General features: G+C 47.3%; 49 protein-coding genes and 1 pseudogene (1 of these 50 only partly in view). 26 read left to right on the top strand and 24 right to left on the bottom strand.

Annotation, left to right across the window (positions count from 1 at the left end):
- Positions 1–318: 318 nt before the first annotated feature.
- Entirely contained in the window at positions 319–1,188 is an 870-nt protein-coding gene (locus KNQ08_RS15660; protein WP_035398755.1) for a nucleotidyltransferase-like protein, read from the bottom strand.
- Positions 1,189–1,302: 114 nt separating this feature from the next.
- Here KNQ08_RS15660 and KNQ08_RS15655 point away from each other — a divergent pair, with 114 nt between their 5' ends.
- Complete coding sequence (locus KNQ08_RS15655) at positions 1,303–1,665, top strand: DUF2614 family zinc ribbon-containing protein (protein ID WP_029340912.1); 363 nt, start codon at positions 1,303–1,305, stop codon at positions 1,663–1,665.
- Positions 1,666–1,679: 14 nt separating this feature from the next.
- On the opposite strand, the gene perR is transcribed toward KNQ08_RS15655, so the two are convergent.
- A complete protein-coding gene (perR, locus tag KNQ08_RS15650) occupies positions 1,680–2,102 on the bottom strand; it encodes a peroxide-responsive transcriptional repressor PerR (protein WP_369792039.1) in 423 nt (140 codons plus the stop codon).
- Positions 2,103–2,277: 175 nt separating this feature from the next.
- On the opposite strand from perR, the gene KNQ08_RS15645 reads away from it, so the two are divergent.
- Positions 2,278–3,576: a glutamate-1-semialdehyde 2,1-aminomutase gene (locus KNQ08_RS15645; RefSeq protein ID WP_023467313.1), complete on the top strand. Its 1,299-nt coding sequence runs from the start codon at positions 2,278–2,280 to the stop codon at positions 3,574–3,576.
- Between the two features lie 49 nt (positions 3,577–3,625).
- On the opposite strand, the gene KNQ08_RS15640 is transcribed toward KNQ08_RS15645, so the two are convergent.
- The 4 genes from KNQ08_RS15640 to mutY all read right to left on the bottom strand — a co-directional run bounded on the left by KNQ08_RS15640 (position 3,626) and on the right by mutY (position 7,550).
- Positions 3,626–5,359, bottom strand: coding sequence for an ABC transporter ATP-binding protein (locus tag KNQ08_RS15640; RefSeq protein ID WP_214806288.1), 1,734 nt, complete (start codon positions 5,357–5,359; stop codon positions 3,626–3,628).
- A gap of 90 nt (positions 5,360–5,449) precedes the next feature.
- Positions 5,450–5,992: a nucleoside tri-diphosphate phosphatase gene (ntdP, locus tag KNQ08_RS15635; protein WP_023467311.1), complete on the bottom strand. Its 543-nt coding sequence runs from the start codon at positions 5,990–5,992 to the stop codon at positions 5,450–5,452.
- A gap of 116 nt (positions 5,993–6,108) precedes the next feature.
- Complete coding sequence (locus KNQ08_RS15630; protein WP_023467310.1) at positions 6,109–6,534, bottom strand: SRPBCC family protein; 426 nt, start codon at positions 6,532–6,534, stop codon at positions 6,109–6,111.
- A complete protein-coding gene (mutY, locus tag KNQ08_RS15625) occupies positions 6,534–7,550 on the bottom strand; it encodes an A/G-specific adenine glycosylase (RefSeq protein WP_214806287.1) in 1,017 nt (338 codons plus the stop codon). Before mutY ends, KNQ08_RS15630 begins: the two co-directional genes overlap by 1 nt.
- 103 nt (positions 7,551–7,653) lie before the next feature.
- Here mutY and KNQ08_RS15620 point away from each other — a divergent pair, with 103 nt between their 5' ends.
- Positions 7,654–8,637 carry a metal-dependent hydrolase gene (locus KNQ08_RS15620; RefSeq protein WP_214806286.1) on the top strand — a complete coding sequence of 328 codons (984 nt, stop codon included), beginning with the start codon at positions 7,654–7,656 and terminating at the stop codon, positions 8,635–8,637.
- A gap of 45 nt (positions 8,638–8,682) precedes the next feature.
- On the opposite strand, the gene KNQ08_RS15615 is transcribed toward KNQ08_RS15620, so the two are convergent.
- From KNQ08_RS15615 to KNQ08_RS15595, 5 genes are all read right to left on the bottom strand, one after another.
- On the bottom strand, positions 8,683–8,955 hold the full coding sequence (locus tag KNQ08_RS15615; protein ID WP_023467307.1) for a YfhJ family protein: 273 nt from the start codon (positions 8,953–8,955) through the stop codon (positions 8,683–8,685).
- Entirely contained in the window at positions 8,952–9,272 is a 321-nt protein-coding gene (locus tag KNQ08_RS15610) for a DUF1811 family protein (RefSeq protein ID WP_023467306.1), read from the bottom strand. Before KNQ08_RS15610 ends, KNQ08_RS15615 begins: the two co-directional genes overlap by 4 nt.
- Positions 9,273–9,332: 60 nt before the next feature.
- On the bottom strand, positions 9,333–11,393 hold the full coding sequence (locus tag KNQ08_RS15605; protein ID WP_050677383.1) for an ABC transporter ATP-binding protein: 2,061 nt from the start codon (positions 11,391–11,393) through the stop codon (positions 9,333–9,335).
- A gap of 14 nt (positions 11,394–11,407) precedes the next feature.
- Positions 11,408–13,135, bottom strand: a complete 1,728-nt coding sequence (locus KNQ08_RS15600; RefSeq protein WP_214806285.1) for an ABC transporter ATP-binding protein — start codon at positions 13,133–13,135, stop codon at positions 11,408–11,410.
- A gap of 321 nt (positions 13,136–13,456) precedes the next feature.
- Positions 13,457–14,275: a RecX family transcriptional regulator gene (locus KNQ08_RS15595; RefSeq protein ID WP_149426886.1), complete on the bottom strand. Its 819-nt coding sequence runs from the start codon at positions 14,273–14,275 to the stop codon at positions 13,457–13,459.
- 132 nt (positions 14,276–14,407) lie between these two features.
- Here KNQ08_RS15595 and KNQ08_RS15590 point away from each other — a divergent pair, with 132 nt between their 5' ends.
- From KNQ08_RS15590 to KNQ08_RS15560, 7 genes are all read left to right on the top strand, one after another.
- Positions 14,408–15,316: a TIGR01777 family oxidoreductase gene (locus KNQ08_RS15590; RefSeq protein ID WP_149426885.1), complete on the top strand. Its 909-nt coding sequence runs from the start codon at positions 14,408–14,410 to the stop codon at positions 15,314–15,316.
- An 18-nt stretch (positions 15,317–15,334) separates the two neighbouring features.
- Positions 15,335–16,474, top strand: a complete 1,140-nt coding sequence (locus tag KNQ08_RS15585) for an amidohydrolase (protein ID WP_023467301.1) — start codon at positions 15,335–15,337, stop codon at positions 16,472–16,474.
- A gap of 230 nt (positions 16,475–16,704) precedes the next feature.
- Positions 16,705–17,265 (top strand): GNAT family N-acetyltransferase, encoded by a 561-nt coding sequence (locus KNQ08_RS15580; RefSeq protein ID WP_023467300.1) that lies wholly within the window; start codon positions 16,705–16,707, stop codon positions 17,263–17,265.
- A gap of 127 nt (positions 17,266–17,392) precedes the next feature.
- Positions 17,393–18,076 carry a response regulator transcription factor gene (locus tag KNQ08_RS15575; protein ID WP_023467299.1) on the top strand — a complete coding sequence of 228 codons (684 nt, stop codon included), beginning with the start codon at positions 17,393–17,395 and terminating at the stop codon, positions 18,074–18,076.
- On the top strand, positions 18,073–19,467 hold the full coding sequence (locus tag KNQ08_RS15570) for a sensor histidine kinase (RefSeq protein WP_023467298.1): 1,395 nt from the start codon (positions 18,073–18,075) through the stop codon (positions 19,465–19,467). Before KNQ08_RS15575 ends, KNQ08_RS15570 begins: the two co-directional genes overlap by 4 nt.
- A complete protein-coding gene (locus KNQ08_RS15565) occupies positions 19,464–20,030 on the top strand; it encodes a TVP38/TMEM64 family protein (RefSeq protein WP_133208558.1) in 567 nt (188 codons plus the stop codon). Before KNQ08_RS15570 ends, KNQ08_RS15565 begins: the two co-directional genes overlap by 4 nt.
- A 32-nt stretch (positions 20,031–20,062) precedes the next feature.
- The gene (locus tag KNQ08_RS15560; protein ID WP_214806284.1) at positions 20,063–20,941 is read left to right on the top strand and encodes an aldo/keto reductase; all 879 of its coding nucleotides are present in this window, start codon (positions 20,063–20,065) and stop codon (positions 20,939–20,941) included.
- Between the two features lie 50 nt (positions 20,942–20,991).
- Here KNQ08_RS15560 and rlmD read toward each other — a convergent pair whose 3' ends face one another.
- Positions 20,992–22,377, bottom strand: coding sequence for a 23S rRNA (uracil(1939)-C(5))-methyltransferase RlmD (rlmD, locus tag KNQ08_RS15555; RefSeq protein WP_055966696.1), 1,386 nt, complete (start codon positions 22,375–22,377; stop codon positions 20,992–20,994).
- 40 nt (positions 22,378–22,417) lie between these two features.
- Positions 22,418–22,630, bottom strand: a complete 213-nt coding sequence (locus KNQ08_RS15550) for an SE1561 family protein (protein ID WP_023467294.1) — start codon at positions 22,628–22,630, stop codon at positions 22,418–22,420.
- An 84-nt stretch (positions 22,631–22,714) separates the two neighbouring features.
- Between KNQ08_RS15550 and yfkAB the strand changes: the two genes are divergently transcribed.
- From yfkAB to KNQ08_RS15535, 3 genes and pseudogenes are all read left to right on the top strand, one after another.
- Positions 22,715–23,827, top strand: coding sequence for a radical SAM/CxCxxxxC motif protein YfkAB (yfkAB, locus tag KNQ08_RS15545; RefSeq protein ID WP_023467293.1), 1,113 nt, complete (start codon positions 22,715–22,717; stop codon positions 23,825–23,827).
- An 86-nt stretch (positions 23,828–23,913) separates the two neighbouring features.
- Complete coding sequence (locus KNQ08_RS15540) at positions 23,914–24,096, top strand: hypothetical protein (RefSeq protein ID WP_023467292.1); 183 nt, start codon at positions 23,914–23,916, stop codon at positions 24,094–24,096.
- Positions 24,097–24,164: 68 nt separating this feature from the next.
- A pseudogene (locus KNQ08_RS15535) lies at positions 24,165–25,319 on the top strand (MFS transporter); the annotation flags it as partial.
- A gap of 41 nt (positions 25,320–25,360) precedes the next feature.
- Here KNQ08_RS15535 and KNQ08_RS15530 read toward each other — a convergent pair.
- Positions 25,361–25,648, bottom strand: coding sequence for a hypothetical protein (locus KNQ08_RS15530; RefSeq protein WP_023467290.1), 288 nt, complete (start codon positions 25,646–25,648; stop codon positions 25,361–25,363).
- Between the two features lie 163 nt (positions 25,649–25,811).
- Entirely contained in the window at positions 25,812–26,741 is a 930-nt protein-coding gene (locus KNQ08_RS15525; RefSeq protein ID WP_023467289.1) for a DMT family transporter, read from the bottom strand.
- 185 nt (positions 26,742–26,926) lie between these two features.
- Between KNQ08_RS15525 and KNQ08_RS15520 the strand changes: the two genes are divergently transcribed.
- The gene (locus KNQ08_RS15520; RefSeq protein ID WP_214806282.1) at positions 26,927–28,876 is read left to right on the top strand and encodes a heavy metal translocating P-type ATPase; all 1,950 of its coding nucleotides are present in this window, start codon (positions 26,927–26,929) and stop codon (positions 28,874–28,876) included.
- A gap of 49 nt (positions 28,877–28,925) precedes the next feature.
- Here KNQ08_RS15520 and KNQ08_RS15515 read toward each other — a convergent pair whose 3' ends face one another.
- The 4 genes from KNQ08_RS15515 to KNQ08_RS15500 form a co-directional block, all read right to left on the bottom strand.
- Positions 28,926–29,834 (bottom strand): YihY/virulence factor BrkB family protein, encoded by a 909-nt coding sequence (locus KNQ08_RS15515; RefSeq protein ID WP_029340889.1) that lies wholly within the window; start codon positions 29,832–29,834, stop codon positions 28,926–28,928.
- A gap of 86 nt (positions 29,835–29,920) precedes the next feature.
- Positions 29,921–30,349 (bottom strand): NUDIX hydrolase, encoded by a 429-nt coding sequence (locus KNQ08_RS15510; protein ID WP_058704970.1) that lies wholly within the window; start codon positions 30,347–30,349, stop codon positions 29,921–29,923.
- A 29-nt stretch (positions 30,350–30,378) separates the two neighbouring features.
- Positions 30,379–31,290: a guanosine-inosine kinase gene (locus KNQ08_RS15505; RefSeq protein ID WP_149426878.1), complete on the bottom strand. Its 912-nt coding sequence runs from the start codon at positions 31,288–31,290 to the stop codon at positions 30,379–30,381.
- A gap of 175 nt (positions 31,291–31,465) precedes the next feature.
- Entirely contained in the window at positions 31,466–32,359 is an 894-nt protein-coding gene (locus KNQ08_RS15500; RefSeq protein WP_029340886.1) for a 1,4-dihydroxy-2-naphthoate polyprenyltransferase, read from the bottom strand.
- A 159-nt stretch (positions 32,360–32,518) separates the two neighbouring features.
- On the opposite strand from KNQ08_RS15500, the gene KNQ08_RS15495 reads away from it, so the two are divergent.
- The 6 genes from KNQ08_RS15495 (at position 32,519) to menC (ending at position 39,666) form a co-directional block, all read left to right on the top strand.
- Entirely contained in the window at positions 32,519–33,904 is a 1,386-nt protein-coding gene (locus KNQ08_RS15495) for an isochorismate synthase (RefSeq protein WP_214772550.1), read from the top strand.
- Complete coding sequence (menD, locus tag KNQ08_RS15490) at positions 33,894–35,537, top strand: 2-succinyl-5-enolpyruvyl-6-hydroxy-3-cyclohexene-1-carboxylic-acid synthase (protein ID WP_214725274.1); 1,644 nt, start codon at positions 33,894–33,896, stop codon at positions 35,535–35,537. The genes KNQ08_RS15495 and menD overlap by 11 nt, the downstream gene beginning before the upstream one ends.
- Positions 35,534–36,310: a 2-succinyl-6-hydroxy-2,4-cyclohexadiene-1-carboxylate synthase gene (gene menH / locus KNQ08_RS15485; RefSeq protein WP_214806280.1), complete on the top strand. Its 777-nt coding sequence runs from the start codon at positions 35,534–35,536 to the stop codon at positions 36,308–36,310. The genes menD and menH overlap by 4 nt, the downstream gene beginning before the upstream one ends.
- Positions 36,311–36,328: 18 nt before the next feature.
- Complete coding sequence (gene menB / locus KNQ08_RS15480) at positions 36,329–37,153, top strand: 1,4-dihydroxy-2-naphthoyl-CoA synthase (protein WP_023469886.1); 825 nt, start codon at positions 36,329–36,331, stop codon at positions 37,151–37,153.
- Positions 37,154–37,225: 72 nt separating this feature from the next.
- A complete protein-coding gene (menE, locus tag KNQ08_RS15475) occupies positions 37,226–38,599 on the top strand; it encodes an o-succinylbenzoate--CoA ligase (protein ID WP_214725278.1) in 1,374 nt (457 codons plus the stop codon).
- Positions 38,596–39,666 (top strand): o-succinylbenzoate synthase, encoded by a 1,071-nt coding sequence (gene menC, locus KNQ08_RS15470; protein WP_214725280.1) that lies wholly within the window; start codon positions 38,596–38,598, stop codon positions 39,664–39,666. The genes menE and menC overlap by 4 nt, the downstream gene beginning before the upstream one ends.
- Positions 39,667–39,961: 295 nt before the next feature.
- Here the strand turns inward: menC and map are convergent, their stop codons facing one another.
- The 5 genes from map to KNQ08_RS15445 all read right to left on the bottom strand — a co-directional run bounded on the left by map (position 39,962) and on the right by KNQ08_RS15445 (position 45,119).
- Entirely contained in the window at positions 39,962–40,723 is a 762-nt protein-coding gene (gene map, locus KNQ08_RS15465; protein WP_023467279.1) for a type I methionyl aminopeptidase, read from the bottom strand.
- Between the two features lie 13 nt (positions 40,724–40,736).
- Entirely contained in the window at positions 40,737–41,927 is a 1,191-nt protein-coding gene (locus KNQ08_RS15460) for an EAL-associated domain-containing protein (RefSeq protein WP_023467278.1), read from the bottom strand.
- Between the two features lie 72 nt (positions 41,928–41,999).
- Positions 42,000–42,266 carry a hypothetical protein gene (locus KNQ08_RS15455; protein ID WP_023467277.1) on the bottom strand — a complete coding sequence of 89 codons (267 nt, stop codon included), beginning with the start codon at positions 42,264–42,266 and terminating at the stop codon, positions 42,000–42,002.
- A gap of 106 nt (positions 42,267–42,372) precedes the next feature.
- Positions 42,373–43,932: a degradosome RNA helicase CshA gene (gene cshA, locus KNQ08_RS15450; protein WP_035398788.1), complete on the bottom strand. Its 1,560-nt coding sequence runs from the start codon at positions 43,930–43,932 to the stop codon at positions 42,373–42,375.
- Positions 43,933–44,264: 332 nt separating this feature from the next.
- Positions 44,265–45,119, bottom strand: coding sequence for a CvfB family protein (locus KNQ08_RS15445; RefSeq protein WP_023467275.1), 855 nt, complete (start codon positions 45,117–45,119; stop codon positions 44,265–44,267).
- 233 nt (positions 45,120–45,352) lie between these two features.
- Between KNQ08_RS15445 and KNQ08_RS15440 the strand changes: the two genes are divergently transcribed.
- The 6 genes from KNQ08_RS15440 to KNQ08_RS17050 form a co-directional block, all read left to right on the top strand.
- The gene (locus tag KNQ08_RS15440; protein WP_023467274.1) at positions 45,353–45,520 is read left to right on the top strand and encodes a hypothetical protein; all 168 of its coding nucleotides are present in this window, start codon (positions 45,353–45,355) and stop codon (positions 45,518–45,520) included.
- A 125-nt stretch (positions 45,521–45,645) separates the two neighbouring features.
- Positions 45,646–45,951: a hypothetical protein gene (locus KNQ08_RS15435; protein ID WP_050678231.1), complete on the top strand. Its 306-nt coding sequence runs from the start codon at positions 45,646–45,648 to the stop codon at positions 45,949–45,951.
- Between the two features lie 38 nt (positions 45,952–45,989).
- Entirely contained in the window at positions 45,990–46,247 is a 258-nt protein-coding gene (locus KNQ08_RS15430; RefSeq protein ID WP_023467272.1) for a hypothetical protein, read from the top strand.
- Positions 46,248–46,325: 78 nt separating this feature from the next.
- The gene (locus KNQ08_RS15425) at positions 46,326–47,024 is read left to right on the top strand and encodes a lysophospholipid acyltransferase family protein (RefSeq protein ID WP_029340873.1); all 699 of its coding nucleotides are present in this window, start codon (positions 46,326–46,328) and stop codon (positions 47,022–47,024) included.
- Between the two features lies 1 nt (position 47,025).
- Positions 47,026–48,927 carry an ABC-F family ATP-binding cassette domain-containing protein gene (locus KNQ08_RS15420; RefSeq protein ID WP_214806277.1) on the top strand — a complete coding sequence of 634 codons (1,902 nt, stop codon included), beginning with the start codon at positions 47,026–47,028 and terminating at the stop codon, positions 48,925–48,927.
- A 171-nt stretch (positions 48,928–49,098) separates the two neighbouring features.
- Positions 49,099–50,914: the 5' portion of a diguanylate cyclase domain-containing protein gene (locus tag KNQ08_RS17050; RefSeq protein WP_214806275.1), read on the top strand. It continues 26 nt past the right edge of the window; only the first 1,816 of its 1,842 coding nucleotides appear in the window; its start codon is at positions 49,099–49,101; the stop codon falls past the right edge of the window.

The raw sequence follows: 50,914 nt of genomic DNA, 5'->3' as shown, positions 1-50,914 counted from the left end.
AGTCACGATTGACGAAGCTTGCGCTTCATTCATTTTTGTATTCCGTAGAATACGATTTTTGCCTCATCGTTCAGTTTTCAAAGTTCGTCGTGTCGTTTTCAGCGACTTTAATAAGATATCACGGAATAACTTAAGCGTCAATCCCTTTTTGAAATCTTTTTTCTTCTCGTCACCGTCCAGTGCGTGTTGCCCTGTCGACATGTATTAATATACTATCTCGATATAATACCGTCAATAGTTTTTCTAAAAAAACTTTTATAATCTTTTCCCTTCTATATATAGCAAAAAACAATCAAATGGATAAAATAAAGCCGATCGTCATACGACCGGCTCATACGTCACGAGTTCGACCCCTGCTCCTTTAGTTGTTTGATACGAAATCCTGATCAGACCTTTTCGCATGAAGAAATCAATCAGACTACTTAAATCCACTTTGACTTCTTGCAATCGCTCTTCTTCCATCAATTCATACATCGTCCAAGGACTCGTCCGCTCACGCATGATTTCGAATAAATAGCGTCCTCCCGATAAGACCTTCGACTGCAGAAGATGCTCAAGACCAATCAAGGCGAGGTGAATACGTTGATCTAATGTCTCTTCACTCATCAACAATTGTTCATATAGTTTATAGACATCCGGATCATCCAGTCGTGCTTGTTCCCAGACGACTGTCTCGGGATGTTTTCCTTTTTCAAGAACAGATAATCGCGCGAGATGATGCAAAGCGTGATGGACGTGTGTATAGGCATCATAATGATGTCCGCGACTGAACAAATTCCTTCCGTCTTGGAAACGACGCAGAAGTTTAGCGAATGAGATCGTCATCTGTAGACATCTTTCCTCATCAGGAAAGTTTAAGAGTTGCCGTTTTAAGTCAACTAAATAATCGTTCCGTTCGAAAACGATCGTTCCTTCTGCAATCCAGTGAATCGCACGTCGATTGGCATTTAACAAAATCCAGCGTGATAAGACATCTTCATGTACGAGGTGTAATGACACCTTTAGTGTATTCAGTCGATAATGTTTGATCGTCCACTCGACTTCTGGGTCTCTCGTGATGACGACAAGAAGTGTATCAAATTGATCCGTCAAGGAATCCCGTGGTTGCCGTTTCTCAACAGCAATGATCCCTTGTGTTTCACGATAAGCCGCGTATTCCGAATAAATCGTTCGTGTTGCTTGTTCCATGTACTTCTCACCCTTCTATACGAACTCGTCGTTACCATTTTCGACAAAAAAACAAGCTTTCCTCCTTCAGACAGTTGCACTTCTTATGCTAGACTGACAACAGGGGGAATTCACTTGAAAAAACAACGTAAAAATAAAATAAACCGCGCGCGAAACCTTGCTATGTTTCTTGTGTTCGGTGGGATGCTCGTCATGTATGGCGGTCTATTACTCAAACAATTTGAAATCATCATGGTCTTACTCATGCTTCTCGGTTTCGTCATGGTTCTTGCCAGTACGGCACTCTATTTCTTGATTGGTCTGACATCAACGAAGGCAGCTGTCGTCACTTGTCCAAACTGCGGAAAAGAAACAAAAGTCCTTGGTCGCGTCGACTTATGTATGCATTGCGATGAACCACTTACGATGGATCCGTCTCTTGAAGGAAAAGAATTCGATGAAAAATATAATAAACACAATAAACGAGCTCCCCGCTAAGGCAGCTCGTTTTTTTATTGGACATTCGATTGACAGTCCGGACAAGTTCCGTACACTTCTAATCGGTGACGATCGACTTTAAAGCCCGTTAAGTGCGCCGCAACCGTTTCGACATCATCGAGCACAGGATAGTTGAAATCAACGATCTTTCCACAGTTCTCACAGATCATGTGGTAATGGCGTGTCGTAACGAAATCGAAGCGACTTGAAGCGTCTCCGTAATTCATTTCCTCAACGATTCCCTTTTCTCGAAACACGCGTAAGTTATTATATACAGTCGCCACACTCATGTTTGGAAATCGATGTTCGAGTGCACGATAAATCTCATCCGCTGTCGGATGCGTGTGTCCCGTCGTTAAATATTCCAAAATCGCGTGACGTTGTGGTGTCATTCGAACGCCTGATTCCCGAAGTGACTTCACGGCGTCATCCAGCATTTCGTTAGCCACGTCCATCCCCTCATTTCTATCTTTCATTGATTATCAGATTGTAATCTTTATAATTAGTCTACCTACAAATAGGCATTCCGTCAACGGCTCTGCATCGGATTTGACGTCCATGATACAATCATATCGTGATATTTTTCACGAATCATCGATTGGAGGAATCCTCATGTCTACCCACACTACACGTCCTACTTCAGAGGCGTTATATGAAATCGCACAAGAGTGTATCGTCGGTGGCGTCAACAGCCCATCCCGTTCATTCAAAGCCGTCGGTGGCGGCGCACCTGTCTATATGGAACGCGGAGAAGGTGCTTACTTTTATGATGTCGATGGCAATCGCTATATCGATTACTTAGCAGCCTATGGTCCGATCATCACGGGACATGGTCATCCTCACATTACGGAAGCGATCACCCATGCTGCCCAAAATGGTCTTCTTTACGGCACACCACACCGTCTAGAAATTGACTTTGCACATAAACTACAAAAAGCGATCCCTTCGCTTGAAAAAGTACGCTTTACGAACTCGGGAACCGAAGCCGTCATGACGACGATTCGTGTCGCACGTGCGTATACAGGTCGTGAGCTCGTCGTGAAGTTCAGTGGTTGTTACCACGGTCACTCGGATCTGATGCTGATTGCAGCAGGAAGCGGACCAGCGACACTTGGTTCCCCAGATTCAGCCGGCGTCACGAAAGCGACGGCAAAAGAAGTCATTACGACACCGTTCAATGATATCGAATCGTATCGTCAAATCATGGAACAATGGGGCGATCAGGTCGCTTGTGTACTCGTCGAACCAATCGTCGGAAACTTCGGTATCGTCGAACCGCAACCTGGATTCCTTGCTGCGGTCAACGAAATCACACATGCTCACGGCGCACTCGTCATCTATGATGAAGTCATCACAGCCTTCCGTTTCACGTACGGCAGTGCACAAGAGTTACTCGATATCCGCCCCGATATGACGGCACTCGGCAAAATCATCGGTGGTGGTTTACCAATCGGTGCTTATGGCGGTCGTAAAGAAATCATGGAACACGTCGCACCACTCGGTCCGGCTTATCAAGCGGGAACGATGGCTGGTAACCCAGCATCCATGGCTGCCGGTATCGCTTGTCTTGAACTACTTGAGCAGCCTGGTGTCTATGAACAACTTGATCACCTTGGCGCATTACTCGAACAAGGCGTGCTAGAAGCAGCAAAACGCCATGACGTCACGATTACGATCAACCGTCTAAAAGGTGCCATGACGGTCTACTTCACGGACGAAACAGTCATCGATTACGATGGTGCAGAACGTGCAGATAGTGAGATGTTCGGACGTTTCTTCAAATTGATGTTGGAAGAAGGCGTCAACCTTGCTCCTTCGAAATACGAAGCGTGGTTCTTGACGACAGAACATACGGAAGCCGACATCACAGAGACGATCGCAGCAGTCGATCGTGCCTTTGCTCGACTCTAAGTCCTCCCACTAAAAAAGCAGCGACCTCGCAAAGGTCGCTGCTTTTGTGTTATTCGACGAGTTCCAGATTTTGAATGGCATACAGTTCGAAATAAGCGCCTCGTTTTTGCATGAGGACTTCGTGTGTTCCGATTTCCGTAATTTGACCATTTTCGATGACGACGATCTTATCGGCATCGGTAATCGTTGATAAACGGTGCGCGACAGTAAACGTCGTCCGTCCTTTCGCGAGACGCGCTAACGAATCTTGAATCATCGCCTCGCTCTCTAAATCGAGCGCACTCGTCGCCTCATCCAAAATCAGAATCGGCGGGTTCTTCAAGAAGACCCGAGCGATGGCTAGACGTTGCTTTTGACCACCTGATAACTTAACGCCTCGTTCACCGACCGGCGTATGATAACCGTTTGGTAATCGTTCGATGAATTCGTGGGCATTCGCTGCTTTTGCCGCTGCGATGACTTCCTCATCCGTCGCCTCCGGATTCCCCATCTTAATGTTCATCTGAACCGACTCACTGAAGAGAATCGACTCCTGCATGACCATCCCGATCTGATCGCGAAGACCACGCAACTTCAAGTCACGAATATCAACGCCGTCAAGCGTGATCCGACCGGCAGACACATCATAGAAGCGTGGAATTAAACTGACGAGCGTCGATTTACCACCACCTGACATCCCGACGAAAGCAATCCGTTCACCTGCCTGAACGTCAAGCGTTAAGCGATCAATCGCTAGCTCGCCGCCTTCTTCGTAAGCGAAACTGATGTTTTCGAACTGAACGTTTCCGCGGACATCTTTTGGATCGCGTGCATTCGGTTTTTCCGTGATGTCATATGGCTCATCTAAAAACTCGAACATCCGGTCCATCGAAGCGATCGACTGTGTCAACGTCGTTGAGGAGTTGACGAGACGACCGAGCGGCGCATACAGACGGTCGATATAACCAATGAACGCGACCATCGTCCCGAGCGAGACTTGTTCATTCAAGACGAAGAAGGCTGCCGTTCCGAAAATGAGGATCGGTGCGAAGTCCGTAATCGTTGAGACGACGACGTACGTCCGCGCATTCCAGTTCGTTTGACGCAGCGCGGCTTTTAAGAAGCCATCATTTTGATGTTTGAACGCCTTGTTCTCGTGTGGTTCGAGTGCAAAACTACGAATGACTGCCATGCCGTTGACGCGTTCCGTCAAATGACCTTGTAGTTCCGCAAGCGCTGCCGAACGTTCCCGTGTCAATCCGCGTAAACGACCGTAAAAGAACTTAACGGCGAGGGCGTAGAATGGTAATGGAATGATGGCGACGAGCGTCAACTGCGGATCAATCGTCCACATGATAGCGATCGCGATGAAAATCGTGATCATATCAAGCCATAGGTTCATTAATCCCGTGACGACGAAGTCTTTCGTCTGCTCGACATCATTGATGATTCGCGAGATGACTTCTCCAGTTTTCGTATTCGAATAAAAACGAAGCGATAATTTCTGAACATGATCAAACAATCGATTACGAACGTCAAATAAAATCTTAGACGCGGACCATTGCGCGAGGTACTGACGAACGTATTCGAGCGGCGGCTTGACGATCAAGAAGATGAAGACACCCGCTCCGATCAAATACGCCAATTGTTTACTTTTTTCCGCCATCGGCATCGTGTTTCCAGTTAGGATATTGTCGATGATGTACTTATACAACAACGGAAGTCCAAGTGGAATCGAAAACTTGATGATCCCAACGAAAACCGTCAGGAGAATCTGTTTTTGATACGGCTTGACGAACGCCATATAGCGGCGGATCGAACCTTGTTTCTTACGTTTTGCTTGTGTTGCCACGTGTTTCACTTCCTTCAATTAAAAAAAGACGATGGCGAACCATCATCTCCGATATCTTGTTTCATATTCACGATACCACATATCCACGAAAGCCGGGTTAAATGGACCCTTCCGACTGCGGATCCATTGAATCAGGATTTGGACATTGTCTTTCAAAATACGATCGATTGCCTTCGGATAGTTCATCTCGCGGCGATGCTTCTCATACTCGTCCTCATCGAGGATCATGTAGGACATGTCCGGATACACTTTGATATCTAAATCGTAATCAATGTACTTAACTGCTCGATCTTTCTCATCGAACGTAGAAGGTGATCCAAGATTGCAGTAATAGTAAATGCCATCCTCCCGAATCATACAAATGACATTGAACCAGAGTTCTGTTGAAAAGTAACAGATTGCAGGCTCTCGCGTTCGCCACTGACGACCATCCGATTCACTGACCATGATGCGGTCATTGAACCCAATCAATTCTTCTTCCGTCGATTTCAGCACGAGCGTTTCTTCCCAAACTCTGTGTAAGCTCCCGTTATGTTTGAAACTTTGAATCTCAATCTTGCTACTTTCTTTTGGGAATCGACTCATGTGCTACTCCTTTCTAAAGCGTTTTTCTTCCATTCTGTTATACTCTCGTGCTTATTATACCCATTTTCAGAACGCATGAAAAACGAAAGGGTATTTTTTCAGAAAAATGACGGAATTCAGGCTTGAAAGTGATTCAAAATCGCATTTTTTCGTTGTTTGAACATCGGTTTCAAGATGAATGCTTCAATGACGAAGGCTGGCAAGAACGATGCATACGTCACTTCATCCACGAAATAGACGCCAGATTCACGTTCTTCGACTCGGTGCACGTGGCACCATGCCCGGAATGGATACGGAACTTTTGTACCGACATCGACGAAGACATATTCTTCTACGAAAGGAATCCAAGACGTCCACGAGACAAATAGTGGAGGAACACCAACGCGCAGACGAATCGTATTTCCTGCTCGCGTCCGTGTATCACCCGACGTCTTCACTTGCGGAAATACCGTCAATCGACTTAAGGCCTTGGCGTCACTTAAAAAATCCCACGCTTGCTCCTTTGATGTATCGACACGTGTCTCAAAACGAAAAGTATGCATTAGATCTCCCCCTTTAATAGTCGATCAATCTTCATTTGCGCGACAGATACCGGATGCGTCGCATACGTTTCCTGATCAACCAGTAATGTCTGGTCCGGCTGTTCCGTCACGCGATAGACGGCAATTTCCCAAATCCGGTGTGAGAAGATATGTCGGACGTGACCGACAAGCGTCCCATTACGATCTTCTTCTGCTTCTCGAAGTGGGTATTGCCACATACCTGCGAGCAAACCTGTTTCTGCTCGTTGTTCAATTGCGATTTTTCCGTTCGTTTCATAGACGAGAGCATCATACGGAATAATTTGCGTCTTCCCTTTCTTCGTCTTCACAGGTAGTTCTTCCTGTGCATTTCGATCATATGCGAAACAAACGTCTTGAACAGGACAGAGTCCACACATCGGAGACTTTGGCGTACAGACCATCGCACCGAGTTCCATCAAGCCTTGATTGAAACTTGACGGATCAGCCGGATCAATCAATTGATGAACTGCTGCTTCAAACAATTTCCGCGTCTTCGGTGCAGCAATGTCTTCATAAATCCCAAGTACACGCGAGAGGACGCGCATCACATTTCCGTCTACTGCCGGTTCTGCTTGCCCATAAGCAATCGATAGAACCGCTCCTGTCGTATACGGACCAACGCCCTTCAGCTGACTGAACAATTCCTTTTCGTCCGGAACGATTCCATCATATTTTTCAACAACTTCCTGAACCGCGATTTGAAGATTCTTGACACGGGAATAGTACCCTAAGCCCTCCCAGTGCTTGAGCACTTCACTTTGATCCGCTTGCGCTAAATCATGTGGTGTCGGAAAACGTTTCGTGAACCGCTCATAATACGGAATGACCGTATCGACTCGCGTTTGTTGGAGCATGATTTCACTAATCCAGATATGATATGGGTTTTTTGTTCTTCGCCATGGGAGATCTCGCTGTTCACGAAGGAACCAGGCAATCAGTTCTGTGGTAAATTGTGTTTTATTAAAGTTTGTGAAATATTCTTGAACGACAGTCAAAAGGTTACCTCTTTTCTCTTGAATACGATATATTTATTAAAAATTACTCGGCAGAACCACGATGGATCAACCATCACGATTTTATAGAAGGAGCGAATTGGCATTGGATACTGGTACGCATATCGGCATGGGACTTTGTCTCGCCGCCATCTCGACGCTACACCCTGACGTCGCAGCGAGCACGACGATGTTTGCTGCCGTGACGACGACGGCGCTCGTCGGCTCACATGCACCGGACTTCGACACTGTCTTCAAGTTCAAAGGAAACAGCGCCTACTTGCGCCAACACCGCGGAAAATCGCACGGGTTGATTGCTTTGCTCGCCTGGCCATTATTACTTTCAATCGTCATCGGTACATTGTTTGGTGTACCTCCGACTTCATTATGGCTGATGGCGCAGATCTCTGTCGCCCTCCATGTCTTCGTCGATCTGTTTAACGCTTATGGAACACAAGCTTTACACCCGTTCAAACAATCCTGGATTGGTTGGGGCGTCATCAACACATTTGATCCGTATCTGTTCGCGATGTATTATGCCGCGTTCGGGATTTGGCTACTAACGAGAGCGACGATCGTCATCTTCCCGATTTTGATTGCCATCGTCATCATCTATTACGCTGTGCAGTTTAAGTTACGAAACGATGCACTCGCGACCGCAGCACGCTATTATCGTGGTGCGCATAAACTATTCATCTCACCTGGCATGAAATGGGATGAGTGGCATGTCGCGGCACGGTTACGCGATGAGTATTCCGTCGTTAAGATCAATAGTGGAACGGTCGTCGAATGTGGAAACTTCCGCATCAAGGACGAACCACACGGTGACGCCTTGTACGAAATCGTCAAACAAAACGCTGACTTGCAAGCGTTTCTTGAGTTTTCGAAGATTCATACGTATACGGTCTCACGAAAGGACGGTATTGTCGAATACCGCTTTACGAACTTACGTTACTTCACGAAGGAAGTCTATCCATTCGTTGCCGTCGTCAGAATCGACGCTGCTACACAAGAAATCGTCAGCTCCTATACCGGCTGGGTCTTCAGCGAACGGACCTTGCAGAAAAAACTGTTCATCCCTGCATTATAAAGACAAAGCTCCGCGCAACGGAAATCCCGATGTGCGGAGCTTTTTTCATTCGACGTTTCGACCTGTCATCAAATGCTTGAATTTTTCGTTCGTCGTATTAAACCGGTGTAACATTGCCCCGTGCTGTTTAATCTGTTGTTCGACGAAATGAACTGCGACGGCTTCACCTTGATATTTCTCACCCGCGCGCGCGAGTGTCGCTTCGAAATCTTCCCAAAGCACTTCCACCCACGTCAGTGCTTCTTCCGGTGTCAGTACTTCATTTACTTGCAATAATTCTTCAGCCAATTGCTGAAGGGCTTGTTCTCGATTCGTCATGTCTGTTCTCCCTCTCCTGTGAATAACGCGAGCGGAATCGCGACTTCCTGAGCGGTTCCTTCAAAATGTCCCCAGCCCATGACCCCATTGACGAAATGTAACTCAAATCGTGCCTCTTCTCCTTCGATTCGGTAAAAGGCTCCCCGTTCGAATCGTGCTGGATCGATCAAATAACTTTTCGCAATGGCGATTTTTCGCGTCACGACTTCCACTTCACTCACATTCCCATGTTGCTCCGCTTTTCGTTTTTGTTCACTTAATTTCGTGATCAACATCTCAAGCTCGTATTTCGATAATTGACTCATCCGTGTCTCCATTACAAAAACTCCCCCTCTTCGTTTTTCAGTATAAACGAAAAGGAGGAGAAACTGGATGGATTAGCTTGATTTCAATTCAAGATTCCGTTTACTTTGTAACGCATACATTTTCGCATAAATACCGGATGCTGCGAGGAGCACATCATGGGATCCTCGCTCGACGATCCGACCATGATCGAGAACAAGAATCTCATCCGCATCCTTGATCGTCGACAAGCGGTGGGCGATGATGAACGTCGTCCGCCCTTTCGTCAACGTCAGCAAGGCATCCTGAATGACCGCTTCCGTTTCCGAGTCAACGCTCGCTGTCGCTTCGTCAAGAACTAGGATCGCAGGATCGAACGCTAACGCACGGGCAAAACTGATCAACTGTCGTTCACCCGCTGATAACGTGGCACCTTTTTCGATGACTGGTTCATCGAGTCCGTTCGGTAAACGATCAATGAACCGATCCGCGCCGACGGCTTCGATCGCTTGGCGAACACGTGCCTCGGAAATGTCAGGATTGCCAAGTGTGATGTTCGAGCGAATCGTTCCTGTGAAGAGGAAAGGATCCTGTAGGACGATGCCCATATGCTCACGGACCGCTTGTTTTGGCAAACGCGTCACGTCCTGTCCGTCAATCAACAACTGTCCTTTTGACGGATCATAGAAACGCATCAGCAGGTTCATGATCGAACTTTTCCCACTACCCGTGTGTCCGACAAGAGCAATCGTCGCGCCAGGACGAGCATCGATTTGAATTTCACGTAACACGGGATTTCCCGCTTCATAACTAAATTCGACGTCCTTGAAGGACACCGCTCCTTTAAACCGAGCAACGCGACCTTGTTCGACCGGCTCTCCCTTTTCGTCGAGCAACTGGAACATCCGGTCCGCTGAAACGAGTGCTTGTTGTAGTGGTGACAGCTGATTCATGATTTGGGTGACGGGTTCGAATAAACGGGACACGTAATCGATATACGCATATAAGATCCCGAGCGATAAAAACGACCCGTTCGTCAGACTTTTTCCGCCGACGACCCAAATCAACAAGGCGAGCGTCAAGTTTTTCAAAAAGTAGGATAAGTTATGGGACATCAGGGCATCGAGTCGTAACAACTTTGCCCGGGTCTGATAGTTCTCTTCGTTTTTTTGTTCGAATTCAGCAAGGACTTCCTTCTCACGTGCATAAGCCTGAATGATCGGCATCGTCTGGATGTTCTCATTCAGTTGACCATTCATGTCGGCAACGAGGGAGCGGACTTTGAAGTTGTTCTTCGTCGCGAGTTTCTGGAACAGCTGAATCCAGAAATAGACGATCGGAATGATGATTAGTGAGACTAATCCTAAGCGATAATCGAGGAAGAACATCGCGACCAGAATCCCCGCCATCGTGATGATTCCCGAGAAGACCCGGGCGAGCACACCGAGATATAGATCGCGAATCGTTTCCGTATCATTCGTGACTCGACTGACGATTTTCCCGATCGGTGTCTGGTCGAAATAACGAACCGGTAACCGTTGCAGATGCGTAAAGACATCAAGACGCATCCGTTTAATGATTTTATGAGCAGATCGCTGGAGCAAGATTTGCTGAATCCAGTTCAAACCAGCTGCTACCAGCAGCAAAAGGACGTAGATCAAGGACAACCAGCCGATTGCTTTTAAGTCTTTTGAATAAAAATCATAGACCTGTCCTTGTGTCAGTTTTTGAATATTATCATACGTGTAGACGTCGTCTCCACGCGTGACCGTCATCGTATTTCCACTGATTTTCCGCTCTCCTCCACTGACGACTTGTTTCGGTACGAAAAAGTAGCCGTTGGTCGTTTGGACGATCGAGACGGATTGAACGATCTGACTTTTAGAGACGTCTTGTGCTTTGGCGAACTGACGACCGTCATACGTGACTGCACCGTCCGATTTAACTTCGACCCAGTCCTTCTCAATTGCCACGATATGTTCATCAATGATGACTTTGGCGATATACGGACCTGTCAATTCCGCTCCGACTGCCAGTACGAGTAAAAATAATCCTAAAAAGATCGCTTGTTTCTCATGCATCGCATAGCGGATCAACGAACGGATCGTCGTCTTCCGACGTGCCGGATCGAGTTGGTATAATTCTAATTCATTCATGCAGAGGCACCTCCTTACATCTCTTCACTTTGTCGCTCGAATTGTTGAGCGTACCAGCCATTTTGTGCCATCAGGCTGTCATGTGTTCCTCGTTCAGAAATCATTCCATCTTGCAAGACGATGATTTCGTCCGCATGTGCCACTGCCGACAAACGATGGGCAACAATTAATGTCGTGGATTGGTGACGATTCGATCGAATCGAATCAATGATATGTGATTCCGTTTTCGCGTCTACCGCTGATAGTGAATCATCCAGCAACAGCAACTCTGGTTTTTTTAACATCGCCCGCGCGATCGAGAGACGTTGCTTTTGTCCTCCTGATAACGTGACGCCACGTTCACCGACCATCGTCTCAAGTCCTTGTTCAAGCGTTTCGATATCTTTTTCAAACGATGCGAGACGAATCGCTTCCTGCAATTCTTCTTCTGTCGCTTCACCTGCACCAAACAGAATGTTATCCCGAACAGATTTTGAGAATAGTAAATGTTCTTGTGACACATAACCCGTCCAACCGCGAACCGTCTCTAGCGCAATATCTTCATACGGTACGCCGTTGACCGTCAGCATATCCCGTCCGATTGGATACTCACGTAAGAATTGACGCAAGAACGTCGTTTTCCCGGATCCCGTTGGTCCGACGATACCGATCGTTGTTCCTTGTTCGATCGTAATATTCAAATCTCGCAAGACCGGATGGGCTGTCTCTGGATACGTGAACGTCAATTCGTTCATCTCGATCCGCTCGGGATGTTCGACGTGTTCCCGCGGTGTCGAAGCAATCAACGGTTTGACTCGCATCGTTGCCTCTAAGCGGTCAAGACTTGCTGTCCCGCGCTGGATGACATTGATTAATTCACCAAAGGCATACATCGGCCAGATCAGCATCCCGAGATAGATGTTAAAGGCGACCAATTGTCCGAGCGTGATGTCGTTCGTAAAGACGAGATATGTCCCGAACGATAAGCCGATCAAGTAACTGAAACCGACGAGCAGCTTGATGATCGGTTCAAACAAGACATCGATTTTTGCGACGTGCATGTTTTTCTCAAAGACATCCGTCGTGACATCGTCGAAGCGTTTAACATCGACTGGTTCTTGTACGAACGAGCGGATGACACGCAGTCCGGAAATCGACTCGACGACCTGGTCATTCATCGTTCCGAATGAATCCTGGGCAGTGATGAAGCGTCCGTGAATTTGACTTCCGAGCTTATTCATCGCGTAGGCGAGAAGTGGCATCGGTAACAAGGCAGCGAGCGTCAGCTTCCAATCGATTGCCACCCCCATGACGACGAGGGTGATCGCTGTCATATTCAACGAGTCGACGAGCGTCAAGACACCAAATCCAGCTGTCCGCTCGACCGCCTTCAAGTCGTTCGTCGCGAGCGCCATCAAGTCTCCCGTCCGATTCTTTTGGTAGAACGTCGGCGTCAGTTTCAATAAGTGCGTAAAGAAGCGACTCCGAAGTGTCCGTTCTAATAAAAATGCCGTTCCGAATAATTTCGCTAACCACAGATACGTCAAGATGAAGGAAACGATGGAAATGACTGTTAATCCGATGACGTACTGCAAGAGCGTCGCCTGGTCCATCGATCCCGACCGCAATCCGTCGATGACCTTACCGATTAGCCATGGCGGCGTTAAATCGATGAAGCCGGTGATGATCAATAAGACGACTGCTACGAGATACGATGATTTGTGTTCTTTTAGAAACCAACTCAATTGCCGAAATAAACGCATGAGGGTCCCCCCTTTACTGTGAAATGAAGTACTTTTTCCGAGCACGCAAAAAGGCATACGGATTTCCGGATGCAGTCCGAGAATCAGTATGCCTTGAAATGGGCATGATGCATTCTTGTTCGTCTGCGCGCTCGGGAGACGAATCCCCTTGCTCGCACATGAAATGAATTACTTATACGTGCTCAAGAGTCTCCGTCGTATTCAGCTGTTGGATATGAGTGAAACCAATTGGCTTTTTCATAGGACGGTTCCTCCTTTTCTTAGTCTGTGCGTAGAATAGCACAATTGTCGGATAATTGTCAATTTTTCGTCTTGCTTTTATTACTCCGCCTCTTCTTCTTCTTTGACTTGTTCGAGGACTTGAGCGGCTAGACCGTATGGAAATCCTTTTCGGACGAGTGCTTGCTTGACTTTTTGTTCGCGTTCGAACGGTTCAAGTTGTCGGTATTTCGGATAATACTTGCGCGCTTGATAAAGGGCCGCTTGTTCTTCTTCGTCACCTTCTTCAGCTCGAAACACCTCTTCAATGCCCGCTTTAATCAAATCGGACGAAAACCCACGCTGCATGAGCGTTAACTGCAACTTTTGTGTCAGTTCCCGCACGGAACGCCGTTGCAGCTCTTTTTGCTTTTGCCGCAAAAACTTCAGGACTTTTTCGTATTCCTCTTCATCCGTAAACGTCACGATCGCTTCATCAATCGCTGTCTTCGGTATCTTCAATGCCTCAAGGTCGCGGCGAATCCGTCCCGGACCTTGAGGTGTCGTCGCTTTTTTCGTTGCCGTATAAGCAAGTGCGAACTGTTGATCATCCAAATAGCGTTGCTCCGTCAATCGATCGATTGCATGTTTGATCGCATGCTCCGGTGTCTCTTTCTCTGTTAGATAGGCGACGACTTCACTCGTCGCCCGCATGCGGTACGATAAATGATTCAATGAGAGACGATACGCTTTTTGCTGTTCTTCAGCCGTCAACACTTCCTTGACGAAGTCGTCATCGAGTTCCTTATCGCGTTGTAGATTGTATTTAATTAAGATATCGACGTCTACGGCAAAGGCATATTCCTCTTTGCCATCACGCTCGACATAGATATTGAATCGTTCACTGTTCTTTTTCTGCGTCGAGATCCGTTTGATCTTCATGTCGTTCCCTCCCCTAACCTGATTCGGTAGTTCTACGATATCATGAACAGGCAGGTCTATGTTTGAGTGAAACCATGGAACGGGAACAAATGGAAAGAAGCTACTTTTACTTATTTAGGGAGGATGGATTACATGAACATTGCGATTACCGGTGGAACCGGTATGATTGGTCAAGCCTTGACGAAACGTTTACTAGATCAAGGACATCACATCTTTATCTTAACGCGTCATCCGAAAGCAAATGACGCGCATGTCACATATATCAAGTGGATGACAGAAGACGCAAAACCGGAACAGCACTTAGAAGGCGTCGATGCCTTTATTCATCTTGCTGGTGCTTCGATCAACGACGGACGTTGGACAGATGAACGCAAACGCGTCATTCTCGACAGTCGCGTCAGCACGACGAAGGAGCTCGTTCGAATCGTTGAAGCACTCGATCAAAAGCCAAATGTCGTATTGTCTGCTTCTGCGGTTGGCATTTACGGACAAGATCGGCATCAAACCTTCTCTGAAGATCAACCACTTCCACCGACCGCTGACTTCTTAAGTCATGTCTGTGTCGCGTGGGAAGACCTTGCCCGCCCGATTGCTGACGCTGGCATTCGACTTGTCCATCCACGAATCGGTGTCGTCCTAACGAAAGCCGGTGGCGCTTACCCATTAATGCGCCTGCCCTATGTCTTGTTTGGTGGTGGGACGATGGGCGACGGAAAACAGTGGGTCTCTTGGGTCCACATCGATGATTTAGTCGATTTATTCGTATTCGCACTTGAGACCCCGACAGTCGAAGGACCGCTGAACATCACTGCTCCTCATCCGGAGACGATGCGGCGTTTCGGACAGACGATCGGAAAAGTCTTACATCGCCCACACTGGCTCCCGGCGCCACGCTTCGCGTTAGAACTCGCACTCGGTGAAAAGAGTACGATTGTACTAGAAGGAGCTCGTGTCGTTCCGAAAAAAGCGCTCGAAAACGGATACAAGTTTCGGTATGCTGAACTAAAGGATGCATTGCGAGCAATCGAGCATTCAAACTAGTACAGGGGTGGACGATACTTGGATATCTTAATTCGAAACGCACATATCTATCCGATTACTTCGGACAGTTTTTACGGGGACATCCGCATTCGTGATGGGAAAATCATTGAAATCGGTGAATTACTGGATCACTTAGAAAACGATCAAGTCATTGAAGCAGAAGGTCACTTTTTATTACCCGGTTTCATCGATGCCCATACACATCTCGGATTATATGACGAAGGTACCGGAACCGTCGGAAATGATGCGAATGAGACGATTTTTGCGATGACCCCTCATCTACGTGCCATTGATGGCGTGTACCCACTTGATGAAGGATTTAAGGAAGCCGTCGAGCACGGGATTACGACCGTTCAAGTCATGCCCGGTAGCATGAACATCATCGGTGGTGTCACGAGTGTCATCAAGACGCACGGACGGTTCATCGATGATATGATTCTTCGAAAGTACGCGGGTCTGAAGGTTGCGCTCGGTGAAAACCCAAAGCGTGTCCATAGTGCTGGTCGCGCCGGTGAACTGACACGGATGGGCATCATGGGGATGTTGCGCGAAGCCTTTCTTGAAGTTCGGACACAACGAGTTTCCGAAACGTTCGCTCACCAGATGATCAAACGGGTCCTTGATCATAAAATGCCGCTTCGTGTACATGCGCACCGAGCAGATGATATCCTTTCTGCCATCCGTTTTGCGGAAGAGTTCGATCTCGATTTGCGTATCGAACATTGTACGGAAGGTCATCTCGTCGCAAAAGAGATGGAACAATTACCGATCGAAAAAGTGACGGTCGGACCAACCTTCACGCGAAAGTCTAAAATCGAACTGAAGAATAAGACATGGGAAACGTACCGGATTCTTCATGAGCATGGTCTTGAAATCTCCATTACGACCGATCATCCGTACACCCCTGTCCAGTACTTGAATCTCTGTGCCGGTCTAGCTGCACGAGAAGGTCTACCGGTCGATGTCGCCTTGCGCGCGATCACGATTCATCCAGCCCGCTCGCTCGGTGTGGACGATCGCGTCGGATCGATCGAGGTCGGAAAAGACGCGGATCTCGTCCTATGGAGTCACTTCCCACTCGACTATTTAGCGAAGCCGCTCATGACGATGATTGACGGAAAAATCATTTTTGAACACGCTCAACTGAACTTGACTTAACCCCACCCCCGCCAGGTGTTTTTTGCACCTTTCGGGGGTTTTGAACGCTTACGGAAAACATCTTGTTTTTGTATCTTTTTTCACAAAAATTATTTTCTTGCAATTTTAAAAAAAGAAGGTAATATTATCTTATCCGACAACTGAAGAAGGCATACCATGCGCGGTTCAAACGAGTCAGACAGGTAGCTTTCGACAATCATTCTTGCGGTCCTAAAAGGAGGAATGGAAGTATGCTCAAGCAACGGGAGCTGAGCGACTGCGCTGATTTGTTCGAACTGATGCAGCATCAAGACGTATATCCGTACGTCCGCCAAAAAACACGGTACTTTGATGAATTTCTGTTTACTACAAAGCAGGCAATCGAAGAGGAAGAACGTGGTGAAATCGTATCACGTACCATCCTAGATGAATTCGATCAACCGATTGGTACGATTAGTTTACTCGATATCGAAGGACAATATGGGTTTCTCGGTACATGGTTAGGTAAACCGTATCATGGTAAAGGATACAATCATTTAGCGAAAGAAGCCTTCTTCTCTGAGCTGTTCTTTGAGCTTGGATACGAAAGTGTCTTCATGAAAATTCGCAAAAGCAATATTCGGTCACAAAAAGCAGCTGAAAAATTGCCGTATGCGTTCTGTGCGGATGAGTTGCGCCCTGCGCTTCTTGAGCAATTGAATGCCGGCGAGACACAGTTCACGCTATATGAAGTCTCAAAATCTAGTTTCCACATGTACATTCATGGTCGGGAGCTCGAAACACTATACGATCACCAACAACTCGAAGCATGAGAGCCTTGTCTCTCATGCTTTTTTGTGTCCACGCATGCGCTTCTAAAGTTTGAAATGGTATGATAAATAAGAAAACTCATCTTTATGGAAGAAACACTTTCTTCTACAGGAAATGGAGCGAAGACTAATGCCAGAATCGTTTAACATTCTCGTAGTAGATGATGAAGCACAAATGCGTGATCTTCTCGTCTCGAATCTTGAAAAAGAACACTACACGACGATGACAGCTTCTAACGGACAAGAAGCGATCCATCTCATTCAACAAAATACATTCCATCTCGTTCTACTCGATGTCATGATGCCGGAAATGGACGGCTTGACAGCATGTATGCGCATCCGTGAGTTCTCAAACGTTCCGATCATCATGCTGACGGCACGTTCGGACGAGCTCGATCGCATTCACGGGCTGAAAATCGGAGCTGATGACTATATTACAAAACCATTCAGCCCTCGAGAACTGCTTGCTCGCATCGAAGCGACGCTTCGTCGTTCTCACCGCTTTACAGTTGATCAATCGGCTACCTTGACGCTCGGAATGCTCGAACTCGATACCGAAAGTCGGAGTGTCCACGTCAATGGCAAACCGGTCAGTCTGACGCGTAAGGAATTTGATTTGCTGCATCTGTTCGCTCAAAACAATGATAAGGTCTTTTCTCGTGAACAGTTACTCGATCAAATCTGGGGTGCGGATTATATCGGGAACTTACGGACGGTCGATACACACATCAAAACACTTCGCTTAAAGCTTGGGGAAGCTGGTGGCTCGATTCAAACGGTCTGGGGCATCGGTTATAAATTCGAGGAAGTATGATTAAGCGCTATACGATCCGGCGCCGGATTTGGATCACGATTTGGTTCACAAGCGTTTTTTCCGCTATTTTATTCGTCCTGCTCACTTTCTATCTCTATGACCGGTTCTATCTTCAAACGCAGGAAGATATCTTATTGAACCGAGGCGAAAAGCTGATCAATATCTATGAATCTGAAGGATTATCCGGTGCTTTTTACGATGGAATGACTTATACGAATGAATTGACGGAATCGAAAGTCTTCTTCATCGATTTCCTGAAGAAAAATCCAGCTGGACTGCGCTTTTTGACGAATGCGGATATCGAAGAACTTCGAAACGGTGAAACCGTCGTCTCCAGTCGGACCCATCCGATTGAAGGAACGGACATTTTGATGACCGGGTTTCCGATCATCGAAAACAATCGACTGGTCGGTACACTGATTTTATATCTGGAACTTGGCCAAATCAGTGAACCATTCCGCCCACTCCGTCTGATGATCTTCTTCATGATCGGACTGATCGTCTTGAATCTCGTCATCTTCGGACGACAAATCATCGATACGATCATCCGTCCGTTGATCGACATGAAGCGCGCCTCGACTGTTTATGCGCAAGGTGACTTTGATTACCGGATTCCGATTCAATCGGACGATGAGATCGGGGAACTCGCAGAAACATTAAATAAGATGGCGGAATCGCTCGGAGAAGTCGACGAGCAGCGTAAAGAGTTCCTCGCGAACGTCAGCCACGAATTACGGACACCTCTCTCCTACATCCGTGGCTATACGGAGATGATGCAGGATGATTCGCTCGAGGAAGAAAAGCGTGCGCAGTATTACCAAATCATCGAGCGGGAAACGGAACGTCTGCAACGTCTCGTCAATGATCTGCTCGATCTCGCTCAACTTGAACGCGATTCCTATCCGATGTCGAAACAACCACTTGTCTTCAGTCAAGTACTTGAAGATGTCATTTACCGGATGGAACCCATCGCCCAGTCAAAAGGAGTCACGTTCGTCATGAATCTCGATCCGGATCAAATTGTCTTGGGCGATACGGACCGCCTTGAGCAAGTCTTCGGCAATTTACTCGATAACGCCTTGCGGTACACACCGCCTGGAAAACAGATTTTCTTATCGACTGAAACGATCGGCGACCGGACGCATTGTCTTATCCGGGACGAAGGAGAAGGCATTCCGGAAGAGCATCTTGATCGACTGACAAAACGTTTTTACCGTGTCGATAAATCACGGACGCGTAAAGATGGCGGAACCGGTCTTGGTCTTGCCATCACGAAACACATCATCGATCGTCATGATGGGACAATCCGGTTCGACTCCGTTCTTGGAGAAGGAACGACTGTCCACATCGAGTTACCGCTTCTTCCGGATGAAGAGGATGGATTCGAATGATGGAACATCATGTCATCCAAACCTTTGAACTCTTCGGACCGTTCGCTCCGTTCGTTAGTATCTTAGTCGGCGTCGTCGTCAGTGTACTTGGTGTCCTACCGAGTACGTTCGTCACCGCTGCGAATCTCGTCTATTTCGGTCTATGGATGGGCACATTGCTCTCTTTCATCGGTGAAGTCCTAGGTGCGGTTTGTGCGTTTCTACTTTACCGAAAAGGACTGCGGTATGCCCTTCGTCGCCCACTTCCGGATCGATTCGCTCGTTTGCAACAAAAACTACAAGCACAACAAGGACGCGAAGCTTTTTTGACGATCATCTTGCTGCGGCTGTTACCGTTCGTCCCGTCTGGCATCGTCAATATCGTCAGTGCTGCTAGTGGTATTTCCATCCTACTTTTCCTGACTGCGAGTACGATCGGAAAAATTCCAGCCATGTTAATCGAAGTGTTCGCCGTCCATCAGTTCATGCAATCCTCATCCATCATCCAATGGTCGATTGCAGGCGTGGCACTCGTTGGTTATCTGGCCTATCGTATTCAACAAAAACGAGCATCATCGATATAAAACTACAGATTTTCTGAAAGGAAGTATCGTTCATGGAGTTAAGATGTTTTGGAACATCCGACCTACTCGTATCCCCGCTTGGGTTCGGAGCCGGTCACATCGGTGCAGAACAGATGACGGACCGCGAAGCAGTCTATTTGCTCGAACAAGCACGTGATCTCGGCATCAATCTGATCGACACAGCACGCGGCTATGGCTTATCGGAGCAACGCGTCGGACAATTTCTAAAGAATCGTCGTCACGACGTCATTCTGTCGACGAAAGTCGGCTATGATGTGCCCGGTACGCAGGACTGGACCTTTGAAGCGGTCCATGGTGGCATCGATCAAGCCTTACAGACGATGCAAACGAATTATCTCGACATCGTACACCTCCATTCTTGTAGTCGAGAAATTCTCGCCCAGGGAGATGTCATCGAAGCGCTTGACCAAGCAAAACAAGCTGGAAAAGTCCGCGTCATCGCTTATTCCGGTGATCGGGAAGACTTAACATATGCTATCGAAACGAATCGCTTCGACAGTTTCCAAACGTCATTCAATCTATTTGATCAACGTGTCGATGAAGTCCTGCCCACCCTTCTAGATCACGGTGTCATCGCCAAGCGTCCAATCGGTAACGCCCCGTGGCGCTTCGCAGAGCGTCCGGTCGGACAGTACGTCGAACCCTACTGGGAACGTGCGCAACAACTCGCTTATCCACTCGAGGAATCCAGTTGGCTTGAAACTGCCCTTCGTTTCACAGTCTTTGAGCCAGGGATCACGACAGCCATCATCGGTACGTCTCGACCAGAACACCTCGCGCTGAATCAGCAACTGATCGAGCGCGGTCCACTTCCTGTTGATCGTGTTGCTCGGTTGAAGGAACGCTTCGCTGAGTGTGACGCGACGTTCGGTTATCTTTCGCAAACATGATAAAAAGCCCGTATGTCCACTCGTTCAAAGAGTGCATACGGGCTTGTTACTTAGAACTTTTTCTTTTTCTTTTTTTCGAGCACGACGATTGCTTCGACGTGCGCTGTTTGTGGGAACATATCGTACGGCTGAATGTACGATACCTTGTATCCCGCTTTCATCAAGTGATCGCAATCGCGCGCAAGCGTCTGCGGGTTACACGAGACATAGATGATTTTTTTCGCTTTAGACGAGATCATCGCGTTCAACAATTGTGTATCGCAACCTGAGCGTGGTGGGTCGACGATGAAGACATCTGGAATCCAGCCTTCCTTGACCCAACGCGGAATCCAGGCTTCTGCCTTACCGACGACGTAGTGGGCATGGTCGAATCCGTATTGCTTCATGTGCGCATTGGCATCTTCGACAGCTTCTTCAATAATTTCCATGCCGCGGACTTCTTTTGCTCCTTTAGCGATCCAAAGTCCGATTGAACCAACACCTGCGTAGGCATCAACGACACGTTCTTCGCCGGTCAAAGCAGCAGCACGCGCAATTTCTTCATACATCCGCTCTGCTTGTTCCGGATTCAATTGGAAGAAGGCACGCGGAGACAATTGATACGTGAATTCCCCCATCTCTTCCTCGATCCGTTCAACGCCACGCAAGACTTCCGTCTCTTCTCCGAAGACACGTGATGTCAACTTATCATTGATGTTCAGTGCAACCGAGACGACACCTGGAATGTCCATGATATCGCGCGATAAGCCCTCTAGATCACGGAAGCCGTCTTTAAAGGCAACGAGCACGACTTGAATTTCGCCCGTTTTGATTCCTGTCCGGACGACGATATGGCGCATGACACCGTCTTGTTTTGATGCATGGTATACGGGTACTTTATAGTCATTGAGTAATTTCGTGACAGCTTGGTTGACGCGAAGCGTATCCTTATTTTGGACGACACAATCATCAATCGCGACCAAACGATTCGAATTCGCAGAATAGAGACCGCTAACGATTTCATTGCCTTGTTTCCCGACGACGAATTGCGACTTGTTGCGGTATCCCCACTCCTTCGAACCAATCGTCGGGCGGATATCGGCTTTTTCGACATTCAACTTCGTTGATTTCAAGAAAGCGTTGCGAAGCATTTCTTCCTTATAACGCAATTGTCCATCGTAACTCATGTGTTGTAATTGACAGCCGCCACAGACACTATAGACCGGGCAAAGTGGAGTAACACGGTCTGGTGAACGATCGTCACGCTTTAAGATTTTTGCATTCGCATAGTTCGCATGAATTTCCGTGATCTCGATCTGTGCTGTCTCACCGACGAGTAGACCTGGGATGAAGACGATTTGTCGCTCGAGCGTCGCGATCCCTTCACCGTTGATTCCCATCCGTAGACAAGTGACCGAACGAACCTCACCTGTCTTTAATTTGATTTTTGTTGCCATTGATTTCATCCTTTCCGTTTGTGCAAATGAAAAAGCGGTCTCAATCTACCGCTTTTTTCGTTTCTTCTTGTTCTTTCATATCCTTTGCATATCGAACGACCTTCGCCTTGAGTTGATCCAGTGATACGATCAGTCGTTCCAAATCTTCGATATCTGATGATTCATCGAGTGAATCGATTGTATGACAGAGAAGCTGCATTCTTGATTTTAGCACATTCATTTGACCAAGTTTATCAGTTCTTGCTTTTCCCATTATTCAGACTTCCTTTCTTCCGCTGGATTCCGACGTTATTTTAGCATACGATACGAAGTGGAGCACTAAAAAGGAGGAGTATCTATGTCACATTCATCACCCATCACGATTGCGAACGATCCGTGGGAAGCTTATCGCGACATTGAACAATACGGCACGGTCCGTTTGACGAACATTGAAGTCACGACAACAAAACTGTGTAACATGCGCTGCGAACATTGCGCCGTCGGTTACATGTTATCCAGTAGCGAGTCACCCGAGATTCCAGTCGAGCTACTTATTCAACGTCTGGATGAAATCGAACACCTGCGTGCCTTCTCAATCACCGGCGGCGAACCGATGCTTTCAATGAAGTCCATCAAGGAGTACGTCGTCCCTTTACTTAAGTATGCCCACGAACGTGGTGCTAAAACCCAAATCAACTCAAATTTAACACTTCCGTTATCTCGCTACGAATTAATCATTCCTTATTTAGATGTCTTGCACATCTCACATAACTGGGGAACAGCTGATGATTTCATCGATGGTGGCTTTGCGATGATGGAACGAAAACCGTCACGTGAAGCACGGACGAAGCTTTTCGAGACGATGAAAGAGAATGCCCGTGTTCTAAATGCACGTGGTGTCATCGTTTCTGCAGAGACGATGATCAATAAACGGACATTACCACACCTTGAAGCGATTCATAAGGAAATCGTCGACATGGGCTGTGTCCGCCACGAGGTGCATCCGATGTACCCCGCTGACTTCGCGTCGATGATCGAAGCAGCTAGCTTGCCCGAAATTCGCGACGGGATCCATCGTTTGCTTGACGTCCGGGATCCGAACGTCTGGATGTTATTCGGAACACTCCCCTTCTATGCTTGTTCGATGGAAGAGGCGGATTTAGAACTTCATCGTCGATTGCGTCAAGAGAAAAACGTCTCTGTTCGCAATGACCCTGATGGACGTTCCCGTCTCAACGTCAACATCTTTGATGGCGAGATCATCGTAACGGATTTCGGTGACGAACTTGCTTCGCTAGGTACGATTCATGAGACATCCTTCAATGATGCTTATGCCGAGTGGCAAGAGACAGAACTGAATAAAAGCTTGTCATGTCACTGCCCTGCGGTGCAATGCCTTGGACCGAACGCGCTTGTGAAAAACGCATATTACCCTGAGATTGATTTCACAAAACAGTCCAGCCGGCTTTAAAACTAAAAAAAGGTTTTGAACGATGGCATCCCGGGAAAAATGTCACAAAGTAGACACATTCTGTTTTTCTAAAAGGGGTGACCGGGATGGAATGGCTCGTAGGTATTGTCGCAATCATCGGTACGTTCAGTATGGTCTTGTTCGTCATGATGGTTGGTATTCGCGCTTCACACAGCATCGAACATGATGAAGTATTCGACCAGACAGACTGGGACGAACATCTTCTGCATATGCCGCGTCCGACACGTTTTGAACAAGAAAATAAATGAAGCACGCCCCGGTCTCCCGTTTCAGAGACCGGGGCGTGTTATGCTAAAAGAAAAAAGAAAGGTCGTCGTTACTTGTGTCACGTCGTTTTGCTCTTATCTTATCGATCGTCTTCATTTCCGGATTCACGCAAGGTCTGCTGATTCCACTGTTATCTATTTTACTTGAACGCCAAGGAACCCCCGCTTTCATCAACGGTCTCAGCGCTGCCGTTCTCTATATCGGTGTCATCGTCGCCGCTCCTCTCATGGAAGGTCCACTACGACGACGTGGTTATATTCCGGTCATCTCGTTTGGACTCGCTCTTGTTGCAGTAGCAGTTTTCTTATTTCCACTTCTTCCAAGCGTCATTGCTTGGATGATTTTACGGTTCCTCGTCGGATTTGGTGATCAGACGTTACACTATGGATCACAGGTTTGGGTGACGTCCATTACCCCAAATGAACGGTTAGGACGAACGATGTCACTATACGGGATGGCATTCGGTCTCGGTTTTGCTCTCGGTCCTCTTGCGGCACCTCTCGTCGATGTCATCAACTGGCTACCATTCGTGTTGACTGGTACATTGACTGTCATCGTCCTGATCTTGTTATCGCGTATGCCGAACGAAAAACCGTCATCCGTCATGCCGGAGGAGCTGCAAAGCGCCGCCTCACGGTATAAACTTGTCCTATCAACTGCTTGGTTCACGTTACTTCCTGGCTTTACATATGGTTTTCTCGAAGCCACACTGAATGCCAGTTTTCCCGTTTTTGCGACGCGTAACGGGTACGGTCTATCTGAGACGAGTACCTTGATCACGACATTCGTCGTCAGCTCGTTGATCATGCAACTTCCACTTGGACGACTTGCTGATCACTTCGGAAAACGTCGGACGTTAGTAACCGTTCTTTCGATTGGCTCCGTTGCTTTCCTTATCGCTTGCTTCGTCTTCGAACGATACGGTTGGTTATTCGCGATTTTTGCTATTAGCGGGATGGCACTTGGCTCGACGTACTCGCTCGGTGTCGCCTATATGACGGAACAGTTACCGCGACACCTTCTTCCGACGGGCAACTTGCTTGCGGGGATTGCCTTTAGTCTTGGTTCGATCCTTGGACCGATTGCTGGCAGCTTGTTCGTTCTGCTTCCAGCTATGCTTTATTTCAGTCTATTCGTTCTGGTTCTAGCGACACTTGCGTTTCTCTTACGATATGCGAAACGTCACGAATCATCCCAGATCTAAAACAAAGGATCTTGCGCTAATGATGCGCAAGATCCTTTGTTTTATTTCACGATTCCTTCTTGCCGAAAACTCCGCCAGAGCTTATCGTCGATCGCATACGGCTGTTCTTTTGCACGCTTCAGCTCTTCTGTCTCGAGCAGCACGACGACCTCTCGACCGTTGATTGACCACACTGAATCGTAACCTCTCTCCGCCTCGATGATTTCCACATCCACATCTCCATGGGTTTCCTTCAACTGCTGACTGACGCACGTTACGACGAACCGGGCAAACTCATCACGTGGACGACGAGTGGCAATGATCTTTCGAACGATCTCATTCCGTTCCATTCGTTTTCATCTCCTTCCGTTTTATAGTCGCACTAGCCTTTCAGACAAGGCCGAATCGGTCTTCACTTGACCGTACAGAAAAAAGCCGAACGGGTCGGCTTGAGCAACGAACGATTGGGAGTTACTTTGATTGAAACTATTTTTGCACGATTCTGAATCTTCGTCAACCTCGCTTTTGAAACCATACAGGAAGGTACGTCGAGACTAAGATACCACTGACGACGAAGAGTAACCCAAGCAACGCTTGCGGTGGAATCGTCTCGCCGAGAATCAAGGCCGATAAACTGACACCATAGATCGGTACGAAGAACATGAACAACGACACTTTACTGACTGGATTATATTTCATTAGTAAGTTCCAAAGCGTAAATCCAGTCGCTGATAAGAAGGCAAGATACACGAGCATCCAAGCACTTGTCGTTGAAAAGGTGAATGGTGCGACGTGACCATCGAGAATGACTCCTGCGATAAAGAGACCGATTGATCCAATGACCATCGCCCATCCAGTCATCGGTGCCACCGGATAACGTGCCGAGTATTCTTTGGCAATCAAGTTACCGAACGCCCCGGAAACCATTGCTGCGATCAATAATCCTTCCCCTACTCCAAACGAGACACCTTGCCCACCTTGTGGCCAGTTGGCCAAGATGACACCTGTGAATCCAAGGAATAAGGCGAGTCCTTTAAATCGATTCAGTCGATCGTCTTCATATCGAAAATGTGCCAGCAACATCTGGAAGAACGAAGTCGATCCGGCAATGATTGATCCTTGTACGCCAGTTGACAAAGATAGACCGATATAAAAGAAGACGTACTGCAAGAACGTCAAAAAGAAGCCGAGACGACTATAGGCGTAAGTCCGCTCCTTCAGTGTGATCGTCTGTTTGAAGACGAAGACACTGACGACAAGTAATAACACACCTGCTAAAAAGAAACGATAGCTCGCAAACAGCAATTGCTCTCCGTATTCGGAAGATGTGATCTGTAATAAGTCATAACTTTTTTTAATGAAGGGAAACGCACTTCCCCACAAAAAAGTCGTCAGTAACGCAAAGACGACGAGTCCAATCCGATGGGTTAAAATTTTTTGCATCTTTCTAGTTCCTTTCCTGTTCCTTTTCACTGAAGCATGGTATAGTAATTCTACAGATAATAATAATTATAATCTAGAGACAATGAAACTCATTATCAATCAGTTAAACTCATTGATATATCACATTCTCATTCTCTTTCTATAATGATTTCATTTCTCATTTACATTTTGAAAGGAGTTTTAATATGACGACTTCCACTACTACCGATGTTCAACAGCGTTCCGTATTCCGTCATGCTTGGGATGAGCATCACGAATTGATTCTAGCATTGTTTAGCGGAATATTGATTTTAGTTGCTTACGGACTCGAAAAATTCAATACGGCGTCTGCCGTTTATGTCACATTGTACTTATCGGCTTATGTAATCGGAGGATATGCGAAAGCGAAGGAAGGATTGACGGAGACGTATCAAGAAAAAACGTTGAACGTCGAATTGTTGATGATTTTAGCTGCCATCGGTGCGGCTGCCATCGGCTACTGGATGGAAGGTGCGATCCTCATCTTCATCTTTGCGTTATCCGGTGCCCTTGAGACATACACGATGAATAAAAACGAACGTGCCTTGCAAAGCTTGATGTCCTTACAACCGGAGGAAGCAACACGTCTGAATGCAAACGGTCAACTCGAAGTCGTCGGAATCGAACAATTAGCGATCGGTAACCTCGTCTATGTTCGTCCTGGGGAGCGGATTCCAGTCGATGGTGTCATCGTACGCGGTCAAGCCGCGATCGAAGAAGCATCGATTACAGGAGAATCGATTCCGGTTGAAAAACAAACAGGTGATACCGTTTATAACTCGACTGTCAACATGAATGGTGTCTTGACGATTGAGATGACGAAAGCTGCTGACGAATCGTTGTTCCAAAAAATCATTCATATGGTCCAAAACGCACAAAGTGAACAGTCTCCATCTGCTCAGTTCATCGAACGTTTCGAAAGCCGTTATGTCAAAATCGTATTGCTTGTCGTCGCACTGATGATGGTCCTCCCTCATTACGTCGTTGGCTGGACATTTGAGACAAGTATTTACCGCGCGATGATTCTTCTCGTCGTCGCCTCACCTTGTGCCCTTGTTGCGTCGATTACACCTGCTGCCTTATCTGCAATTGCCGCATCTGCGAAAAATGGCGTTCTTTTTAAAGGAGGCGCCCACATCGAAACGCTCGGACAAGTCGACACGATTGTCTTTGATAAAACGGGAACACTGACAACTGGTAAACCTGTCGTCACCGAAAGTCGTTATGCGGAAGGCATGGACGTCCGAATAGTCCAACAAGCGGTTGCTTCCATCGAAGCGCAGTCGAACCATCCACTCGCACAAGCAATCGTCGATCACTTAAAAACCGATGTCCGCGAACCATCAACATTTAAAGATGTGACAGGATACGGGATTGAAGCAACTGTCGATGGTGTCACGTATCGTATCGGTAAACGGGCGTTCCATGATGGTTTAGACGATCCATTCGTCGCGATCGAACAGTCATTAAAAGAGCAAGGGCATACGATCGTTTATGTCAGCAATGGAGCACAGATCGTAGCGCTTTATGCGTTACGTGATACGATTCGTCCGGAAGCCAAAACAGCGATTGCTGCCTTAAATGATCTCGGCATCGCAACGATCATGTTAACTGGTGATAATCCGGTCACGGCAGCTGCCATCTCACGTGAGGCGGGATTGACGGACTTCGTCGCTGAGTGCCTACCGGAAGATAAAGTCCGCTACATCAAACAATACCAAACAGAAGGTCGGACCGTCGCAATGGTCGGTGACGGCATTAACGATGCCCCAGCCCTTGCATTAGCACATGTCGGGATTGCGATGGGTGAAGGAACGGACGCTGCACTCGAGACCGCTGACGTCGTCTTGATGAAAAATGACTTAGGTCGTCTTGCCTATGCTGTGCATAAAGCCCGGAAGATGAACCGGATCGTCAAACAAAACATCACGCTTGCGATCGGTGTCATCCTCCTATTGATCGCATCGAATTTGTCCCAGTTCCTCATCATGCCGTTCGCCGTCGTTGGACACGAAGGATCAACGATTCTCGTCATCCTGAACGGTTTACGCCTTCTTCAACAGGATGCTTTACCAAGTCTTCCACAGCGTTCATCTGAAAAACGATTAGCTGCTTAACCATCAAAAAAGCCTGACCGCCACATGGCAGTCAGGCTTTTTTGTACCTTCATCCGAACGTATTCGTCGGAATGGCATCAAGTTCAGCTTGTTCCTTCAAGCGCTTTTCTTCCATTTTCTTCGGATCCGCTTTTTTCATGAACCGTTCCCATGATGCGTTCAATTCAGAACCGAGTAAAATGATCAGCCCTGTGAAGTAGAGCCATAGTAACAAGATGACGACACTACCGAGCGAACCGTACGTTTGATTGTAATTCGAGAAGTTCGAGACGTAAAATCCGAATCCAACCGATAATAATTGCCAGACGATGACACCAAAAACGGCTCCTGGAATTGCTTCTTTGAATGTAATCGGGCGCTTTGGTGCGACGCGGTAAAAAATCGACAGGATACCAATCAATAGAATCGTCGACACGACATACCGTAAGACCGTCAGTAGGATTTTTTGCCCCATATCGATCGGAAGCACGAAATTGGCAAGATACGTGATGATCGGACCACCGAGCACATTCAAGACGATCAGCAACAACATCCCGACTCCGAGCACGATCGTGAGTAACAAGGCAATCCCACGCGCTGCGACAAAACCACGGGGCGAGAAGTCACCATAGGCATGGTTTGCTGTCGTGATCAAACGATCGACCCCTTTGGAAGCAGACCAGACAGCAAGAATGGCACCAATCGATAACAGACCACCCTGCGGTTCTTTGATGGCTTGGAAAATTGTATCCGTGAACGTATTGACGGCTCCGCCTGGCGCTAGGTCCCGGATTTGTGACTCGAGTGTCTGACGATCGATGTCAAAGAATGATAAGACCGAAATGACGAAAATGATTCCTGGGAAAATGGATAAAAACCAGTAATAAGCGAGTGTCCCTGCATAATCCGTGATGTTATGATCGGACATTCGCTGCTTTAAGTTCAGGGCAAGCCCTTTTGGATCGCGTGAATGCGCCATCGTCATCTCTCCTTCATGAAAAAGAGGCAGTCGAAGACCACCTCATTGTTTTAATATACTTTTCCCATTTTATTTCAACTAAAACCTCATTCGTTTTCAGAAAGGATTAATTCATAGAATGGTTCTGTCATTTCTGCCAGCTGTTTGGCAAGTGACGGTGGACGAATCGGTAACGAAGGTAGCTCCGAACGCTTGATCCAGACCGGTGTATAACCCGATCCTTCCTCTTCGAACTCTTCACCCGTACCGGTGCCAAAGCGACCCCCAATTGTTTTCGCCCAAAAATAAGGATTGTCGAATCCATTAAAACGGACGATGGCGGCAATACCGGTCAACTCCACATCGATTCCAAGTTCTTCATGTGCTTCACGAATCGCTGTTTCTTCTAACGATTCTCCGTTATCTTTCCCACCGCCTGGAAAGACATAATACGTTTCGTTCGGTTTATCCCGTCGGATCAACGCAATTTCATCCTGTTCGTTTCGTAAAATGATTGCACTTCGTTGAATCGGCATGACGCCACCTCCCCTTTTATCATTTCTACTTATCGAAGAGCATCCAGCATTTCAGGAACGAGTCCATTTTCTGTCGAAGCGATGACTTCCGCTGCAACCTTCATGCCAAGCTTCAAGGCTTCTTCTGCCGGTCTCTCTTGTGTCAATTCAGACAAGACAGCAGAGAAGAATGAGTCGCCTGCTCCCGTTGAGTCAACGACCTTCACTTTTTTCGTTCCGACGTGACCTGATGTCGCTGTACGACGATCAACGTAGACCGCCCCGAGTTCACTCATCGTCACGACCGTGAATGGAGCACCTTTTTTCGCTAGCTCATTTGCTACATGAATCGCATCTTCGACCGTCACGATCGACAGATCAGACAGAATTTCCGCCTCTTCTCGGCTACAAATGAATCCAGTGAACCCTTGTAGCAGATGACGATTTCGTTCGATGACGCTCAAGTGACCACAAACACCAAACAATGGCAACTCCATTTTACGGCATAGATGAATCAAACGTTCTAAGACCGTAACGGATAAATCAAGATCGATCGCAACGGCATCGACCCCATCGAGTGCATAGATTGATTGACGTAAAATCGCCTCTTCGAGCAACTTCGCATCTGGTTGTTTCGAGATCGATGTTTGCAAGTCACCTTCGTTATCCATGACAGCTAGCCACATGCCCATTCCATGATCTTCTAACATTTCGACGTGATCCACATTTGCACCGTAAGATTTCAGCTCATCGAGCACTCCCACGCCAATCTGATCATTCGTAACCGTCGAGATAAAGCGAACTTCATTCCCGAGGACGGCTAGATTTTGTGCTACATTGCGTCCTGTTCCTCCATTTGAAAACGTGATGTCTCCTACGTTTTTCGCATCCTTATGCAAAGGAGCGAACGAAGTTCCTTTTATGTCGACGAATACTTTTCCGATTACCGCGATTTTATTCATTTCAGTTCCACCTCTAACCATATTTCCTGATTTCCGACCTTGTTTGATCTTTCAGGCACATTGCTTCAATTATAGTAAAATTTTAAATCAGTGACAACCGAAGTACTTTTTTTCTAACTGTTCGCTATCTTCACGTAAAAAAAACAGCAAGCGAATCGCCTGCTGCTCCAAAGAATCAGATATTCGCAATCACGAGACTGATTGCGAGTAAGAGTCCGAAAATCGTGTTCACTTTACCGGTCTGTGCCATGCCAGGCATCAGCTTTTCCGGTGGTAAGTCTTCCCAGAAGAGACGGACCGCTTTGATCATGAGCGGAATACTCAATAACGCGAGTAACGCAAACCATGAGACTTCAAATGCGAGTACGGCAATAATGAGAGACAGGACAGCCGCCGCAAAAAATCCGATCAAGACGTACACGGCACGGCGATGTCCGACGAGACAGGCAATCGTTTTTCGTCCGTTGACCTTATCATTATCCAAGTCACGAATGTTATTCGCAAGTAGGATCGAACCAATCAAGATGGCGACTGGTACCGAAATCGCAACGGCTTCTGTCGGAACATAACCAATTTGTAAGTACGCAGAAATCGCGATGATGATATATCCCATGAAAAAGCCTGCAACGACCTCTCCAAATGGTGTATAGGCGATCGGAAGCGGTCCTCCTGTATAGATATATCCGACGAACATTGAAATGAGTCCTACGACAAGTAACCACCACGATGTCTCGATGCACAGATACACACCGAGTAATGCCGAAATGCCGTACAATGTAAGTGCGAACGCTAGAATCGTCCCCGGCTTGAATCCGTCACGAACGATCGATCCACCGATTCCGACCGACTCCTCCGTATCTAAACCACGTTTGTAATCGTAGTATTCATTGAACAGATTCGTTGCGATTTGAATCAGCATCGATGCGATCAACATCGCCACGAACAAATCCAAGCGTATCGATTCCACGCGTGGTGCGACAACTGCCGTACCGACGACGACCGGAACAAAACTTGCTGTTAATGTATGCGGTCGTGTCATTCGCCAATAGACAGCGATTGATTTATTCATATAATAACCCCTTTCCTGTCTAAGTGTATCGGGTTTCGTTTTTTGCTGTCAATGTTCAATCCGAGATAGCTTATTCCTTCTTTTTTGTCCGCAAAAAGTTTACACTTAGATTAAGTGAAACATATCACAGTATCTATAGACTAGGGGGCAATGAGCGGTATGGCTTACGCTCAACAAGAGCTAAAACAGTGTATCGAACAGGCCGTCAGTCAGGCGAACGCCTCACAACGACCTATACTCGCTTCGTATTCATGGGAAATCGAAGCAACTGACATGCGTTCCCTCGAACAGGGTATCGAGGAACGATTTTATTTCGCGACACCTGATCGCTCGATGCGGGCCATCGGGTTTGGCATCGTACAACAACTCCAGGCTTCAGGAACGGATCGTTTTTTACGAATTCAATCGCAATGGGCAAACTTGAATCGCGATCATGTCGGTCATGATTTATTTGCGTTCAGCGGATTTTCGTTTACCGAACTTAAACAACCGGATTATCGTTGGTCTTCCTTCGGAGACGCTTCGATGACGATTCCGAAGTTTTTATTTCTAGAACAAGATGGCAAGACACGTGTGACGATTTTTGCTCGCGTCGAGCCAATGGATCAAGTCGATTCTATCTTAAATGAACTCTCACTCGATTTCGCCAAAGTCAATCAACCGCAACCATCGACTGCGGCAGGCGCCACGCGCTTACGACTATCGCGAGATGGGAATGAAGCCTTTGAAGCTTCGTTTCATCAAGCTATGCACTACTTGGAGACGACACTTGAAAAAATCGTCCTGGCGCGCGAAGTCGTCTATGAGCTGGATCGTCCACTCGACGTAGCCGCTGTCGTCGCTGAACTCGAAGATACGCAGCCCGGCAGCTACGTCTTCTGTTTCCAACCAAACCCGGAAGAAGCCTTTATCGGTGCTACACCGGAACGACTCGTCTTAAAACGTGGACGTCGTCTTGAAACGGCAGCCGTCGCTGGTTCTGCACCACGCCACGCAACGGATGAGATGGACGAAGCACTCGGTCAATCGTTATTACAAGATCAAAAGAATCGGGTGGAGCACGGAATCGTCGCGGATTCGATCGAACGGACATTATCTGTATTTTCAGAGGAACTGGATTGTCCGGATACGCCGATTCTCTTGAAGAATCGCCATATCCAACATCTTTATACACCGATCACAGCTCATTTAAAAGAAGATGTAACGTTATTCCAATTGATCGAAAAACTGCATCCGACACCTGCGCTTGGGGGCGAACCCAAGCAGTTAGCAGTCGATGCCATCCAAGAAATCGAGACGTTTGAACGAGGATGGTACGGTTCACCTGTTGGTTGGATGAACGGACAGGATGACGGGGAATTCATCGTTGCCATTCGATCTGGATTGTTTACAGAACGGGCGGTCATTCTTTATGCCGGTTGCGGTCTCGTCGAAGGCTCTCATCTCGATAGTGAACTGGCAGAGACGGAAACTAAACTATCACCGATGTTACAAGCACTTGGACACGTCGGTTCGATTGAAAAGGATGATATTTATGTTGACTAAGTGGATGCACATGTTAATCGATACGCTCGTCGCTTCTGGTGTCCGGGACTTCGTCATCAGTCCCGGTTCCCGTTCGACACCACTTGCTATTGCTGCTTTTCTGCATCCTTCTAGCCGTACCCACGTCCTTGTTGACGAACGGTCGGCTAGTTTTTTTGCTTTAGGTCTAACACGGACGGAAGAACGTGTTCGTCCCGTTGCGTTGATTTGTACAAGCGGTACCGCTGCAACGAACTATTATTCAGCAGTGACCGAAGCGAATATTTTTGAACTTCCGTTGATCGTCTTGACCGCCGATCGACCACATGAATTACGGAATGTCGGTGCGCCACAAGCCATTGATCAGATCGGTCTGTACGGGAAGCAGGTTCGGCATGCGTTTGATCTTCCGTTAGCAGAAGAAGCGAGCCTTCCTTACGTCGCTCATGTCGCACAACGTGCAACCCTACTCTCTCTGACGGAACCAGCAGGCCCGGTTCAAATCAATGTTCCGTTACGTGAACCCCTCGTGCCGGAACTCGATCTCTTACGGACAGGACGTCCGGTCGGTGTTTTACCTGAACCGACACCGGGAGTAAACAACGCTTTAGCGACCGCACTGCAAGAAGAGCGTCTTCTTTTTGTACTTGGACCACAACTCACTGCGGTGGACAGTCAGGTTGTCATCTCGTATGCGAAACAAGCAGGGATTCCGGTGTTAGCGGATCCACTCAGTCAAGGACGACAATCGCATGATGCTCACGTTTTTGCCTATTACGATACATGGCTCAAACATCCAGCTACCGCACAGCACGTCCGACCAGATCGAATCATTCGTTTCGGTGCCATGCCGACGTCAAAACCTTATCTGCTTTGGTCTCGGGATATTCCGACGACGGTCGTCGGTCATCCAGGAAACTGGCGCGATCCACAGCTTCATTCGGATTTCGTGATTGGTCACGCGCGACAACTCGCGCATCATGAATCTGTTCCGCACGACCCTAAGTACCTCGAACTGTTGCAACAGGCGGAGCGACGCGTCGCCGATGCTTTTGCGACAATTGATCAAGAAGAAATGACAGAGTATAACGTCGTCCGTGCGTTGACGACGTTACAAGACGGAAGTCTATTCGTTTCGAACAGTATGCCGATTCGGGACGTCGATACGTTCCTGCCGACAGGAACACCCCTTCGTCTACTCGCGAACCGAGGTGCGAACGGGATCGACGGGATTCTTTCCAGTGCGCTCGGAGCAACGTTTGATGCCACACATCGCTACTTACTCGTCGGCGACTTGGCGTTCATTCACGATATCAATGGGCTGATGACAGCACGCACACTTCCGTTAACGATCATTCTCGTCAACAATGCGGGTGGCGGCATCTTTAGCTTTTTACCACAGCAACAACTCGATCAAGATGTTTTCGAACCACTCTTCGGTACACCGCAGCATCTCGACTTCGCTTCCCTCGCTTCCGGATACGGCGTAACCTATCAGGCGATTGATTCAATCGCCGCGTTACGTCAAGCACTTGCGGAAGAGACGAACGTCACTCGGATTCTTGAAGTCAAGACGACACGAACAGAAAACGTACAGATGCACCGTTCGATCTGGGACGTGACAAATCAAGCGTTAGCCGAGGTATTCCAATGATTTTGCGTGGGCATACGTATCATGTGAAAATCGAGGGATCTGGTCCACCGCTCCTATTGCTTCATGGTTTTACAGGCTCCCTCTCAACGTGGGACATGCTAAGTGAGCATCTATCGCCTCACTTCACCGTCTATCGCCTCGATTTGATGGGACATGGAAAAACGACACCGGCGTCTGAGCAACGAATGCGTTTGACGCAACAGGTCAAGGATCTCGAGGCACTGCTCGCTATGCGATCCGAGCCATGGATCGTCCTCGGATATTCGATGGGTGGACGAATCGCTTTAATACTGAGCGTCGTCTCTGAGCAAATCGCTCGGACAATCGCTGTTAGTACGACACCGGGTATCCAGACGGCAATCGAGCGAAAAGTACGTCGTACATCGGATCGATTGCTTGCGGAGCGACTCGAAAAAGGCGGACTCGAAGCTTTCATCGATTACTGGGAGACACTTGGACTATTTAAACCCCAAGCCCTTCTCCCGGAATCGCAACGTACGCGACTGCGTCAGGAGCGCCTGTCCCAAACGGTGGAAGGTCTGAGTGCTTCGTTACGTGCACAAGGTACAGGAAGCATGCCATCCCTATGGTCATGCCTTCCGAAAGAGATTGATTGGATCGTCGGGGCAGAGGATGAAAAATTCCGTGCCATCGCTTCACGAGCGGCATCACCTGAAAAAATTCACGTGATTTTGCACGCTTCGCACGCCCCACATATCGACCAACCGCAAAAGTTTGTTACAATGGTAGAGAATCTACTTATTCATCACTAACATATTGGGGGAATTCACATGAAATATGCTCCGGAATGGGTATCAGCCCGCAGCTATGAAGACATCAAATATGAACAATGGAACGGGATCGCGAAAATCACGATCAACCGTCCTGAAGTTCGCAATGCGTTCCGACCACACACGGTCCACGAACTCATCGACGCATTTTCACGTGCACGTGACGATCAAAATGTCGGCGTCATCATCTTAACAGGTGAAGGCGATCTCGCATTCTGTTCTGGCGGAGATCAAAAGGTACGTGGACATGGTGGATATGTCGGTGACGATGAAATTCCACGCTTGAACGTTCTTGATCTTCAACGTTTGATTCGTGTCATTCCAAAACCAGTCATCGCTATGGTCGCAGGTTATGCGATTGGCGGCGGACACGTCCTTCACCTCGTGTGTGACTTGACGATCGCTGCAGACAACGCCCGCTTCGGACAAACTGGTCCAAAAGTTGGTTCATTCGATGCTGGATATGGCTCTGGTTACCTCGCACGCGTTGTTGGACACAAGAAAGCGCGTGAAATCTGGTACCTCTGCCGTCAATATGACGCACAGCAAGCACTTGATATGGGACTCGTCAACACGGTCGTCCCACTCGCAGATCTCGAGCAAGAAACGATTCAATGGTGTGCTGAAATCCTTCAACATTCACCAACGGCTCTTCGTTTCCTTAAAGCGGCATTCAATGCTGATTCAGATGGTCTTGCAGGGATTCAGCAACTCGCAGGAGATGCAACATTGTTGTACTACACAACGGACGAAGCAAAAGAAGGACGCGATGCGTTCAAAGAAAAACGCAACCCGGACTTCGGACAGTTCCCGCGTTTCCCATAATGAAAAAAAGGTTCAATCGTCTTACGACATTGAACCTTTTTCGTATATTCATCTCAAAAGGAAGTGACTATTTTGTATCCTTGGATCTATACACGGGCAAAAGAACAGCCGGATGACATCGCACTCATTACGGAAACAGAGCGTTGGTCGTGGTCCGAACTATATGCACGCGCGCATCGCTTAGCGAGTACTTGGGCGACGATCGTGACACGTGGAGACCGGATCGCCCTGTACGGTCCATCGAGTGCGCGCTACATCGTCGCACTTCACGCAGCTCAATTGCTCGAACTGACCGTCGTCCCGATCAACACACGTTTGACGCAAACGGAAGTATTACGTCAATTCAAGCAGGCAGATGTACGGCTCATCGTGACGGACCGGACACTTGATACAAGGATTCCGTGCCGTGCTTTCTCTTATGAAAAAGAAGCGCCTGACCTGTTAATACGCCATATGCCAAAGCAATACGTCCAATCGATGCTCTTTACGAGTGGTACGACCGGACATCCGAAAGCCGTCGAACAAACGATGTTGAATCATTTCTCGAGTGCAACGAACGCCGCGCGTCATATTGGATCACTGCCAGAGGATCGTTTTTTGATCGTCACGCCGCTGTTCCACATGAGTGGGTTAGCTGTCGTCTACCGGGCGGTCATCTATGGAGTACCGATCATTCTCGAGCCACATTTTTCACCAGAACGCGCCCTGCACTGGATTACGACAGAAAAGATCACCCATGTCTCACTCGTCTCGGTCATGCTTGATCGTTTACTCGAAGCCGGACTACGTCGCCACGCGCTTCGCGTCGTACTGACAGGAGGCGGTCCTGTTCCATTACCGATTCTGACGCGTGCCCTTGATCGTAATATCCCGGTCATGCAGACATACGGGATGACGGAAACAGCTTCTCAAATCGCGACTCTTTTGCCAGAGGATGCCTTACGAAAGATCGGATCGGCCGGACAAGCGATTCATCCGACGCAAATCCGCATTACGCGTCACCAAGAGATCGAAGTCAAAGGCCCGACGATCATGAAAGGCTATTTTCATGAGGAAGAGAAAACGGCAGAAGCGTTTACGGCAGACGGTTTTTTCAAGACTGGTGACTTAGGACGTCTGGACGCCGATGGATACCTCTATGTCCTCGATCGTCGAAGCGACCTCATCATCTCAGGTGGGGAAAACATTTATCCAGCTGAAGTCGAATCAGCACTTCTCTCGATTGATGGAATTCAAGAAGCAGGTGTCGTCGGACGATTTGATGCTAAATGGGGACAGGTTCCGGTCGCCTTCATCGTCAGCACACTCGATGAAGTCATCGTCCGAACGGAAATCAGTCAATTGCTCGCTAAATATAAGTGTCCGGTTGATTATATCTATCATAGCGCGCTGCCACGCAATGCGAACGGTAAACTATTGCGGAAGCAACTGAAGGAGTCATTATGAGTATCACTCTCCGGTCTGCCGAACTGTTCGATGTTCCGCTCGTTTTTCGTCGTCCGATGCAAACCGCCCTCTCGACGCTGACAGTACGTCGGACGACGATTTTGCGTCTGACTGATTCGGAAGGACGAATCGGTTACGGGGAAGGTGTCGCGTTTGATACACCGTGGTATACATCGGAAACGCAGCACTCTCTTCAAGGAATCGCTCCGCTGCTGTATCGATTACTTGAACAACCGCTCCATCATCCAGCAGACGTTACGGATCGCTTCCACATCGTGCAAGGTAATCCGATGGCAAAGGCGATGTTCGAAGGAGCGATCTATGAATTATTCGCAGCAGCTACCGGTCAATCGCTCGCCACGTATCTCGGAGGTGATGAATCATCTCTCGTACCTTGCGGGAAAGCACTCGGACGGGCTTCTGCAGCACAGACCGTCGAAGCCGTCGGACAAGCGATCGCTTCCGGATATGGACGGATCAAGCTGAAGCTCGCTCCGACGGATACCGTCGTTCTTGAGCAAGTACGTGCCGCTTTCCCTGATGCGCCCTTGATGTTTGACGCTAACGGCAGCTTCACTGAAGCAGACTTCCCTCTATTACAACAGTGGGATTCATTCGGTCTCGTTATGATGGAACAGCCGCTCGCAGCGTCGGATTGGTCCGGACATCAACGTCTCGCTAGACTCTTACAGACACCGATTTGTCTGGATGAATCCATCGTCGCTCCAGTGGATGCCGAGTTGATGCAGACGCTCCACGCTGGTCAGATTCTGAACATCAAGCCGGCACGCGTCGGTGGACTGACGAACGCTTTGTCCCTTCGAACAAAAGCACCCTACTGGCTCGGTGGGATGTTCGAGAGCGGTATCGGGCGTCGTCAGACCCTTGCTTTTGCAACACTGCCTGGACTCGCTTATCCGATCGATATGGCAAGTACTGCCGATTATTTCGAAGAAGATTTGCTTGAGACCCCGTATCATGTCGAACACGGACACATTCGTTATTCCGCTCCAGCCGTATCCGAGTCACAGTTAAACAAATTGGCAACGTCCCGGATATCCTTATAATAGGAGCACTACGACGAAAAAGAAGGCTGACTCAAAAAAGAATGACGGGTCTTTTCACGCCCTTTCCTCAGTCGAGACACAAAGCCCCTCTTTCCTGCCTTATTCAAGCAGGAAAGCGGGGCTTGTTTGTCTCTGACAGCGCAAAGATGCGCTTTTTTCTGTAGGAGTTGCGTGAAACGCGTCATTCTTTTTGTTATGAAATAAGGGTGGCAGATTATCATTCTGCCACCCTTACCTTTGTGGAAACTGACTTTTGAGTCAGCCCCCTTCTCGTGTTTTACTATATGAGCTTTTCTTAGAACGATTCTTTGCCTTCGACTTTCGTCAAAATCTCATACCCGTCCTTCAAGACGACGACCGTGTGCTCGAATTGTGAGACGAGGCTCCGGTTCGGTGTGTATAACGTCCAACCGTCCCGCTCATCTTCGATACAGAACTCATCTCCTGTTGAAATGAACGTCTCGACAGCGATGACTTGGCCTTCCTTCAACAAATCATTCTCTTCACGATTGAAGTAGTTCGAGATGGATTCTGGCTCACCATGAAGTGTCTTACCGAGACCATGTCCCGCTAAGTTACGGATGACCGTGAAACCGCTCTTACGTGTTTCGGCATAGATTGCTTTTCCGATCTGGTTGACCTTCGTTCCGGCTTTGACTTTTTCAAGTCCTTTCTCAAGCGCCGTCAATGACACTTCAACGAGTCGGACATCTTCCGGACGTTTTGCTTCTCCTGCGATGACCGTCTTCCCTGTGTCCGAGTAGTAACCGTTCTTCACAGCCGAGACATCGACATTGACGATATCACCTTCTTGAATGACATACTTCCCTGGGATACCGTGTGCTGCGATATCGTTGACACTGATACATGTCGCTCCTGGGAAATCGTACATGACGATTGGAGCAGACTCTGCTCCCTGTTCCTTCAGGATGCGTGCTCCGATGTCATCGAGTTCCTTCGTCGTGATTCCCGGTTTGACGGCATCCGCCATCTCATCGCGTGCCATGGCGACGATTCGTCCAATTTCTCGTAATGCCTCGTAATCATAATCTAACACTTTCATTTCCTCCTCATTCACTCAATCGTTCTTGATATAGATAATCTGCAGAGATATCCGCAAATAAGAACATCCCATTACTGAGCGGCATACTAAATGTCCGCGTTTGTTCACTCGAGCTGAAGTCGACGTACCGTTCGGACAAATATCCACTATGTCGTCGTTCCATCGCTACCGTCGTCCGGATGAAGTAAGGACGGAAACTCCAGTTGTACCCTTTGTAGAAGGAATACAGTTTCCACTCCCCACTCTTTTTACTGACGTTTGAAGATTGTTGGAATCCATTCGCATCCGTGATATAAAACCGGATGAATTCCGGCTCCATCTTCCGGGCAAGCGTCAGCAACCATTGATCGAGATCTTGCTCCGGCTTCAAGGACTGACAATCTTCATTAAATCGAACCGTCCAGTCTTGCTCTAGCTGAAACAAGCGATTCATCTGCTCGCGATCATATTTATAAAACATCGGGACTTCATGGATCAACACTTCCATACCAGGACAGGTCATGACCCATTCAGGTGATGCTTCTCCAAGTAGATTCCCCATGTAGTAACGTCCTCCGTGTTGCCACGCATACCGAAGTTGACCGAGATGACTGATATTCTTATACAAAAGTGGCGCTCCAAGCTGGTCGCAAAGATGCTCCATCGTCTGTAAGAGATGTGGATACGACGCTGAGACGGTCTTTTTTTCAATCATGGAGGATAAATCGACGATCAACATATCCGGCGACATCGAAAAGACACGTTCAAGACTCGTTGCTTCCGCACGGTCCAGCGCTACCTTCAGTCCAGAGTTCTGGTAATACGCGACGATCCGACCCAGACGGTCAAAATCATCGACTTGGACATCCGTCAAAGTAACGTACATCCGCTCTTTTGGAAACGACGAGTCGACCGTCCGTAAGACATGCAAGAAGTCCTCCCCACCGTTTTCAAACAGCCAAGCTGGACGACAACGGATCAGAATAAACGCTTGTGCATCGGAGGGTACTTTTTGGAATGCTTGACGGACGACATGCCCCATGACTTCGAGTTGATACTCGATTGGAACATCGTCTTCCTGAAAAAATGGTTTTAACGGTTCTCCACGAAAATGGGACTGGATTTCATACCCTTCCACCTTAAAAGGGGCAGCGCCTACGATCGGTTGAAACCATGCCTCTATCTCTTCGGGATGAACGATGACATCTAATGCATCCATTCTATTCCCCCCTTGTACTCTTGTTCTATCTTAACAAAAAAAGAGCCTCTCTGTAACGAGAGAGCCCCTGTTTTACGATAACGTCGTATCTTTCCGCAATGCGATATACAAGTACACACCGAATGTCGCCGTCAAGTAGATGATACTCAGGACACCGTATTGGATTCCGACGGCTCCTCCCTTACCGATGGCTAGCACAAGAAAGATGATGCCGCCAAATAATAAGGTCGCCAACGGAATATAACGAAAATGTCCTTTTGTCGTCCGCTCACAAATCTTTTTCGTCGCGACGATCAGTGCAACGAGACAGACGGATGCTGCTACATAAATGGTATACACGAATGATTCAGCCCTCTCCCTATCGTTCATGGCTCATTTTATCATGACCGCTCAGATAAATCATAAAAAAGAACCGACTTGTCTGTGACAAATCGGTTCGAATCGTTTACTTTTCAAAACGTGGTTTACGTCCACCACGGTTACGATCGCTTTCGCTACGGTTGCTACGTCCAGCATAACCGCCTTCACGACGATCTGATGAAGAAGATGAACGACCACCTTCACGACGCTCGCCACCGCGCGGGTTGTTTCCACGGTATCCGCCACTGCGGTTGCCGCTTCCACTTCCACCTTTGTTTCCGTAAGGACGACGGTTTCCACCACCGTTGCTACCGAAACGTTTCACGCGGATTGGTTCGATTGAAGAGATTTGGACTGGTGTTGCATCCGGCTCTTTCGTCAATCCTTTAAGTGCTGCTGAAAGAAGTTCCACTGCTTCGTACTCTTCTAAGAGTTCTTGTGCAAGTGTCGTATATTCTTTTGAGTCTTTTGCTTCAACGCGTTTGATGAGTTCTTGTGCAGCAAGCTTCAAGTTGCCTTCTAAGATTTCATCAAGTGTTGGTGCATGACGACGTGACATTTTTTTGTTCGTGACACGTTCGATTGTTTTGATTTGACCGAATTCACGTGGTGTAACGAATGTGACAGCCGATCCTGTTTTACCAGCACGACCCGTACGACCGATCCGGTGAACATAGCTCTCTGGATCTTGTGGGACGTCGAAGTTGTAGACGTGTGTGACACCAGAGATGTCAAGACCACGTGCTGCAACGTCTGTCGCGACGAGGATATCAATCGTTCCTTTTTTGAAACGACGGATGACTTGGTCACGTTTTGCTTGTGTTAAGTCACCGTGTAAACCGTCAGCTGTGTATCCACGTTGGATCAAACCTTCAGTCATTTCGTCAACACGTTTTTTCGTACGACCGAAGATGATTGAGAGTTCTGGAGAATCCGTGTCGATCAAACGGCAAAGAACGTCGAATTTTTGGCTTTCTTTCAATTCGATGAATGACTGGTCGATGTTTTCAACTGTCATTTCTTTTGCTTTGACTTTGATGTGTGTCGGAGTCGTCATGAAACGATCTGCGATTTTACGAATTTGTGGTGGCATCGTTGCTGAGAATAAGAGTGTTTGACGTGTTTCAGGAAGTGCACCGAGGATTTTCTCGATGTCTTCGACGAATCCCATGTTCAACATCTCATCTGCTTCGTCAAGGATGACCGTTTGAACGTGATCGAGGTTCAACGTCTTACGGTTCATGTGGTCCATCAAACGTCCTGGTGTCGCAACGACGATTTGTGGATTTTTGCGAAGTGCGCGGATTTGACGATCGATTTGCTGACCGCCGTAAACAGGAAGTGCATGAACGCGTTTTACTTCACCGATCCGGTTCAATTCTTCTGCTACTTGGATTGCGAGCTCACGTGTTGGAGCAAGAATCAACGCTTGGATGTTGCGTGATTTTGCGTCAAGACGCTCGATTGTTGGGATACCGAATGCTGCAGTTTTACCAGTACCTGTTTGTGCTTGACCAATTAAGTCAACGCCGCTGAGTCCGACTGGAATTGTTTCTGCTTGGATTGGTGTTGCTTCTTCGAAGCCCATTTTTAGGACACCTTTGATAAGTGCCTCACTAAGATTTAATTCACGAAATGTTGTCAATGCTAAATACTCTCCTTTGTCATATGAAAAGCGTCTGCCACTAAACAGACGCTACCGTAACGAATACAATCGACTACCTATTATAACAGAATCTATCACATAAAGATAGAGTGGTTTCTCTCATAATAATGTTTAGGGAAGTCACCATCATAATCGTTGCCATAAGGGCGAGGGAAAGGCGAAGTGCCCGGACCGTGCGATGTACGTCATCGCGTGCCCCCACTAGTGATGGGGTATATTCAGTAAATGGTCGCCGGTAATCAAACCAGCCGCAACCACCAAAATGATGAATTCCTTACTATCTATTCGAAACGCAGGCTTACTCGGTCCGATTATTTCGTCAACCGAATACCCGTTTCATTTTTTTCTATTTTTTTATCTTTCAACAGGCGACCGAGCGCTCGTTTGAATGCTGCCTTGCTGAGACCGAATACTTCATCGATCGTCTCGGGAGCTGTCTTATCACCATACGGCATCTGACCATCATGTTCAAGTAGATGGTTCAGAATCAACTCCGCGTCTGTATCAATGGCTTCAAAGGCACGTGGTCGTGCTGAAAGTAATACTGTACCATCTGGTTTTACATTTGTCACTCGTAATTTCAAGACTTCTCCAAGACGCGGCCAACGTTCCATCTCACGTTCATGCAAGAATCCGATCGATTGATCGTTGACCCAGACGTTAACGCCTGGTTCACGTTGTGAGAAGACGAGACCTTCGACGTCCATGTTGTTCCACTCCTCTGGAGCTGGCTTCGCACGTAAGTTGAAGTATGCATAAGGTGCAGGGTCTCCGAGTAACCGAAGCTTCTGATCATGTTTCAGACGAATGAAGAGTTGATCGCCTTCTTCTGGCCAGAACATCCGGCGCTGCGGCAAATCGTCGAGTGAGACGAGAACGTCTTTTTGAATACCGATGTTCGCGAACACTCCTGTGTTATAGCGTGTTCCATTAATCGTCGTCTTGACATAGTCTTCAAATGAAGCTTCTGGAATCGTCATCGATGATGCTAGACGCCCTTCATTATCTTGATACAAGAAGACTTCTACCTCTTCATCGAGGGCTACTTTCCGTGTTTGTTCATTGTTATGCAACAACACGTCTTCATTTCCATCTGTCAGAAACACTCCGAACTCTGCTTCGCGTTCTACTTTTAATGTGACAACCTGTCCTGCGCGTAATCCCATTTCGGGTCATCTCCTCTCTGTATTTGAATCGATTCCAGTTCTTGTGAATCGTTCTGCTGTTCTTTCCCTACCATACTATACTCTTTTTCCATTCATCTCTGATATCGACACAATCGTGACAGTTGTGACATATTTGTGAACGGAACACATTTGCGTGATTTTTTTGAAAAAAAGATATATGATTAAATAACAGGAAAAAGAAGGTTTAGTTTAGGTAAATATGGGGGATAAAAATGTTTCATAACATTCAATCGCGTTCGTTCGCACGACGCTTCACGAAAACATTGGTTTTTGCATTTTTTGCGTTCCTTGCTACGATTGGAATTGTCTTCGCAGAAGGATCGAACAGTACGGATATGACACCGAAGACACCAGCGCTTCAGCAAATCGATCGCCCTTAAAATCTACACCTTCCGTGTGGATTTTTTATTTTTTCCGGACATTTACAGGACGATAAAGGAAAATTGCGTTTGACCTCGAATTAAATGAACATGCCATCATTTTAATTTTTGAGGAGGAAACGGACGTGCTCTTCTACTTATTTACGACGATTGCGGGTCTCATCACTACATATTTAAGTTTTGTTACCGGTTATTATACGAGTTCGATCGGTGTGTTCGTCTTTACGCTAGCGATTTGTCTGTCACTATCATCAATCCGCCAGCTGATACGTACGTCCTATCTGACTTACATTGAATACATCCAACACCGTCGTGTCAAAAAACAGTACGAACGGATGAAAAAACGTGAACTTTCTTATCAAGTCTCCTATCCTCAACAAGATTCCAGCACACCACTTGCATTCTCCGCGACAGACCAGCATGATAAGTAAAGAACACGATTTCATCATCTAGGAGGAACAGATTCATTATGAACGAAATCCCTTTATCAAACGGTTGGACACTTCGCTACTCCCCTGTCATCGATTTATGGTTGAAGGAAGATGGCGTACTGCTCGTAGATCACGAAGATAAGGTCCGCTTGACTCTCATTTTGGATGAGGAAACGATGGAAATCAAACAGATCGACAATACGAACGCTACGTTCTCTGTTGATCCAACGACACGTCGCCTCACCTTTGAACTAGGAGAAAGCGAAGAGGAATCTGAACCTCGTTACTGGGAATAATCACGCAGACCGGGTGCGACGCCCGGTCTTTTTTTGTACAATAACATCAGTAATGAAAAAAGGAGCTGTCACTTCATCATGATACGTACTGTCATATGGTTCATTTATTTTGGACTTGTCTTACCCTGTACCTTACCGTTTTTACCTAGTGCAAAACGTCGAACGCATCTCGCGCGCTATGCATTCGTCCAGCGTGTAGCAAGCGCCTGGGCAAACTCTCTTCTCCGACTCGCTGGCGTTCGTGTTAACGTAACAGGTCGTGAACACATCCCAGCAAACGAACCCGTCGTTTTCATCTCGAATCACCAAGGGAACTTCGATGTTCCGATTCTACTTGGAACAATCGATAAACCGAAAGCATTCATCTCAAAAATCGAAGTGAATAAAATTCCAATCGTCAATGTTTGGATGAATCTGATGGGATGTGTCATGATCGATCGAAAAGATCGACGCCAATCGCTGAAAGCGATTCGTTCTGGTGTCGAGACGATCAAGGACGGACAATCGATGATCATCTTCCCGGAAGGAACACGCTCCAAAGGCGGTCCAATGGCGGAGTTCAAAGCGGGTAGCTTCACACTCGCGACCTCAAGTGGCGCTCGTGTCGTACCCGTCGCAATTTCAGGAAGTTATCGTGTCATGGAGGAGACGGGTAAGATTCGTCCTGCCACGGTCGACGTCACGATCTTACCGTCGATTGATCCGAGTACGATGACACAGAAAGAACTCGTCCAGACAGTCGAACAGCAAATCAAACAGATTGTAGAAGGTGTCTAATATGTTAATGAAAGCAGAAAATCTCAAAAAAGAATTCGCCGATAAAATCGTCTTCGAAGATGTGACATTCTCTGTCTCACCTGGCGACCGGATTGGTATCATCGGCGTCAATGGTACCGGTAAGTCGACACTCCTGCATATCTTGGCAGGTAAAGAGACGGCAGACGCTGGTACGATGCATCACCCGAATGATTATCGGATCCGCTTGCTATCGCAAACGACCGATTATCCGGAAGACCAAACGGTCATGGAAGTATTGTTGTCTGGTGATACACCAACAATTAACGCGTTACGTCACTATGAAACAGCGCGTCTAGCACTCGAACAAAATCCGACGAGTGAAACACTACTCAATCGCTTCATCACAGCTCAGACAGAAGTCGATGCTGCGCAAGCTTGGGACACGGAATCACGCTTAAAGATGATTTTAAACAAACTCGGCATCCTCGACTTGAACGCGTTGATCGGCTCTCTTTCCGGAGGACAACGCAAGCGTGTCGGACTCGCTGAAGCTTTACTTGATGAAGCCGATCTTCTCCTGCTCGATGAGCCGACGAACGAACTCGATGCTGAGACGATCAGTTGGCTTGAGACTCAAATCAAGGAATACCGTGGTGCGATTCTACTGATTACCCACGATCGCTATTTCTTGAATCGTGTGACGAATCATATGATGGAAATCGCGAACGGTACGGCTTATTTCTATGTCGGAAACTATGAATCGTTTCTTGAGAAACGTGCCGAACGTCGTGAACGGACGGCTTCTATGGAAGAAAAACGTCAAAACATCCTCCGTCGTGAACTCGCCTGGTTGCGCCGCGGAGCAAAGGCACGGACGACGAAACAAAAAGCGCGGATCCAGCGCGTGGATGCTTTACAAGACCTCTCGTACGAGGAAGAAGAATCAACACTCGAAGTACAGGTCGGTTCGACCCGTCTTGGTAAAAAAGTCATCGAAGCGCATGATGTCTCGCATCGATTTGGTGAACGGACCCTTTTTGAATCGTTTAACGCTCTGATTGGACGGAAAGAACGGTATGGCATCGTAGGGCGAAACGGGAGTGGAAAATCAACACTTCTTTCAATCCTTGCGAAACGCTTAGAACCAACAACCGGTGAAATCATTCACGGCGAAACGGTGAAGATCGGCTTTTATGGGCAATTTGCCGAATTCACGCATCCCGAACGTCGTGTCATCGATGAGGTCGAACGAATCGCAAAAGTCATCACGACACTCGCTGGCGAGGAGATCACGGCAAGTCAGATGCTCGAACAGTTTCTCTTTAAACCGGAAGCCCAATATAAACAAATCGGTAAGCTTTCCGGCGGCGAAAAACGACGTCTGAAATTGTTGACGATTTTGATGGAAGAACCGAACGTCCTCTTCCTTGATGAGCCGACGAACGACTTGGATACTGAGACGTTATCCGTACTCGAAGATTATTTAGAATCATTCCCAGGCACCGTCATCACGGTCAGCCACGATCGCTACTTCCTCGACCGGGTCGTCAATCGCTTGATTGCATTTGAAGACGGGAATGTCGTCTTTTATTATGGACAATATACAGACTATCTTGAGCAAATGACAGCACCCGTTCCATCAATCGTTGTTGAAAAGACGGTTGAGGTTGCTACAGCACCAAAGATAGAGACGCCAAAGAAACTAAGTTATCAGGAACAACAAGATTGGGCAATCATTGAACAACAAATCGAAGAAAGTGAGGCAGAACTGGAGCAATTAGAAGCCGAACTTGCTTCGGCAGGAAGCGATCTCGGTAAAGTCAATGAACTGTATCAAGCCATTGAAAAAACGAAAGCGATGCTTGATGAACGGATGGAGTATTGGACGTACCTTTCTGAAAAAATCGAGGCATTTGAAAACTATCGTCAATCTAATCAATAATTTCGATAAGCGGAGTTCTTCCTTAAAGAAGAACCCCGCTTTTTTCATGAAATGGGAATTGCCTCTTATTTTCATTTTAAATCTGAAAATAAATGTGAATTCAAACTAGATATCGGGTAATGTTATAGCATATTTCATTTTCATGGAAGGCTTGCGAAAGGAGGAGTTCCGGTGAAACGGATCGTTCAAAACATCTACCCTACCGTCGCATTCTACTTAGTTGTCACGTACACCCTGCTCTGGCTATTGCCACAAGATCGCTCGTTACAACTTTCAGCGATCGTTAGTCTAGTCGGTTCTTTCGTCATTTTCCTACTTAGTCAATCGAAGGCTTTCAAACAATCTTCCATTCCATATAAATGGTTATCGATCGCCTTTTTCTCGTATTTTCTAGGCGATCTCCTCAATATGATTGGTCGTCTTTTTCAATGGAACGCTGTTAACCTGAACGTCTTACTGGATCTGCCTTATACGGTTCATTTAACGATGATGGTCATCTTCTTATTTCGGCAGTTGGATTTGACTTTGTTTCAAAAACAAAAATTATTGATTCTTGATTCTTTAACATTGTTCACTGTATCGATGATTGCTGGATACATCGCTATTTTCCGCTTTGTCCCCTCTTATACGCGAACGGTGCTCGAGCAAATCAGTTGGACCTTCTATGCCTTCTTGACGATTCTGTTGACGCTGTTCTTTTTCTTACTTTATGCTTCTGGACTAAAGCGAAACGTATCGAGATTAGGGTTCCTCTTCCTAGTACTCGGAACGTTCGTGCTCGGTATGACGAACTTTATTTTTTATACGTTGTTATTGAACGGTGAACCGCGAATAGCTGGTTTATTGCTTCCGCTATACCCACTCAGCGGACTCTTCATCCTTGCCTTCATGAATACTCGCGCTCTTCCCATCAGTCATGAACAACAAGCAACTCTTATTCGGGTCGAAACACTTACGCGTTCCTTGATGTCGTACATCTTATTATCTGTACTGATTCTCTACATTACATTCTTCCCTGTCTCCCAAACCTTCTTCTCACTTTCCGTCGGCATTACGTTTTTATTATTTTTAACACGACAGCTTTTTTCATATCAGGAAAATCTGCGGTTGTTACAGGAAACAACAGCACTGCAAACGAATCTAGAAGACATCGTCCATCAAAAGACAGCACTCTTACAGTTACGCGAAAAAGAACTAACGTCGCTTTTTCTATCTTATCCAGAAGTTGTTCTTGAAATCGATGCTACGTATCAGATTCGATCTGTCAATCCAGCTGCTGTCGAAGCTGGATGGAGCGATTTACCGCTCGGACCGAGCCAACGGCTACAACTCGATCGACTCATTCCATTACTTCAACAAGCGCAGCTGATTTATCCCTCTCACTTGCTACATGTACCGGCCACGGAGGAACATTCGGAAATCTTTTTGAATACGACAATCATCGATATTCCGGATCAACAACGCTATTTCGTCATCTTGGCGGATATCACGGAAGATTATCAACAGGAAGTATGGCTAGAACGTATGGGGTACCATGATTCGCTCACGCATTTGCCAAACCGGCGTTACTTCGAGGAACAACTTTATCTGACTCTGCCGACGTTAGAATACGGCTCCTTACTATTCATTGATTTAGACGGTTTCAAACAAATCAATGACACTTATGGGCATGATGTTGGTGACCTCGTTTTACAAGAGACGGCGAGCCGCCTTCAATCGATGACGACGTCAACTGATCTCGTTGCACGTCTTGGAGGAGATGAGTTCTTGATCTTCATTCAGGCATCTGCTTCGGAAACACGCCAGTTTGCCGAACACGTTCTCGAAGTTCTAAATCATCCGTTCTACATCCAGACACATACGCTTCAAGTCACACCATCAATCGGAATTTCCTTATACCCTGAAGATGGTAAAAGCTCTGAACAATTATTGATTCGAGCAGATGAAGCCATGTACCATATTAAGAAGACCGAAAAAAACAATTTTT

The sequence above is a fragment of the Exiguobacterium sp. s46 genome (assembly GCF_018618875.1).
GTDB classification, from domain to species: Bacteria; Bacillota; Bacilli; order Exiguobacteriales; family Exiguobacteriaceae; genus Exiguobacterium_A; species Exiguobacterium_A abrahamii.
This window is presented reverse-complemented; position numbering and strand designations above follow the sequence as displayed.

What these genes read in the sequence shown, in the direction of transcription:
- KNQ08_RS15445 (WP_023467275.1), bottom strand. Translation starts at nt 45,119, where the DNA reads ATGGGATTACGCGCAGGACAGGTTGTCACATTAAAAGTAGAACGCGAA.
- menB (WP_023469886.1), top strand. Translation starts at nt 36,329, where the DNA reads ATGAAATATGCTCCGGAATGGGTATCAGCCCGCAGCTATGAAGACATC.
- perR (WP_369792039.1), bottom strand. Translation starts at nt 2,102, where the DNA reads ATGCTGGATGACGCCGTGAAGTCACTTCGGGAATCAGGCGTTCGAATG.
- KNQ08_RS15605 (WP_050677383.1), bottom strand. Translation starts at nt 11,393, where the DNA reads ATGAATGAATTAGAATTATACCAACTCGATCCGGCACGTCGGAAGACG.
- KNQ08_RS15640 (WP_214806288.1), bottom strand. Translation starts at nt 5,359, where the DNA reads ATGGCGTTCGTCAAGCCGTATCAAAAACAGATTCTCCTGACGGTTTTC.
- KNQ08_RS15575 (WP_023467299.1), top strand. Translation starts at nt 17,393, where the DNA reads ATGCCAGAATCGTTTAACATTCTCGTAGTAGATGATGAAGCACAAATG.
- KNQ08_RS15425 (WP_029340873.1), top strand. Translation starts at nt 46,326, where the DNA reads ATGATACGTACTGTCATATGGTTCATTTATTTTGGACTTGTCTTACCC.
- KNQ08_RS15540 (WP_023467292.1), top strand. Translation starts at nt 23,914, where the DNA reads ATGGAATGGCTCGTAGGTATTGTCGCAATCATCGGTACGTTCAGTATG.
- KNQ08_RS15615 (WP_023467307.1), bottom strand. Translation starts at nt 8,955, where the DNA reads ATGACGAATCGAGAACAAGCCCTTCAGCAATTGGCTGAAGAATTATTG.
- rlmD (WP_055966696.1), bottom strand. Translation starts at nt 22,377, where the DNA reads ATGGCAACAAAAATCAAATTAAAGACAGGTGAGGTTCGTTCGGTCACT.
- KNQ08_RS15430 (WP_023467272.1), top strand. Translation starts at nt 45,990, where the DNA reads ATGAACGAAATCCCTTTATCAAACGGTTGGACACTTCGCTACTCCCCT.
- KNQ08_RS15460 (WP_023467278.1), bottom strand. Translation starts at nt 41,927, where the DNA reads ATGGATGCATTAGATGTCATCGTTCATCCCGAAGAGATAGAGGCATGG.
- KNQ08_RS15515 (WP_029340889.1), bottom strand. Translation starts at nt 29,834, where the DNA reads ATGGCGCATTCACGCGATCCAAAAGGGCTTGCCCTGAACTTAAAGCAG.
- KNQ08_RS15560 (WP_214806284.1), top strand. Translation starts at nt 20,063, where the DNA reads ATGGAGTTAAGATGTTTTGGAACATCCGACCTACTCGTATCCCCGCTT.
- KNQ08_RS15520 (WP_214806282.1), top strand. Translation starts at nt 26,927, where the DNA reads ATGACGACTTCCACTACTACCGATGTTCAACAGCGTTCCGTATTCCGT.
- yfkAB (WP_023467293.1), top strand. Translation starts at nt 22,715, where the DNA reads ATGTCACATTCATCACCCATCACGATTGCGAACGATCCGTGGGAAGCT.
- KNQ08_RS15525 (WP_023467289.1), bottom strand. Translation starts at nt 26,741, where the DNA reads ATGCAAAAAATTTTAACCCATCGGATTGGACTCGTCGTCTTTGCGTTA.
- KNQ08_RS15570 (WP_023467298.1), top strand. Translation starts at nt 18,073, where the DNA reads ATGATTAAGCGCTATACGATCCGGCGCCGGATTTGGATCACGATTTGG.
- KNQ08_RS15610 (WP_023467306.1), bottom strand. Translation starts at nt 9,272, where the DNA reads ATGGAGACACGGATGAGTCAATTATCGAAATACGAGCTTGAGATGTTG.
- KNQ08_RS15595 (WP_149426886.1), bottom strand. Translation starts at nt 14,275, where the DNA reads ATGAAGATCAAACGGATCTCGACGCAGAAAAAGAACAGTGAACGATTC.
- menH (WP_214806280.1), top strand. Translation starts at nt 35,534, where the DNA reads ATGATTTTGCGTGGGCATACGTATCATGTGAAAATCGAGGGATCTGGT.
- KNQ08_RS15440 (WP_023467274.1), top strand. Translation starts at nt 45,353, where the DNA reads ATGTTTCATAACATTCAATCGCGTTCGTTCGCACGACGCTTCACGAAA.
- menC (WP_214725280.1), top strand. Translation starts at nt 38,596, where the DNA reads ATGAGTATCACTCTCCGGTCTGCCGAACTGTTCGATGTTCCGCTCGTT.
- KNQ08_RS15505 (WP_149426878.1), bottom strand. Translation starts at nt 31,290, where the DNA reads ATGAATAAAATCGCGGTAATCGGAAAAGTATTCGTCGACATAAAAGGA.
- KNQ08_RS15630 (WP_023467310.1), bottom strand. Translation starts at nt 6,534, where the DNA reads ATGCATACTTTTCGTTTTGAGACACGTGTCGATACATCAAAGGAGCAA.
- KNQ08_RS15530 (WP_023467290.1), bottom strand. Translation starts at nt 25,648, where the DNA reads ATGGAACGGAATGAGATCGTTCGAAAGATCATTGCCACTCGTCGTCCA.
- KNQ08_RS15660 (WP_035398755.1), bottom strand. Translation starts at nt 1,188, where the DNA reads ATGGAACAAGCAACACGAACGATTTATTCGGAATACGCGGCTTATCGT.
- KNQ08_RS15645 (WP_023467313.1), top strand. Translation starts at nt 2,278, where the DNA reads ATGTCTACCCACACTACACGTCCTACTTCAGAGGCGTTATATGAAATC.
- KNQ08_RS15510 (WP_058704970.1), bottom strand. Translation starts at nt 30,349, where the DNA reads ATGCCGATTCAACGAAGTGCAATCATTTTACGAAACGAACAGGATGAA.
- KNQ08_RS15420 (WP_214806277.1), top strand. Translation starts at nt 47,026, where the DNA reads ATGTTAATGAAAGCAGAAAATCTCAAAAAAGAATTCGCCGATAAAATC.
- KNQ08_RS15565 (WP_133208558.1), top strand. Translation starts at nt 19,464, where the DNA reads ATGATGGAACATCATGTCATCCAAACCTTTGAACTCTTCGGACCGTTC.
- ntdP (WP_023467311.1), bottom strand. Translation starts at nt 5,992, where the DNA reads ATGAGTCGATTCCCAAAAGAAAGTAGCAAGATTGAGATTCAAAGTTTC.
- KNQ08_RS15495 (WP_214772550.1), top strand. Translation starts at nt 32,519, where the DNA reads ATGGCTTACGCTCAACAAGAGCTAAAACAGTGTATCGAACAGGCCGTC.
- KNQ08_RS15500 (WP_029340886.1), bottom strand. Translation starts at nt 32,359, where the DNA reads ATGAATAAATCAATCGCTGTCTATTGGCGAATGACACGACCGCATACA.
- KNQ08_RS15550 (WP_023467294.1), bottom strand. Translation starts at nt 22,630, where the DNA reads ATGGGAAAAGCAAGAACTGATAAACTTGGTCAAATGAATGTGCTAAAA.
- KNQ08_RS15580 (WP_023467300.1), top strand. Translation starts at nt 16,705, where the DNA reads ATGCTCAAGCAACGGGAGCTGAGCGACTGCGCTGATTTGTTCGAACTG.
- menD (WP_214725274.1), top strand. Translation starts at nt 33,894, where the DNA reads ATGTTGACTAAGTGGATGCACATGTTAATCGATACGCTCGTCGCTTCT.
- KNQ08_RS15600 (WP_214806285.1), bottom strand. Translation starts at nt 13,135, where the DNA reads ATGCGTTTATTTCGGCAATTGAGTTGGTTTCTAAAAGAACACAAATCA.
- KNQ08_RS15590 (WP_149426885.1), top strand. Translation starts at nt 14,408, where the DNA reads ATGAACATTGCGATTACCGGTGGAACCGGTATGATTGGTCAAGCCTTG.